Annotated in this window: 50 protein-coding genes, 1 tRNA gene and 2 pseudogenes (2 of these 53 only partly in view); 20 read left to right on the top strand and 33 right to left on the bottom strand. The window is 64.1% G+C overall.

The features are described 5' to 3' along the window. A protein-coding gene (locus SOM08_RS05360) for a LuxR C-terminal-related transcriptional regulator (protein WP_009517829.1) crosses the window boundary here: on the top strand, positions 1–539 show its 3' portion. Its footprint begins 55 nt before the window's first position; only the last 539 of its 594 coding nucleotides appear in the window; the start codon falls outside the window, past its left edge; the stop codon is at positions 537–539. 52 nt (positions 540–591) lie between these two features. Here the strand turns inward: SOM08_RS05360 and SOM08_RS05355 are convergent, their stop codons facing one another. After that, positions 592–2,016: a sensor histidine kinase gene (locus SOM08_RS05355; protein ID WP_116958250.1), complete on the bottom strand. Its 1,425-nt coding sequence runs from the start codon at positions 2,014–2,016 to the stop codon at positions 592–594. Positions 2,017–2,116: 100 nt separating this feature from the next. Here SOM08_RS05355 and SOM08_RS05350 point away from each other — a divergent pair. Then, a tRNA-Ser gene (locus tag SOM08_RS05350) sits at positions 2,117–2,208 on the top strand. 366 nt (positions 2,209–2,574) lie between these two features. Here the strand turns inward: SOM08_RS05350 and SOM08_RS05345 are convergent. From SOM08_RS05345 to SOM08_RS05315, 7 genes are all read right to left on the bottom strand, one after another. Beyond that, complete coding sequence (locus SOM08_RS05345; protein WP_322470199.1) at positions 2,575–3,780, bottom strand: response regulator; 1,206 nt, start codon at positions 3,778–3,780, stop codon at positions 2,575–2,577. Then, positions 3,777–4,253: a hypothetical protein gene (locus SOM08_RS05340; protein ID WP_322470198.1), complete on the bottom strand. Its 477-nt coding sequence runs from the start codon at positions 4,251–4,253 to the stop codon at positions 3,777–3,779. Before SOM08_RS05340 ends, SOM08_RS05345 begins: the two co-directional genes overlap by 4 nt. A 4-nt stretch (positions 4,254–4,257) precedes the next feature. After that, a complete protein-coding gene (locus tag SOM08_RS05335; RefSeq protein WP_322470197.1) occupies positions 4,258–7,644 on the bottom strand; it encodes a hypothetical protein in 3,387 nt (1,128 codons plus the stop codon). Between the two features lie 321 nt (positions 7,645–7,965). Then, positions 7,966–8,958, bottom strand: a complete 993-nt coding sequence (locus SOM08_RS05330) for a RelA/SpoT domain-containing protein (protein WP_322470196.1) — start codon at positions 8,956–8,958, stop codon at positions 7,966–7,968. Then, positions 8,955–10,037 carry a nucleoid-associated protein gene (locus tag SOM08_RS05325; RefSeq protein WP_322470195.1) on the bottom strand — a complete coding sequence of 361 codons (1,083 nt, stop codon included), beginning with the start codon at positions 10,035–10,037 and terminating at the stop codon, positions 8,955–8,957. Before SOM08_RS05325 ends, SOM08_RS05330 begins: the two co-directional genes overlap by 4 nt. Before the next feature lie 344 nt (positions 10,038–10,381). After that, positions 10,382–13,090 (bottom strand): UvrD-helicase domain-containing protein, encoded by a 2,709-nt coding sequence (locus SOM08_RS05320; protein WP_416186998.1) that lies wholly within the window; start codon positions 13,088–13,090, stop codon positions 10,382–10,384. A 127-nt stretch (positions 13,091–13,217) separates the two neighbouring features. Beyond that, positions 13,218–13,667 carry a helix-turn-helix domain-containing protein gene (locus SOM08_RS05315; RefSeq protein WP_322470193.1) on the bottom strand — a complete coding sequence of 150 codons (450 nt, stop codon included), beginning with the start codon at positions 13,665–13,667 and terminating at the stop codon, positions 13,218–13,220. A 238-nt stretch (positions 13,668–13,905) separates the two neighbouring features. On the opposite strand from SOM08_RS05315, the gene SOM08_RS05310 reads away from it, so the two are divergent. Next, entirely contained in the window at positions 13,906–14,208 is a 303-nt protein-coding gene (locus SOM08_RS05310) for a hypothetical protein (protein ID WP_322470192.1), read from the top strand. On the opposite strand, the gene SOM08_RS05305 is transcribed toward SOM08_RS05310, so the two are convergent. The 6 genes and pseudogenes from SOM08_RS05305 to SOM08_RS05280 all read right to left on the bottom strand — a co-directional run bounded on the left by SOM08_RS05305 (position 14,205) and on the right by SOM08_RS05280 (position 20,864). Continuing rightward, the gene (locus SOM08_RS05305) at positions 14,205–15,713 is read right to left on the bottom strand and encodes a recombinase family protein (protein ID WP_322470191.1); all 1,509 of its coding nucleotides are present in this window, start codon (positions 15,711–15,713) and stop codon (positions 14,205–14,207) included. The genes SOM08_RS05310 and SOM08_RS05305 overlap by 4 nt on opposite strands. A 232-nt stretch (positions 15,714–15,945) precedes the next feature. Further along, a pseudogene (locus tag SOM08_RS05300) lies at positions 15,946–16,116 on the bottom strand (integrase); the annotation flags it as partial. Between the two features lie 8 nt (positions 16,117–16,124). After that, entirely contained in the window at positions 16,125–17,144 is a 1,020-nt protein-coding gene (locus SOM08_RS05295; protein WP_322470190.1) for a hypothetical protein, read from the bottom strand. 92 nt (positions 17,145–17,236) lie between these two features. Next, entirely contained in the window at positions 17,237–17,953 is a 717-nt protein-coding gene (locus SOM08_RS05290; RefSeq protein WP_322470189.1) for a hypothetical protein, read from the bottom strand. 421 nt (positions 17,954–18,374) lie between these two features. Then, positions 18,375–19,526, bottom strand: coding sequence for a phospholipase D family protein (locus tag SOM08_RS05285; protein ID WP_322470188.1), 1,152 nt, complete (start codon positions 19,524–19,526; stop codon positions 18,375–18,377). A gap of 186 nt (positions 19,527–19,712) precedes the next feature. After that, positions 19,713–20,864, bottom strand: coding sequence for a hypothetical protein (locus SOM08_RS05280; RefSeq protein ID WP_322470187.1), 1,152 nt, complete (start codon positions 20,862–20,864; stop codon positions 19,713–19,715). A gap of 114 nt (positions 20,865–20,978) precedes the next feature. Here SOM08_RS05280 and SOM08_RS05275 point away from each other — a divergent pair, with 114 nt between their 5' ends. Next, complete coding sequence (locus tag SOM08_RS05275) at positions 20,979–21,242, top strand: helix-turn-helix transcriptional regulator (RefSeq protein ID WP_322470186.1); 264 nt, start codon at positions 20,979–20,981, stop codon at positions 21,240–21,242. 59 nt (positions 21,243–21,301) lie between these two features. Here SOM08_RS05275 and SOM08_RS05270 read toward each other — a convergent pair whose 3' ends face one another. The 4 genes from SOM08_RS05270 to SOM08_RS05255 form a co-directional block, all read right to left on the bottom strand. Further along, positions 21,302–23,023: a recombinase family protein gene (locus SOM08_RS05270; protein WP_322470185.1), complete on the bottom strand. Its 1,722-nt coding sequence runs from the start codon at positions 23,021–23,023 to the stop codon at positions 21,302–21,304. Beyond that, entirely contained in the window at positions 23,023–23,406 is a 384-nt protein-coding gene (locus SOM08_RS05265; RefSeq protein WP_322470184.1) for a DUF2924 domain-containing protein, read from the bottom strand. The genes SOM08_RS05270 and SOM08_RS05265 overlap by 1 nt, the downstream gene beginning before the upstream one ends. After that, positions 23,403–23,795, bottom strand: coding sequence for a DUF3489 domain-containing protein (locus SOM08_RS05260; RefSeq protein ID WP_322470183.1), 393 nt, complete (start codon positions 23,793–23,795; stop codon positions 23,403–23,405). The genes SOM08_RS05265 and SOM08_RS05260 overlap by 4 nt, the downstream gene beginning before the upstream one ends. A 177-nt stretch (positions 23,796–23,972) precedes the next feature. Continuing rightward, on the bottom strand, positions 23,973–24,731 hold the full coding sequence (locus SOM08_RS05255) for an IclR family transcriptional regulator domain-containing protein (protein WP_322470182.1): 759 nt from the start codon (positions 24,729–24,731) through the stop codon (positions 23,973–23,975). Between the two features lie 175 nt (positions 24,732–24,906). Here SOM08_RS05255 and SOM08_RS05250 point away from each other — a divergent pair, with 175 nt between their 5' ends. The 7 genes from SOM08_RS05250 to SOM08_RS05220 all read left to right on the top strand — a co-directional run bounded on the left by SOM08_RS05250 (position 24,907) and on the right by SOM08_RS05220 (position 33,113). Beyond that, positions 24,907–26,169, top strand: a complete 1,263-nt coding sequence (locus SOM08_RS05250) for an aromatic ring-hydroxylating dioxygenase subunit alpha (RefSeq protein WP_322470181.1) — start codon at positions 24,907–24,909, stop codon at positions 26,167–26,169. A gap of 4 nt (positions 26,170–26,173) precedes the next feature. Beyond that, positions 26,174–26,650, top strand: a complete 477-nt coding sequence (locus SOM08_RS05245; protein WP_322470180.1) for an aromatic-ring-hydroxylating dioxygenase subunit beta — start codon at positions 26,174–26,176, stop codon at positions 26,648–26,650. Beyond that, a complete protein-coding gene (locus tag SOM08_RS05240) occupies positions 26,647–27,672 on the top strand; it encodes a 2Fe-2S iron-sulfur cluster-binding protein (protein ID WP_322470179.1) in 1,026 nt (341 codons plus the stop codon). The genes SOM08_RS05245 and SOM08_RS05240 overlap by 4 nt, the downstream gene beginning before the upstream one ends. Positions 27,673–27,754: 82 nt before the next feature. Then, complete coding sequence (locus tag SOM08_RS05235; RefSeq protein ID WP_322470178.1) at positions 27,755–28,729, top strand: tripartite tricarboxylate transporter substrate binding protein; 975 nt, start codon at positions 27,755–27,757, stop codon at positions 28,727–28,729. A 23-nt stretch (positions 28,730–28,752) separates the two neighbouring features. Next, positions 28,753–30,489: a thiamine pyrophosphate-requiring protein gene (locus SOM08_RS05230; RefSeq protein ID WP_322470177.1), complete on the top strand. Its 1,737-nt coding sequence runs from the start codon at positions 28,753–28,755 to the stop codon at positions 30,487–30,489. 52 nt (positions 30,490–30,541) lie between these two features. Further along, positions 30,542–31,999: an aldehyde dehydrogenase family protein gene (locus SOM08_RS05225; protein WP_322470176.1), complete on the top strand. Its 1,458-nt coding sequence runs from the start codon at positions 30,542–30,544 to the stop codon at positions 31,997–31,999. Between the two features lie 76 nt (positions 32,000–32,075). Continuing rightward, on the top strand, positions 32,076–33,113 hold the full coding sequence (locus SOM08_RS05220) for a porin (RefSeq protein ID WP_322470175.1): 1,038 nt from the start codon (positions 32,076–32,078) through the stop codon (positions 33,111–33,113). Between the two features lie 108 nt (positions 33,114–33,221). On the opposite strand, the gene SOM08_RS05215 is transcribed toward SOM08_RS05220, so the two are convergent. Next, positions 33,222–33,587 carry a helix-turn-helix transcriptional regulator gene (locus SOM08_RS05215; RefSeq protein WP_322470174.1) on the bottom strand — a complete coding sequence of 122 codons (366 nt, stop codon included), beginning with the start codon at positions 33,585–33,587 and terminating at the stop codon, positions 33,222–33,224. Positions 33,588–33,682: 95 nt separating this feature from the next. Between SOM08_RS05215 and SOM08_RS05210 the strand changes: the two genes are divergently transcribed. The 4 genes and pseudogenes from SOM08_RS05210 to SOM08_RS05195 all read left to right on the top strand — a co-directional run bounded on the left by SOM08_RS05210 (position 33,683) and on the right by SOM08_RS05195 (position 36,144). Next, complete coding sequence (locus SOM08_RS05210; protein ID WP_322470173.1) at positions 33,683–34,624, top strand: restriction endonuclease; 942 nt, start codon at positions 33,683–33,685, stop codon at positions 34,622–34,624. Positions 34,625–34,687: 63 nt separating this feature from the next. After that, positions 34,688–35,026 (top strand): hypothetical protein, encoded by a 339-nt coding sequence (locus tag SOM08_RS05205; protein WP_322470172.1) that lies wholly within the window; start codon positions 34,688–34,690, stop codon positions 35,024–35,026. A 25-nt stretch (positions 35,027–35,051) separates the two neighbouring features. Then, positions 35,052–35,513 (top strand): annotated as a pseudogene (locus SOM08_RS05200) (NUDIX hydrolase); the annotation flags it as partial. Positions 35,514–35,718: 205 nt separating this feature from the next. Further along, the gene (locus tag SOM08_RS05195) at positions 35,719–36,144 is read left to right on the top strand and encodes a MaoC family dehydratase (protein ID WP_322470171.1); all 426 of its coding nucleotides are present in this window, start codon (positions 35,719–35,721) and stop codon (positions 36,142–36,144) included. A 28-nt stretch (positions 36,145–36,172) separates the two neighbouring features. Here SOM08_RS05195 and SOM08_RS05190 read toward each other — a convergent pair whose 3' ends face one another. Then, complete coding sequence (locus SOM08_RS05190; RefSeq protein ID WP_322470170.1) at positions 36,173–37,366, bottom strand: FAD-dependent monooxygenase; 1,194 nt, start codon at positions 37,364–37,366, stop codon at positions 36,173–36,175. 13 nt (positions 37,367–37,379) lie between these two features. After that, positions 37,380–38,345, bottom strand: coding sequence for a tripartite tricarboxylate transporter substrate binding protein (locus SOM08_RS05185; RefSeq protein ID WP_322470169.1), 966 nt, complete (start codon positions 38,343–38,345; stop codon positions 37,380–37,382). 158 nt (positions 38,346–38,503) lie between these two features. Here SOM08_RS05185 and SOM08_RS05180 point away from each other — a divergent pair, with 158 nt between their 5' ends. Beyond that, entirely contained in the window at positions 38,504–39,283 is a 780-nt protein-coding gene (locus SOM08_RS05180; protein WP_322470168.1) for an IclR family transcriptional regulator domain-containing protein, read from the top strand. 132 nt (positions 39,284–39,415) lie between these two features. On the opposite strand, the gene SOM08_RS05175 is transcribed toward SOM08_RS05180, so the two are convergent. Together SOM08_RS05175 and SOM08_RS05170 are read right to left on the bottom strand one after the other, a co-directional pair. Beyond that, positions 39,416–40,432 (bottom strand): NAD(P)H-quinone oxidoreductase, encoded by a 1,017-nt coding sequence (locus tag SOM08_RS05175; RefSeq protein ID WP_322470167.1) that lies wholly within the window; start codon positions 40,430–40,432, stop codon positions 39,416–39,418. Continuing rightward, complete coding sequence (locus SOM08_RS05170) at positions 40,429–41,466, bottom strand: LysR family transcriptional regulator (RefSeq protein WP_322470166.1); 1,038 nt, start codon at positions 41,464–41,466, stop codon at positions 40,429–40,431. The genes SOM08_RS05175 and SOM08_RS05170 overlap by 4 nt, the downstream gene beginning before the upstream one ends. A gap of 132 nt (positions 41,467–41,598) precedes the next feature. On the opposite strand from SOM08_RS05170, the gene SOM08_RS05165 reads away from it, so the two are divergent. The 4 genes from SOM08_RS05165 to SOM08_RS05150 all read left to right on the top strand — a co-directional run bounded on the left by SOM08_RS05165 (position 41,599) and on the right by SOM08_RS05150 (position 46,441). Then, complete coding sequence (locus SOM08_RS05165; protein ID WP_416186997.1) at positions 41,599–43,269, top strand: thiamine pyrophosphate-requiring protein; 1,671 nt, start codon at positions 41,599–41,601, stop codon at positions 43,267–43,269. Positions 43,270–43,273: 4 nt separating this feature from the next. Further along, complete coding sequence (locus SOM08_RS05160; protein WP_322470164.1) at positions 43,274–44,443, top strand: alpha-hydroxy acid oxidase; 1,170 nt, start codon at positions 43,274–43,276, stop codon at positions 44,441–44,443. A 41-nt stretch (positions 44,444–44,484) separates the two neighbouring features. Beyond that, a complete protein-coding gene (locus SOM08_RS05155) occupies positions 44,485–45,501 on the top strand; it encodes a tripartite tricarboxylate transporter substrate binding protein (RefSeq protein ID WP_322470163.1) in 1,017 nt (338 codons plus the stop codon). A gap of 97 nt (positions 45,502–45,598) precedes the next feature. Then, on the top strand, positions 45,599–46,441 hold the full coding sequence (locus SOM08_RS05150) for an SMP-30/gluconolactonase/LRE family protein (protein WP_322470162.1): 843 nt from the start codon (positions 45,599–45,601) through the stop codon (positions 46,439–46,441). An 882-nt stretch (positions 46,442–47,323) separates the two neighbouring features. Here the strand turns inward: SOM08_RS05150 and SOM08_RS05145 are convergent. From SOM08_RS05145 to SOM08_RS05100, 10 genes are all read right to left on the bottom strand, one after another. Then, complete coding sequence (locus SOM08_RS05145; RefSeq protein ID WP_116958251.1) at positions 47,324–47,866, bottom strand: hypothetical protein; 543 nt, start codon at positions 47,864–47,866, stop codon at positions 47,324–47,326. 7 nt (positions 47,867–47,873) lie between these two features. Then, positions 47,874–48,638: a hypothetical protein gene (locus SOM08_RS05140; RefSeq protein ID WP_116958252.1), complete on the bottom strand. Its 765-nt coding sequence runs from the start codon at positions 48,636–48,638 to the stop codon at positions 47,874–47,876. Positions 48,639–48,762: 124 nt separating this feature from the next. Further along, complete coding sequence (locus SOM08_RS05135; protein ID WP_322470161.1) at positions 48,763–49,911, bottom strand: hypothetical protein; 1,149 nt, start codon at positions 49,909–49,911, stop codon at positions 48,763–48,765. Between the two features lie 117 nt (positions 49,912–50,028). Beyond that, positions 50,029–51,561 (bottom strand): class I adenylate-forming enzyme family protein, encoded by a 1,533-nt coding sequence (locus SOM08_RS05130; RefSeq protein ID WP_116958254.1) that lies wholly within the window; start codon positions 51,559–51,561, stop codon positions 50,029–50,031. 10 nt (positions 51,562–51,571) lie between these two features. Continuing rightward, the gene (locus SOM08_RS05125; RefSeq protein ID WP_322470160.1) at positions 51,572–52,372 is read right to left on the bottom strand and encodes an SDR family oxidoreductase; all 801 of its coding nucleotides are present in this window, start codon (positions 52,370–52,372) and stop codon (positions 51,572–51,574) included. Beyond that, positions 52,365–53,120 (bottom strand): SDR family NAD(P)-dependent oxidoreductase, encoded by a 756-nt coding sequence (locus tag SOM08_RS05120; RefSeq protein WP_322470159.1) that lies wholly within the window; start codon positions 53,118–53,120, stop codon positions 52,365–52,367. Before SOM08_RS05120 ends, SOM08_RS05125 begins: the two co-directional genes overlap by 8 nt. An 11-nt stretch (positions 53,121–53,131) precedes the next feature. Continuing rightward, the gene (locus SOM08_RS05115; RefSeq protein WP_116958257.1) at positions 53,132–54,409 is read right to left on the bottom strand and encodes a TRAP transporter large permease; all 1,278 of its coding nucleotides are present in this window, start codon (positions 54,407–54,409) and stop codon (positions 53,132–53,134) included. Continuing rightward, positions 54,397–54,912, bottom strand: a complete 516-nt coding sequence (locus SOM08_RS05110; protein ID WP_147326190.1) for a TRAP transporter small permease — start codon at positions 54,910–54,912, stop codon at positions 54,397–54,399. Before SOM08_RS05110 ends, SOM08_RS05115 begins: the two co-directional genes overlap by 13 nt. Positions 54,913–54,920: 8 nt before the next feature. Beyond that, a complete protein-coding gene (locus SOM08_RS05105) occupies positions 54,921–55,895 on the bottom strand; it encodes a TRAP transporter substrate-binding protein (RefSeq protein WP_322470158.1) in 975 nt (324 codons plus the stop codon). Positions 55,896–55,928: 33 nt separating this feature from the next. Next, positions 55,929–56,434, bottom strand: the 3' portion of a protein-coding gene (locus tag SOM08_RS05100; RefSeq protein ID WP_116958260.1) for a class II aldolase/adducin family protein. Its footprint extends 316 nt past the window's final position; only the last 506 of its 822 coding nucleotides appear in the window; the start codon falls outside the window, past its right edge; its stop codon occupies positions 55,929–55,931.

Raw genomic sequence — 56,434 nt, 5'->3', positions numbered from 1 at the left:
TGCTGCGCCGCCTGCGCGCATCGACCCAGGTGGTTGAGCTCGAGCGCCTGGCCTCGGTGAGCAAGGCCATTGCCGAACACGGTGAACCCGAGCTGGTCTGCCTCGACCTGAAACTGCCCGACACCAACGGCGTCTCCGGTGTGCGCGAGATCCGTCAGATGCTGCCCGACACCTCGCTGATCGTGTTGTCGGCCTCCCCCTCATCCGATTACGAAGACCTGGCCCGCGAGGCCGGCGCCGACGCCTACGTGGAAAAGTCCGCTGGCGCGGCCCAGATCGCCAAGGTGCTGCGCGAATTCCTGGCCGATGAGGTCGAGGACGAGAACGCCCCCACCATTCCCGACAAGCTGTCCAAGCGCCAGAAGCAGTTGCTCGTGATGCTGGACCGCGGCCTGTCCAACCGCGACATCGCCGAGCAGTTGCAGATCAGCGAGCACACTGTCAAGGTGCACCTGTGGCGGCTGTTCCGCCGCCTGAACGTGAAGAGCCGCTCCCAGGCCAGCCACCTGGCCCGCACCGCCGGCCTGCTGGACCTCTGAAGCCCGCGCCCCTCCCCGCCACAACCGCCGTTCACACGGCGGTTTTGTTTTTTCAGCCCGGTGCCACCACCGTGGGCTGCGGGTCGGCGGCGCCGTCTTGCTGGGTATAGGCCGGCAGCATCACGCGAAACACGCTGCCCCGGCTGGCCTCGGACTGCAGCGCCAATTGGTAACCCATGAGCGTGGCCAGCTTGGAGACGATGGTCAGGCCCAGGCCCAGGCTGTCCTCGGTGCCCTGGTGCTGGGACACGCGAAAGAACTCCTGGAAGATGGCCTGCTGGTGCTCGCGCGCGATGCCCACGCCGGTGTCCCAGACCTCGAACACCACCATGTCCTGGCGGCGGCGCAGCGCCAGCAGCACGCCGCCGCGCGTGGTGTGGCGCAGCGCGTTGGACACCAGATTGCCCAGGATGCGGCGCAGCACCACCGGGTCGGACCACAGCGTGATCGGCTGGGCCCGGGTGCGCAGCCGCAGCTGCTTGCCCGCGGCCACGGGCTCGAACTGCAGCGCGATGTCGGCGAACAGCTTGTGCACCTCCACGTGCTGCAAGCGCACCTTGTAGTTGCCGGCGTCGATGCGCGTGAGGTCGAACAGCGAGTCGAACAGCTCGTTGATGGCGCGCGTGGACTGCAGGATGCGCGGCGCGATGTCGCGCGCCATCTCGGGCTCGCTGGCCAGCCAGTCGGCGTACAGGCTGAGCGCGTGCACCGGCTGGCGCAAGTCGTGCGCGGCCGAAGCCAAGAATCGGTTCTTGGTGGACACGGCGCGCAGCGAAGCGCGCGTCTGCAGCGTGAGCGAGTCGATCAACTCCTGGTTGGAGAACTGCAGCTCGAAGCTGGACCGGTAGACCTGGTGCAGGCGCACGCCGGCCATCTGCAGCAGGGCCCAGAAGACCACCAGCACGGCGAACAGGGCCGTGGTCTGCAGCGGGTCGGTGCGATCGAAATAGAGCACGGTGGCCAGCACCAGGCCGATCAGGGCGGACAGCGACAGCGCGTTGGTATAGGAGCGGTAGATGGGGCGGTAGGCGCTGTAGGCGGCCAGCGTCACCAGACCCTGCCCCACCACCAGCAAGGCGCAGACGAACTGGGTGATGAAACTGGCCTGCAGGTAGCTGAGCGCCACCGGACCGCCCCAGAGCAGGCCGATAGCGGGCCAGGACCAGCCGTAGCGCTCGATGAACGCCTGGCGCTGCGGGCCGTCCACGCTGTCGTAGCGCAGGCGGTAGATGCCGATGAGTCGAAACCGCAGCACCAGGCTGATCAGCATGGCCGCCGTCCAGAGCACCAGGGCTGGGGTGGAAACCTCGCCGGCCATGAGATAGACCAGGATCGGCAGCGACAGCCCGCCCAGCAGCAGGGTCGACCCGAGGTTGTCCATCATCACCCCCACGAGCTGGGAATTGACCCAGGCGTCGCGCACCTCTGGCGCGGCCGGAACGTGCTGATGGGTGGCGGGCTGGGTGTCGACGAGCATGGCGGCGGCGGAAGGGTCGCGCGATTGTGCACGGCGAAACAGCGGCTGCGGCAGAACCAGGAGGGGTTTCGCCGCCTGCTAGAATCGCGGGCTTCGACACGGAGAGATGGCAGAGTGGTCGAATGCACCGGATTCGAAATCCGGCGTACAGGTTCTCCTGTACCGAGGGTTCGAATCCCTCTCTCTCCGCCAGCGAGTCTGAGGCCCCGGCAGTGCAGGGGCTTTTTTGTTGGCTGAACGTGAGGCGTGGCGCGGGAGCGTGCCCGGCGATGAGGTAGTCCTAGCTCTCAGAGAGACCGTTAGCGCCTCTCTCTGCCCGACTTGGGCGCAGACATCTCTCTGGTCTGTAGTTTCGCCGATACACATACGGCGTAAACGCAGCGCACCGCCGCCCTCGAAGCATCGGCCCAAAATGCGTCGATCAGCGGCCTTCCCTTTTCACATCGCGGAACTTAATGCGCGAAGGCGGTCGTTCAAGGTCCGTATTGAACTGGCTGCCAAGGGCTGAGCAATCAGAGGTTCAGCACGACTCGTAGGGGAGTGCGATTTAGCCTGCTCCTATGCAGGCGCGTCTCTGAAGTGGAGGCGCACAACCTCAAGCATCGCCGCAGCACTGATGTAGCTGCAGTAATGTTGAAGATCATCGGTCTTCGCTCGGTCAGCCAAGTCAGAAACTGCCTTGATGCAGAGCGTCCGGACGGGAGCTCCCGCGTGGTTGGAGGCTGCGTAGTACATACCGTAGCATTCCATATCAACACCTGCCATCTTGCGGTGTTGGCCCTTGAACACTTCTTGAATGTCGTTGGACGCCACGACCGCACTGCCGGTGACCATGGGACCTGCTACGAGCCTGGGGGCGGTCACAGGCTTCTCATGGCCCGTGAATCGGTCATATGCAACCTTTACCGCCTTTTCTATGGTCCGAGCGTAGGCAACAAGGTCGGCCGCCCCATCTCGTGGATCAACGGACGGCGCAAGCGTCCCGCCCTCCGTCCATTTGCCAGCTTGCCAGTCCCAGCTCTTGTCGGCAATAACCAGATCGCCGATAGAGACCTCTTTCGAGAATCCTCCGCAGATCCCTGTCATGACTAGCAAACGTGGCCGCAACTCGGTAAGAAGAGTCGCTGCAGCATGGGCCGATGCGATCGGGCCCATCTGTGAAAGGTGTGCACAAGCCACACGCCTGGTAGTTCCATCGAGTTCAAGTGTCCCAGTGCTGTGCAAGATGTTCCGGCAGAGCAACTTTTCGGAACCAAGCTGGACTGGCCAAACTTCTAGCAAAGTCTCGAGTTCGGGAGACCGCAACGCATCCAGGACAACGACGTCGTAGTCATTCGCTTGCTTTGCCTGTTCTTGTCTCTTAAGCAATTGCAGAACGACGGAAAGCATCTGTTGCCAGACACCGTCACCTGGATTGAAGTGAACGACATGAGTTACAAGAGCTTTGAACTCGGCAGCGTAGTCCACGGATCCTTGAGCATCTGCAGTGATTCCGATGATGAACTGAGGGGCAGTGCTAGTTCCGTCCTCGACAATCTGTCGAAGAAGTTCAACCGAATGCTCTCCAGAGGGCCGAGCACCTGCCCTGCTAGGGAGAAGTACGTCAAGCAGCAATACGTCAAACGCACTCTCATTAAGTCTCACGCGTGCCGCTGCGGCATGTTCTGCGACGACGATGCTCTCCCGCTCCACGCCCTTGGAAGCAAGAAAATTCAAGAGTGCTTCACGCTTATGTTGCTCATCATCCACCAGAAGAACTCTCATGGCTCACCCTTCTCGATGTCAAGACCAATCAGCGCCTGCAGCAACGTCCTTCGCCAAGCGCCATGCTGACCGTCATAGTGAACAACACCGAGAAAACGCTCATCAAGTTCCGCCCGAAGCATGGCCTCCAAGCTCTTGGTGTCACGCCGTTGCCCACCCTTACTCACCAAAAATTCTTCGTACTGAGTGAGAACCAGTGTTCGAGTTTCTTCGGTCTCAGAGTTGATAAATCGGAGGATGTCTGCTCCGCCGTAGCCTTGAGGGGTTCCACCACCGCGTTTGTCCTTGATGAAGTCATACGTCGGCAAAGACATATCGATGATGGCAAAAACCACGTAGTTGTTAGAAAGCACCTCGATAGCACCGGACAGAGACTCCGTCACGGCAATCTCGAAGCGATCCTGCAGATGCTCCCTCATCATGCCGACGATAGAGCGAAGCTTCGGTTCGTCGTCCTCAACAACCAGAATCACGGGCTTACTCATAGGCCTCATAGACGCCTTCACGCTCGTAGAGCGGAAAGGACACAGTAGTCCACCACCCGTACTCATTGACACCAAAGTTGAATGGCTTGTCGTTGAAATCTTTGGGGACTGCTCGAGCTAGTCGGGAAAGCTTCGGGAAACCAGACCCTCCTTCAACGCTGATCAGCTCCAACGGGAGTTCTCCTAGATACTTCTGACGCAACCCATCGAGTTCGCCATCAAGAAGTTCCCTGCGCCGCTGAAAAGAAATCTTGCTCTTTACACAAAGCGTGAGGATCTTCGGTGTGTTGTCGAAGAATGCTTCCACTGAGACCACGTCTAGCGCGCTGCCTAGTCCGGAGTGCTTCCATGCGTTCTCGAATGCAACGAATAGACAGTCCGTGATTGTGGCCAATGCATTGGTCGTCAGCGGCAAGCGGACGGCGGGTAGAGAGACGACACTAACATCTGCGCCGAACGAGCGGTACACGTTGCGGGTGGAAGCCGTCGCGATGTCTATGGCATCTTTCAGCTCGACCTTTTCCCCTTCAACAGCCTTTGGAAGGCGGAACCACTCTGCCACCGATTCACATTGCGAGATGGTCGTCGTGGAAACAGTCGTCAGCGTAGTAACCAGCGATAGGCACTTGGCGCCTCTACCCCGCACAGCCTGAATTAGCTGGTCTATGCGCGTGCGAATCTGTATTGATAGCGTTTCCAAAATCTCTGCTCGGAGCTCGCTCAGTGCCACCTCAACCAGCTTCCAGAAAACGAAATAGGCCGTGCCCAGAAACGCCGAGAAGGTGGCGGGCCGTTCTGCCAACCCTACTGCCAGGAGCCTTGCCGCCATCGGCGGCACTTGGGCCTGAAATGCCCCACGCGGCTTGTCCGCGCGCCCAATCTGGATGCGTTCACTGACGAAGTCATCAATGCATGCGCGCAGGTCCAGAGAGAACTGATGAACTTCTGACGCCAACGTATTCATATCGGGAGGAGACAACATCAGGGTGTCACCCCAACGCTCCGTGAATGCTTCGTCGGAATAGCTGCTCCCGGTGCCGAAGAGCAAGCCCTGCTCTTCAAGGGGTCCCAACAAGGTTCCTTTGAAGCTTCCGTGTCGGATACGCAGACTGAGGAAAGTGTCAAGCCCGTCTGTTGGATCGGACAAAAAGCGTTGATACAGCCTGTCCACCATGTCCATCAGCATCGCATCAGCAGCGGTCGGCTTGCCCTTTGCGAGCGCCGCGAGTGTTTCATCGTTCGACGGGTCCAACGCATACTGCCGTAGGAGGTCGTCTACCTCACGCCCCCCAGCTCGGGTCTCAGCAAGCCGGCGCCAACGGTCGTAGTCCTGCGCGACCTCCTTCTCCGCCCAGCGAGTAATTGCCGACTCGTTGACAAAGACGCGTGTGCGATCGATTTGCTCTAGTCCACGCTGCATCGTCTGGTCGAACGTCAGCTCCTTGATTGCTTCTGCGTACTCCGATTCACGGGAACTCTCCCAGTTTATAAGCAACTGGAGAGCACCCATTCTTTCAACACGGACCTCTGAGGTCGATTGGAAACGGTGGCACATCGAAAGGTTGTCTTCTATCCAGACATCGCGCAGGAAAGTTATCAACTGTCCCTTGCGTTCGTCCGTCGCGGCTTCATACTCCTCCACCACGGAATCTCGCCGCCCGGACTCCAAGTACATTCGGCAAGCCATCTTGCAGATGTATGCGATCGCAGCTGTACCGGTCGCTACAAAGGCACAATGGGCCACGATACCAACTCTGACAGGGTCCAAGGTTTTCCACACTCTCCAACCTCTTCCATCGAAGATAGCTTCACAGTTGAATTCGAATGCGTACTTGGAGTCCGCACGCACCCAAGCCTCTACTGTTGCCACAGCTCCTTCGAGGTCTCCGCGAGCGCAGAGGACATCCACCTCGATGACCGTCGCCTTCCTAGTCCAGAACCCACCGAACTGCTTTAACCAGGTAATCAGTGGCCAAAGTTCGTCGTGATGTCCGGCGTTCTTCAGGGTAATTGCCCACCACAGGTGAGCCATGCTCACAGCGGGGTACTGCGACAGCAATTCTTGAACACCTACTTCCACAAGGGCGTCGGCTACACGACTGTGCTCCCGAGAAAACTGGTCGGGGAAGACAGAACGGAGGATGCTTATGGCGGTCGCTTCTCCGCACGCCGCCGCGTCTTCCAGTCTTACATTCGAGCGTGCCACCGAGATGGACAGCGGCAGTGGCCGGTCTGGAGTTCTTGCGCAGGCGTCTAAGCCAGAAGCCGCTACAGCGGCGCCGACATCCAGAACCTTGTGATTGACGGCCCATTTAAGCAGCTTCCCAACTAGGTCGTAAGCCGCAGCGCCCTTGGCGCGAGTCTCTGCGAGCCCCACGCATATTTCTCCAAACCTCCCTTGATCCTCCGTGCATTGATCGCTAGACAAGTAGCCAAGCCAAGCTGGTGAGCTCGTAGTTTCTACGAGCAATGGCTCGACGCTCCCCTCCGAGAGGATGAAAAGCATCTTGTCTAAGCGCGTGTCGATATAGCCGTCTTCGACTAGTTCTCGGATGAGGTCGCGACCTGCAGGCCTCAGATCAGCCAAGGACTCATCGGTCTCCAAGTGCGTCAGACATTCGATAACGCTTTCATAGTAATCAATGAGACTTGACGAGATATCCCTCGCGAGCACGCCCGCGAACGCCTTCCTCGGTTCCTCCACTTGACCGAGCGCACGGAAGTACAAGTAGTCCACCAGCCACGGTGCCAGTCCAGCGAATCTGGGGAACGAGGTCTGGCACTTTCCATAGACCGCTTCATGGGAGAAGGTGTCATCGTTTCGGTCACCGAAAACTTGGAAAAGCAACCCAGGGATGCTATTCGGAGCTTGCTCTTGGAGTTGAGAAAGCCACTCTCGCTGAGAAGCTGTACCGCCCGTGGCCTGCAGTAGAGCAGCCCGGATCTCAACAGCCCAAAGGCTCCATCCCTTAGCTTTAACGAATGCATCTAACTGGCCAAGTGCTTCCAGCTCGTTTCCGGAGGTAATTAGGGTTTCGACCTTCGTTGAAAAGGCCCTGAACTCATTGACTTTTGCGCCGTGGCCGCGCAGCCATAGGCCGGCCCATTTCAACGCGCCCGCAAGGTCAAGCAGCGGGAAAGGCTCTCGCAGCCAAACGAGGTCCCAGGGGTGCTTAGCTCCCAGCGCCGTTAGGTTGCGATGAGTACTCGGAGCCGCAGCCTTGAAGGCCGTGAAAATGCGTCGAAATTCGCTTGCAGGCCGCGTACCTAGCAACTGCCTAAGTGGTCCCAACCTTTCGTTGACTTGGCGGTCCGCGCGAAAAGTCTCCCGAAGGACCTGACGCAATCGTGCGTCGTTGCCCTGCATTTTCTTGGCCATCTCACTCCCTGTTGATGTCTCTCTGTGGGTACCAGAAGCCCCCAGCTATCGTCGTCGGTTTAGGCCTCCATCTTCGAGTTTAGACCGACACTCCCAAGATCGTAGGTCTACAGTTCTTGAACTGTGAGATGAAGTAGTTGCTTGCTGTTGTCTTGTCATCGGGCCAGCACATCGCCAGAGGCGGCAATATGCAGAATTTTTGAAGAAGGAGAAGCTTCCCCAATGCACGAAAGTGCCCCGTTACTGTTTGAAGGAGCGCACCTCATACATGAGCGCATCGCACAGCTATACATTGAACTTGCGCTCGCTGGTATAAAGCAGTCAGTAATTTCTCATACGAATACCTAAACCCCGGAAAACTGGATTCAACTCCATGGGTGTTAGTGGCCACAGCGCCTCGGCCTGATTGGGCCGCCTTGACACTTCCAAGTAAGCCAGAAGAATCCAAGGCTGTCGAAAGCCATGGTTCGCGCCGTACCTGGATTGAATTTGCTCGACGATGAAAGGCTTCTCGCGCAGCATCTCCTCAATCGCTGCGTGCATGTCCTCATTCAGTGAATCGCGGAACGCATGAATGACCATCGCATTGCTCAAGTCGCTTCCCGGGGCCAGCTTGATGTGCTTGTCGTAGAGATGGACTAACGAGCTTAGTGCGGCGCGTTCTTGAGATGTCGCCTCCCCCAACTGCTGCAGTGCGCGCTCGAAAAAGTCGTCTACGGCCTCGATGAGCGCCATGCTCTTAGCCACTGTCCTGTAGACGGAGTTGCTGACCGTCGTGCCTGTCTGTGCCTTGTAGATGTTGTCGTGGGTCAATTCACTGTGTGCGTGCTGAAGAAGAGTGCGAAGCTGAACTTCGCATGGGGTTCCCGCTTCGACGGAGACGCCATCCACATTGAGTTTCTCCCGGGCCTTCAGCACATAGTGCTTGGACTGATAGGCAAACTCTAGGGGCCGTCGTTCGCGATCTGCTTCATAGTCTTTGTCCAGGCTCCAGAGCCAAACCGTCGAGCTCTCGATCACGTGCTGCAGCTTCAAAACATCCGAGGCAAGCAGAACGACGAAGCGCACTCCAATCTTGTCTTCAATCTCTCCGTAGGGATCGGCATACCCCTTGTTGCGATGGAACGCCTTGCCGACAAGGGAGTCGTCTCCTTTCAGTCTCGGCGCGGGAGGGATTTTGATGAAGACCGAGGTGTCAATGGACACATCAAGCGCACGCAGCCCTTCGAGCACCTGCGAGACGACAAAGGAGCCCCACACAGCGTAACTCTGCTTTTCAGCATTCCACCGCGCGAGAAACTCTTCTTCGTTCATTCTTGTGCGGCAATTCGATCCTTGATGGTGACCTTGGTCCACTTAGGCACCTCACCGGTACCGTTTTGCTCACCATCTGTGACTTCGATTTTGATCAGATCGTCAAAACCCTCCGCGGGTGCGATAACCTTAACTTGATTGCGGAACACAAGACGCCTCGTCCTCAATGAACTCTGAACATCTGCCAGATCTTTGTTGACGGCAGTGTCAGGGAACCCTTCCTGCGCCATGTAGCTTTCGTACGCGTCTTGCAGCTCGGGATCACCGAAATATGCGGTGGCGAACGCAGTTACTTCGACGGTGGGACTCTGGTCCACTTTCAAGTAGGTGATCAGCGCATTGTGGAGGGCGATCTTTTCCTCCTCTGGTACGCCCATCGATCGGATAAAATTTTTTGTGAGGTCGTGAAACTGTTTCGTATGCCTCGCACTTGATTCAGGGAATGCTAGGCCCAAGAATCCCTCATAGAAGTACTGAGCTGCACCATACCGATCACGCACCGTCATCATTTCATCGTAGATGTATGCCTTCCAAGCCTCGCCAAAGGTGGCGGCGCCCGGAGCGTACTCAACGAATAGGCCAATTTTGTAGAGCTTGGTCTGAGGGGTCAGCAGCAACTTGTCCAAAAACTTTAGAATGAAGCGGCCGTCAGCTTGGTCGCGCATAAAGCCAGTGTGGACTTCAGCCTTGATAATCCCGACGATCCGTCTCTTAGGCGCTCCGAACGAACCTGAGAACGCGACAACGACGCCACCAGGAATGGCTCGGCTTTTCTGCGCGTCTGCCAACAGGTCTGCAACTTGCCTCGAATGCTGTACGTACAGCGCGTCGTCCGCATCCACCAACTGGCCAATCACGCTAGCCATGCTGTTTGCACCCACATTGGCAATCGTCATCTCGATGCATCGATCAGACCGTGACATCGCTGCTATTACTCGATCGCAAAGAGCTTCCAGCGCAGGCACATCAAGCGCTTCTAGCGCCTCGCCGTACTGTGGTTGCACCCGTAACCGGTCGTCGTTGCGTCGGAAAACTTCGTGCAAGATGACCCGTTCGATTGCCAGATTCTGTAGATCCAAGTGTTCCTCCCTGTCAATCCAGCGCGGCGACAGTGACCGGGCCGCGCATCCATGTTTCTAAGAGTAACAAGCCTCGACATGATGGTCTACCCGGTATGACGAGGGTGAGCGTGTACTGGCGCACGGTCGAAGCGGCCAGTCCATGACAGTTGAACTCTCACCCGCACACCCCTTGTCGGTCGAGACAGCGGCGAAATCGCCTTTCTACTGTATATTTATGCAGTAACTTGTAGCGCTTCTACGGATGTCGTTCCTGCCTGCTTTGGGCTGTTACCAGCGCCAACGGCCTTCAGCAGCAATTGCGCAAGGTAGACCTGACCCCGCTTGATAAGCTGGCAAGTGGCCTACCGCCGTATCGCTGCCTTCCAACGATTCCGCTCTTCTCGAGCTGCGGGGTCACTTTGCGTATGGCTGCAACTGAAGTTTGAGCAACCAAAGAAAGGGCCAAATCGTCCTCTTCGAGGTACTAGGAAGCCCGTTGGGCATTTCGGGCAGGGCTCACTCGAGTTTTCGGTGCCGTCCAGGTTGTGCACCTTGATCTGGAAGTCCTTCATCAGCTCCGCGACGAAGGAAGACTCCTTTCGGGCCAACGTGATCAGCGTGGCGGTCTTCCGGGCCCTAGTGAGCGCCACATAGAAGAGCCGTCGCTCCTCTGCGAACTCGAAGCCATCACCACCAGGCATCGCCAGCCTCAGCACTGGGTCGTCCACAACCCTGCTTGGAAAACCCAATGTCTCGGCCGTCACACGAGGCAGGATGACGTGGTCCGCCTCAAGCCCTTTCGATGAGTGCACGGTGATGAACTCTACCGACACCTTGTCGCGTGGGAAATGCCTCGGCAGGTAATCCCGTTCCTTGTTGTACCGCCCGAGAACGTATACCGTGACCGGCGCCGCACCTGCGACCCATTCCTTCGCAATTTCCGCCACGCGCGCTTCAACGGCCTGCTGAATCTCATGCTCCGTCGGAACGCTGACGATCCGCACAGGCTGCGCCACGTTGGGCCGACTTGACCGCACGTTCTTCTTGAGCTGCCGAGGGTTCTTCTGAACAAAACGGCTGGTGAGGTCGCACAGCGCCTGGCCACACCGAAAGGTCGCCTCGAGCTTGAGCGTCTCAGTCTTGCCGAAGTAGCGCTCGAAGTCCGTCATTACCGACAGGTCCGCACCAGCAAATCGGTTGATGCTCTGCCAATCGTCTCCAACGGCAAACAGGTATCGACCCGGCTTTCTCACCAGTCCGGCCACCAGGCGGGCCCTGGCTTGGCTGGCGTCCTGAAACTCATCCACCATCACAAGCTCGTAGGGACTGTAGTACCGCCCCTGCTCCAGGTGATCCGCGGCTAAGTTGAGCATGTCCTCGAAATCGATGCGCTTCTCCTGATGGAGCCGCTCCTCCCACCGCTCCCAAATGCGTTCAAAGATTTTGAGGAACATCTGGTGCCGAAACTGAAACTGGCCTGCGACACCCTCACCCAGCCGCTTTCTCAGGTCATCCACTGTGAGCCGATTGCTCTTGGCATGCGTCAGGAAGGAGCGGATCGTCCTGGCCAGTCGCGGATTTTCAATGGGGCGGCGCCCGGTCACTTCTCTGTCCGGATTCGGGTCGAGTGCGATTCCTAGTGCCACCAGCTCTTTGCTGAGGTAGTCGAACGCCCTGCCAGACCACAGATCCGCCATGGTGGTCTCAAGCAGCTTCGTACCGTTCTCCGCGTGGGTGCGCTTCTTCCACGCCATTTCCTCTTTGTAGCCGGCAAACGTCTCCGGTGGCTCCCCTTTTGCGTCCAGAGCCCAGTGCTCCAGATAGGCGTCCGCATCCGGGAGGTAGAAGTCCGGCTGGTACTGGCGGTGCTTGGCGTCGGCGGTCTCTACCTTGTACGGCGCTTCATACAGGTAGTTCACCCCGTTGTAGAAGAGCCAGTTGGCAAGGACCAGCTCCCCCCGACTCTTGACGACATCGCCCTTCAAGGTCCAAAAGCCCATGGTCTTGGATTGCTTGTCCCAGGCATCAGGCGCCTCTTCCTCCTTGCCGAACTTGGGCAGATCTTGGCCGAATACCAGCCTGAACATGTCCCAGGCAGAGCGAAATGCTGGATCCTTGTCCTTGAGCTCATCGACCATCGAGAGCAAGGCGTCAAGGTCGCGACCAGACTCCACCCATGGGGCAAGAGAGGGCTTCTTGCCGGTTGCCGCGCCGATGACGTCAAGGCCAAAGGCGTGAAAGGTCTTGGCCACGATCTTTTCAGCCGGCAATCCTAAAGGGGTCAGCCTGGCCTTGATCCGCTCGCGCAGTTCCGCCGCGGCGTCGCTATTGAAGGCCAGAAGCAGCATCTTCTCAGCGTCGAAGTAGCCGTTCTTCAAGGCGTAGCCCGCCTTGGCGACCATGGTGGACGTCTTTCCCGAACCGGCCGATGCCACCAGCAGCACACGACTGTCGAAGCAGACCACAGCCTCTGCCTGCTCCGTCGTCAACGGCTGCTTCTCGACCTGGTTAAAGAACTGTCGCGATTCGACCAGTTGCTTGTTCAACTGACCTTGGTTGAGGGCGCGGACTGTGTCCTCGAGCGGTCTCGACCAGACCTCGACCATTTTCTGCTCGTTTGTGCTCAACCCCTCCAGGTGCCGGCGCACCTCTGGCACGGCCAACAGGCGCTCCATGCCTTCTGGTCGTGCCTGTGCACACGCTTGGTACGACTCCCTGCTGACCCAGCCTCTCATGCGAAGCTGCTCCCGAGACACCTGAAGAAAGTCGTTGAACCACACGGCGAGCCGCTTCAGTTCCGCGCAAAAGAGCCGGATTTGCTCGGCGACGAAGTCTCGGTGGGCAATCGCTTGGAAGCGCTGATCAAACGCCTCCTTTAGTCTTCTTGCGTGGGCATTGGGGATCGCACCAAGCTCGATTGACCGGCCATCCAAGCGGTCCAGGCGAACCCTGGCCCAGAACATCCCGGGCTTGACCGCAATTTGCTTGAGCTGTCGCACATCCTCCCGGATCTGCTTGCCATCAACGTCCAGCGAAAAGGCATCCCCTTCGAGCGAGAGGACCCATTTCAACGGCGAAGTAAAAAGACGTCCGGCAGCGGTCGGCCCCCACGAAAGGGGCCTCTCAGCGGCCTCCTCCGACACCTCTGGCCTCGTCACGGGAGCAACTCAAGCGATCGCTTGTTCGACTTCACTCATGTCACGCTGCCTCCAGCAGCTTTGCCGCTGCGCGCTTGCCCACATTTCGCAATGCCAGGACTTTGTCCTGTTGAGACTGACGGGGGGTGACCTGACCGCTTTCCCACTTGTAGATGGATAGCGAGGATACGCCGACGACCTGGCCCATTTGGGCTTGAGTGAGGCCCCATCGCTTACGAAGGGCAGCCAGCATTTCCGCGCTGTACTTCGCGCGGCGGCCGCGTCTCGGTCTGTCGTCCTCTGAAATATTCCCTGAACGAGCAGGGCTTTGACTGCGCTGTTTGGACAAGCGCTTCACCTCGGCCAGCAGCGACTTCAGGTCGCGCTTGAGCGCCGCAATCTCCGACCTGTGGGCGGATGTCGTTTTGCGGAGCGCTGCAACCTCGGTCTTCAACTCCTTCCGGGCAAGACGAGAGACCTCAGCCTTCAGCGAGTTTGCAAAGTTCGTCACGCGATTCCTTTCATAAGCCGGGTCATTATGGACATAGACGCTCCCCACAGCGCGTAAGGTCCTCTCGCCGTCGATCCTCATCGCGCCAACAGGCAATCCAAAGCGTCCTACCTGCAGATGATTTCAACGAGGAACCGGTCGCCCATTCCGGACAACGCCCGTTCATCCCGAAAATGCGGGCTCTCATGGAGTCGATTCGCCCCACTCGACGCGTCTCATATGAGGGTATTCTTTGGGCATGGCTCCTGAGCATTTCGATCCTATAGAGCTTCGCAAGAGCATGCGCCTTGCCCTGGACATCATCATGGCGCATCGCATTGCCAAGGGCCTATCACTAGATCCAGCCAGGATCACTGCTCTGCGCGACACCTTGGAACAGCGAGTCGTTCTCGCTCTTGAACAGACCGACGTCGGCCGGATGCCCCAAGCCTGGTCTTGGAAAAAGGCCGCCGAGGAGGTCTCAGTACTGGTCGCGCTTGCGATCGTCCAAGAGCAGAAGAACGAGCCCCCAGCACCGTCCGAAGGTGCTCAAACGGCCTAGGCCCGCGGTAGTAGGTGTCCCAACCGGCTCTGAACTGCGTGGACCAGACTGACTGCCGTCGCAATCGACGCTAGATAGGGTGGAAGGTCCTCGTCAAGCCATGGCGTTGTGTTGCGGTATTCGGTTCGATCAATCAACACAAAGCGCATGGCATGGTCTTCGTCGTCCATTTGCGCCAGCAACACCAAGTCTGCGATGGGCCGCCGCGCCTTCAGTACGTGCCAGCGCCGCACACCACGGTTGATTCGAGGCCAGAGCACCTGCAAGCGCATGCGAACGGCCTCGTTGAACACGAGCACCCGGCTGCGAGGGTGCTGGCGGCACTTCAGGCCGTTGGCCTGCATCAACTCAGCGACGTCTCGGCCAATTCGGTCACCGACCCGCCTGCCGACCAACTTCTGGCGCTCATGTTGCGCACGCACAACCCTGGGATCGCGTCCTGCCAACTCCAGCGCCCGGGACACTGAGCCAAAGGCATTGACGTAGGCGCGTGTCGATCGAACGCCCATGGCCTCCAAATCTAGGCAGTTCAGCCCCGGGTTCTCCGCCAGGCGTTCCCGGAGCACCTGGATCATTTGTTCCTTGTCCCGTCGGATCCGGCGGCGCACCCACAGCCTCTCTTGGGTGCGCTTCCAAAGGTCGGCGGGGATCACCGGTTCAATGACGTTGTCAGCACGTGTGGGAGGGCGCCGCTTCTTTGCCGGACCCGCGGCGTAACGCTCGCTACCCCAGACGAAGTTTCCGGCCAGCGCCTCGCACCTGAGCAGGTTGTCAACTCGCGCCGTTGTGAACGGCTGGCCATCCTGCCCTACTCGCCCTTCCATTCGCAGTTGCTGGGCTACGCCCTTGATTGAGCCATTATGGTCGGCGTAGAGGCTGAAGATCCTGCGGGTCAGTTCAACCTCAGCAGGCGGGCCTGGCACCCAGGCAATGCGTTCGCTCTGCATGGCTTTGCACTGCCCCCTGGCCAGCGGGCGCCTGTTGCCGAGGCGGTCGATGGCGATCCGCGTCAGTCCGATGCATGGAAGCTGCCCCATCTGGTAGCCCAGATGCACTGCCCTGTCCTGGCCGGCACGGCTTTTCACACCCAGGTCGCGGGAGTACTCAGCCGCCATTGCGCGCTTAAGCGTCTTCAGGAGGGCCGTCATCGGCTCTTCGTCCGCGCCAAAGGCCTCCTGCACATAGATCACTTTGGCGCCATGGAGCCGGCAGGTGTACTCGTAGTAGGCGGCCGCGTCGATGTCCTGGAAACGCCCCCAGCGGCTCACGTCGTAGACCAGCACGGTGTCAAAGGGGCGAGGGGTGTCCATAACGTCGCGCAGAAGGCTCTTCATGCCCTCCCGATTGGCGATGTTGAGCCCGCTCTTGGCAGCATCCTCGTAAATTCGCACCAACTCAAGCTCTTGGGCTTCGGCGTAGGCGCGGATAGCCGCCAGCTGGGTACCGATTGACAGTTCCTGTCGGTCACTCGACATGCGAACGTAGGCAGCGGCGCGTGAGTACATCGGCGCCTCCTTTCGGCTGGACTATGACAGCGTCGGGGGTTCCCGCAAGCTTAGCGCGGACGCCCGTTTTAGACTGAACTCGGAAGTTCAGACTATCCCCGCCTAGCGTCCGCTTCCCTGCAAACCGGTCGCCGATCAGTTCGCCGCTGATTCGTCGACAAGCCAAGCCGGCGATGCACCCGCCAGGAGTGCCACGGGGCCTCCAGCGAGCATGAAGGACGTTGAGGACAGATCAGATTTCGGTCTGCTCCGAAATCTCCAGGGCATCGTCAACCTCGATGCCCAGATATCCCGCCGTTGATTCGAGCCTTGAGTTGCCAAGCAACAACTGCACTGTACGCAGATTCTTGGTCCGCTTGTAAATAGATGTCGCCTTGGTCCTGCGCATCGAATGTGCCCCATAGAAGCGCATCACAACAGACTGAGTACATCTCCCACTACGAGGTAGGTGTAGACCACATACCGATCTGCTTCATCTCGTGTGACTGAGGCGTGAGAGCCTTTCTGGGCAGCTTGAAAAACGCTGTCAAGCCGCTCACCAATGTAAGAGAGGTGGCTTCCCACAATCTCTTGAAATCTCGTAGAGCTCGAGCGTTCCTGCAGGAATGCGATGATGCGATTGACGTAGTTATCTGGGCCAAGCTTGATTGTCTTTGGCTTGCCGGCAAAGTCCACTACAGCGTCCTCGCGCGCGGGATAGATCGAGTCGGCAAGATCCTGCAGGATCCGACGGCAACTGTGTACGGCATTTGACCAGTCTTCCGCGTTGTCTGAGTTTAGGTTGTCGTAGACGGCAGAGAGCTTCTGCACGGCCGCGGGTACGTTCTCGCCGATTCCACGATCCACCCGTTCTCGTACGCGGGAGAAGATGTCATCGGCGATACCCGAGAACTTGAGTTCGTGATTTGTTCTTAGCGCGTAGGCATAGAGGAAGGATCGGCGACTAGACAGGCGCCGTTGCGCCATCGCAGCGTTCGTGCGGATCGTGTTCCGTTCTAGTGCGTTGCCAGAAGGATTCCACACCATCTGGTTTGGGTTCGCTGACGCGACTGAGACATCTGGATCGCGAGCAGCAGCGAGTGCAGCCTGCGCTGAATTTGCTTCGAGCTCTAGCTCCTCGATAGATGTCGCATAGATGTACTTTTCGATCTTTCCGGACTTCGGGTCTTTGAGCTGATACTCGCGCCCGGCCCGAACCGCTAGTTTGTAGACGTCCGTCGGTACTCCAGATGGCGTTGTTGGGTAGCCGCTCGCCTCGAGTTCCATGATCCTCTGGTGCTCAAAGTCGTTCAAGAGTCGGGCTAGTCGACTGAGCTTGAGGGCGGAGCGGGCAAGGGGAATTTCGCTTAGCTCGATATTGCGCAGCACCTCATCGGAAAGAGCGAGGGCTTCGCGCATAGCAAGCCGCGACGGCGGTACGGTGTCAGTCATCTATGCGCCCTAACGTTTGAAATAAGAGGCATTGACCGGCTGGCCGGGGGATGCCCTATCAATGCAAGGAATTGGCAACTGGTGATTAGCGTTCACCATTTCCCAGAGTTGAGTGGGACTGAGGACACAGACTCCACTTCCCAAGCGATGGCCTGAAAGTCGACGGTTCCGGCTTCAGATTGGATTGGATGTAGTCCGTGAGAACGCGTAACGATGGATCGCGGCAATATGAAGCCGGCCGCCGAAAACTCTCTGATTGACGATGCAAACGACGCGACATGCTCAGTATTTGACCTGTCAAAGGTGATACGTCTGTTTGCCCCTGAGGCGGCTATGCCTTTGTTCTTTTTGCCCGATGTTCGAAACGGCATGCCCGAAAGGGCCGCATTGACCGCTCTGTGTGTGCCTGCAAGAATGAACACGCAAGTTGCATTTTGGTCTGCGGTCTTCAGGATGGCGAGTCTCAGGAAGTCTTGAAAGATTTTTTCCGAGCTGCAATGACTAGAGTCCGCCCACTTAACCTCAACCAACACCTCTGCATTGCTTTTCGGCAGGCCGTTCCCTGCGAGAACTAATGCGTAGTCAACCTCACGCTTACGACCCGTCTTCTTCGAGGGATTTAGCGCCGCGTGTGGGAAGTCGGCGTGGACGCGAGTCCCCTTCGCTGAAATCGGGAACGAACTGAGGACGTTTCCGACCGCTGCCTTCAACGCGCTTTCGGAGAAAAGACCAGCCCTGTAGCAGCAAAACTCCAAGTGGAGCCAGCTACCGATCGCTTCAGAAAGGCGCCTGGCTACGTGCATTTGCATTGACTTTTCCCCAAATGAGGCTGAACGGTCACCACCGGCAAGGTGCTTGGGCCGCCCGAGCGAAGGACTAGACGGCAGCGCCGATGGGCGGCTAGAAGAAGTGCTGGTCGGCAAGGGTTGATGGTGAGACCTGAACCGAGAGACGCCGTCGACGCTCCTATGCCGAGGTCAGCGCGCGCGGACGATTTACGTATGTCTACCCATGACCGCTGCAAGACATGCTAGCCGACCTACAGCGGACGACGATGAACGCATTGAGGAGGGCCGGGCAGAACGACCGTCACGATGCCACGAGACACATTTCGGGCAGACGTACCTTGGTCTTCTAGCGGCGGCTGGTTGGCTTACAGCAGTCATTTAAGCTGAGGTCCCTAAGGACAGCAGCCGCTGCGAGGCCACCTCCCGCGATCCAATGTACGGTTCAGGATGGCTGCTTTGCAGCCTTTCCGTAGGCCCGCCAGATTATCGTGTCAAGTTCGGCGAGCGTCTTGGCTGGGTAGCGTGGATTCTGCAGCAACGACGCGCGCAGCTTCTTCGATAAGTCCAGATAGCGCCCGCCCTCAGTTGCACCGCGCGGTGCTCTGAAACGTATTGCCTTCATGTAGTCCATGACCGGCTGGTTCAGCAGCGGGTACTCGGCAGGGAAGGCGAGACAAAGCATTTCCGACAAGAACGCCCGGCGGGTCTCGACGCCCTGCGCCGCCAAGCTGTCGATCTCAAGTACAACTGCGTCATCGCGGTCTGCCGCATCAGTTCCTAGAATGCGAAGGAAGCTCTGACTCAACGCCTGAAAGTCGCTGCTTTTGCCGCGACGCTCCCACCCGTCGCCCTGCAGACGGTTCCCAACATGCCAGCTCCAAAAATCAGGCAGTCGTTGGAAGAATGTGGCGGAGTCGATCGTGCCGTTCGCGCAGTTGCGGAAAAGACGCAGCAAGGGCTCTCGGGTTGCCGCATAGCGGCGCATCTGTTTGCGCCGCGCCTTGATGAGGTCAGCGATGTCCGGTGGGCTAGGAAGCGGCAGGACTTTTGTGGCGGTAGGCGCGCCAGGACGCTTCCCTGCTGAAGTGGGGCGCTGCACCGGGCTCTCCTGATACGTGGCGAGCCAGTCTCCTGATACGACGACTGAATTCCTTTCGATCTCCTTCACCCACGCTTTGGCTTCTGCGAAGGTGGACGGCGTGATCTCGGTACTGATGTTCGCCTCATAGTTATTCTCGAACGCCGCTCGCGTGAGATTGGACGAGCCGACAAGCGCATAGCATCTGCCGTCGCCTTCTTGCCAGAAAATCGCCTTCGGGTGAAACCCCAGAATGTTGTCCGCGACCATAAACTGGGTCTTCCGCGCTGCTGGAAGCCACTTCATGACTTTCTCGCAGGCGGCTTTTCTGGTGATGCCGAAGTCTTTACCGATGATCAGGCGGAAGTGCCGGCAGCCCTTACTGAGCCTAAGCGTGCTGTCCCAATCGGTAAGGTAGGCCGACACGACAAAAAGGCTCACGGCATGACGGAAAGCGTGCGCATAGGCTCCCGTCAACTGATTTTCCGTGTTTGGCAAGTGCAGATGCAGTTCCAAGATTGGTCCTCCCGGGGTAGTGATACCCAGCTGGCGAGGGTAGCCGCAGATGGGGCACAACGACCGAAGAGTGGCCGAGATGGTGAGTTCGAAGCCTGGGTGCCACCCACTGAAGGCGCTGCATAGGCGTCGCCGGCCTTCTAATACAGCGGATGATATCGACCCATCGTGCAGCCCTAGTAGGGATCATCGAAGCTCCCTCAGCGACTTCTTCCCACCCAGCCGCTGGTACTCGGCATAGAACTTGGGGATCTGCTCCTGGCAGAACACGATCATCTCGCCCGCCTCTCGCAGGGTCATCTTGTTGACGTAGCCCGACACCCGACCGACCTGCTGCTCGCGTGCAATCGCCTTCTCGGCAAGTTCAATTTCACGGTGGCAATATGCGATCTGGCGCTCCTTTTCCGCCAACGACTTTGCCTTCTGCTGTGCCGCTTTTTCGGCCTCTTGAGCCTGGGCGTGCGCTTGAGCAGTCCGCTGCGCCTCTTCAAGACGAACCTTTGCGACACCAATCTTGCCATCCGGGTCGTCGCCCTGGTAGTCGGCAATGAAGGCCTCAATAGCCGCGACACCCTGCATCGAGTCGAACCGGGCCCGGTACTCCGCGAGCCACAATTCCCGCTTCACCCCAGACAACTGAGGAATGAGGTTGTCTGGGTCATTGCCGGCGTACCTGTCTTCAAACGCCTTGATCGACGCAAGCGACCTCTTCGCGGCCTCGAACTCTCGGCGGTACTCGGCCAGCGCCCGTTGCTCCTGCTCCTTGAGCTGATTGGCCTGGTGCTGCTCAAGCGCCGCCAGGAGGTTCGACTGCTGCACCGCCTCGTACACCGCAGCCCGCCTCAACACCCGGTACCGCGGATTCGCCGGGTATGGCGCGAAGAACTCCGAAGAACACGGATCTCCCCCGCCCGTCCCATCCGAAGACGTGCAATGGATGTAGAGCTCTCCCTGAAGGAACTGCCCCGTGGATTGCATTAGAGGCGCCCTAAGGCTCAGCACCTTCCCGTCCAGGTCGGCATAGAGCACTTCCTGGCACAGCGACTCGTCCGCAGGCTGCACGGCCGCACGCCATTCGCCGCGCGAGAACAGCCCGGCGCTGGACGTGTCGCGGTACAGGCAGGCCTTGAGGAGCTTCGCGTTCTGCGTCGCCTGAGTTTGCCTGCACCCGGCCCCGACGCAGATGGTCCGGCCCGATGTGCCTGGCTGCGCCGGGTAGTCAATGCGCCAGCCTTGAGTGGACTGGGCGGACTGCGCTGATGCCGACCCGAATGCGCCGAGACAGGCCGCCAGGGAGAGCGCGTGACGGCAAAGCTGGTGTTTGAGTTTCTGGTTCATGCTTGTTCTAGAAAGGATTTGGGACGGCCTGCCGCTCACTGCCGTCATGGAGCCGTTGTTTTTTGTACCATATATGCGGGTGCATAAACAGTTCACTCCGAAGAGATTCTTCGGATGCGCGCGACCCAGAATCTCGACCTCATGAAGGCTTTCGCGGCCGAGGTCAGGGCTCGGCGCCACGCGCTGGGTTTCTCCCAGGAAGAACTGGCCCACCGCGCCGAGGTCAATCGCACCTTCGTGGCCAAGGTCGAACTCGCCCAGAACCAGCCCACCCTGACCGTTCTGCACAAGTTGGCAACTGGCTTGGAGATCGACTTGCCGGAGCTGCTGCGCCTGGCAGAGGCGCGCTACGCCAAGCTTCGCAAGGCCAGCAAGTAGCGGGTTGAGCTATTGGCGGCCGCCTCGACCAGCCGTCAGTGGTGGGCGCTCAGGACAGCTCATGCACCCACCCCCGCGTTCATCCCCGCATTCATCCCGAGCACCTGCCGCTGCGCGGCCCAGTCCTCCGGGAACGGCACCGAGGTGAGCAGCCTGGTCGTGTTGATCTCTGCCGGGTGCTCTCCCCGCTCGATCGCCTGCACGATGTCGGGCGCCAGCAGCGCCACGTTGATCACCCGGTTCACGTAGCGCACGCTGAACTTCTCGCGTTCGGCGATTTCTTCAATCGCCTGCCCTTCCCGGGTGAACTGCTGCAGCCAGGTCTTTCCCTTGGCCATGAGGGCCAGCAGCGTGGGATCGGGCTCGCGCTTGATCTCGCCTGGGGCGCTGTCGCCGATGACCAGGCGCACGGCCATGCCGCAGCGCTTGCGCTGGGCCGGTACTTCGATGAGGGCTTCGCCCTGCCCTGCTCCCAGATTTGCCCCGACTTTCTGGAGCCCGCAGCCGACCAGGTCCAGGGTGATGCGCACGGTGGTTTCTGCCACCTCGATCTGGCGCACGGCGCTGGCGATCTCCGCCTTCGGTGAGAGCTGCACGGCCAGGTGCAGCCGCTTGGCCGCTTTCAGGGCCTCCTGGGCCCACACTGCGTCCTTCCAGCCCACGGCATCGAGCACCTGCTTGTCGCTGCCCGTCCAGTTCACGATGGCCTGGATCACGAGCTTTTCCAGCTCTCCTGCCGGCAGGCGGATGGGGTCCCCCGGGTCATCGGCCGGGGTGACGTAGTACCGGTAGCGCTTCTTGCCCTTGCGGGTGTGGGAGGGAATCAGCCTTCTTCCCGTCTCATCCACGAGCTTGCCGGCGAGCAGGCTCGGATCTACCGCCTTGGACTGGGTCTTGGTGCCCTGGCGGTTCAGTTGCAGTCGCTGCTGGACTTGGTCCCACAACTCCTGGTCGACGATGGCTGGGTGCTGCCCCGGGTGGTTCTCTCCCCGGTGCGGCACCAGCCCCACGTAGATGGGGTTGCCCAGGATGCGGTACAGGTGCCCCCGGCTGAAGGGCTTGTTGCCCGTGAACCCGGCCCGTTTGTTCTCCCGCTCGGCCGTGAGCCAGCCGCGGGTTTTTAGCTCCGCGGCGACTTTGCGCACGCAGTTGAGCTGCAGATAGAGCTTGTAGATCTCGCTGATGCGGCTGGCGTGAGGCTCTTGGGGCTCCAGGGTTCGGCCCTTGGCCCGGTAGCCCACCGGGGGTACTCCTCCCATCCACAGGCCCTTGCGCTTGGAGGCGGCGATCTTGTCGCGGATGCGCTCGCCTGTGACTTCTCGCTCGAACTGGGCAAAGGACAGCAAGACGTTCAGGGTCAGCCGCCCCATGGATGTGGTGGTGTTGAACTGCTGGGTGACCGAGACGAAGGACACGCCCTTGGCGTCGAAGAGTTCAACCAGCTTGGCGAAGTCGGCCAGTGACCGGGTGAGCCGGTCGACCTTGTAGACCACGATCACCTTGACCTTGCCGGCCTCCACGTCGGCGATCAGGCGTTTCAAAGCTGGGCGCTCCACATTTCCTCCGGAAAACCCGCCGTCGTCGTAGGCGCTAGGGTTCAGCGTCCAGCCCAGGCCCTTCTGGCTCAGGACGAAGGCTTCACAGGCCTCACGCTGGGCGTGCAGGGAGTTGAAGTCCTGTTCCAGACCTTCCTCGGAGGACTTGCGGGTGTAGATCGCGCAGGCCAGGGCCGGGATGGCCGCTGAGGAGGACAACGACGAAGAACCAGAAACCTTGGCCATCAGCGCTTCAGACCGAAGAAGGCGGGGCCGGACCAGGGGGTGCCGGTGATGGCTCGGGCGATGGCGCTCAGGCTGGTGAACGTCTTGCCGGCGTATTCGAAGCCCTGGGGCAGAACGAGCACCTCATGGGTGGCGCCGCGCCACTCGCGCAGCAGGCGGGTGCCGGGGCGCAGGGCTGGGGACGCGGGGTGAGCAGAGGTGGGGTGGGCGGGCCGGGCCTGTGAAATCTTGGCGCCGCAGGCTTGGACCTGGGCGTGCCAGGCCAGCACGCGGCGCATCAGGCCGGTATGCACGCGAGGCGGGGGTTCGCGGTCAAACGCGGATTTCCAGTGCGAGACCAGGGCATCGCGCCCGGCGGCGTCGAACGAATCGAGGTGGTTCATTGGGCCTGCGCCTCCACGATGCGGTAGACCCGAACGCCCTCCTCCATCTGGTACTGGACATTCAGGCCCAGGCGCTTGCGAAGCGAGCCGCTGAGCATGCCGCGCACGGTATGGGGCTGCCAGCCGGTCAGCTTGATCATTTGCGCCATGGAGGCGCCCGTGCCCAGCAGGATGATCAGTTGGGACTGCTTGGTTGCGGGAGCTGGAGTAGTTGCCGCTTCAGGGGCGGCAGCTCGGGTGGCTGGCGGTTTCTTGGTGGGCTTAGTGGACTTGGCCGGCGGCGGCTTGGGCTTCGCAGCGCTTCGAGCGGACGCTGGCCGGGGCGACTTGGCGCGGCTCTTGGCGGCTGGAGACTTGGGCTTTGCAGAACTCGGCTGGGTGCGTTTCATGAAGAACTCCTGCGCCAGACAGCGGCGCAGGGGTAGTAACGCTCTACCTCAGCAGGGGTTCAAGTTCAGAAGGCAGTAGCCGTGGTGAATCGTCTGGATTCGGCCAGCGCGCTTGCCTCCCTGATCGAGTTCATCGATATGGCGTGCCATCGCCGCCCAAAACCCACATTGCTGGCATCACAAGAGGGCTGAGAGCGATTTGGCGCCCTCCAGCAAAGGTGGCAGAAGCTGCTCCACCATCTGCTCACGCGTCATTCGACCGGACTGCACACTCGCCGTCATTGCCACATCCACCCGACCATGCGCATTCGGCACGGGCACGGCGATGGAGCGCAGGCCGATCTCGTACTCCTCATCGCTGATCGAATACCCCTGTTCGCGCGCCTGGTGCACCGCCTCGAGCACCGCACTCGGCGTAGCGCGCGTGTGCGGCGTGAACTGCGTAAGCGGGCTGTGACCGAGCAGCAGCAGCACCTCGGCGTCGCTGCGGTGCGAGAGCAGAGCGCGACCAGCAGATGAGCAGTACGCCGGCAGCCGCGTACCCACCCCCACCGTGGGCGAAAACACGCGGCGGCTCTGTGAGCGCGCCACGAAGACCACAGCGGTTTCATCAAGCACTGCCACCGACGTCACCTCGTCGGTCTGCCAGCCTACCGTGTCGAGCACTGGCTGCGCCTTGCGCGGCAGCGGTGCACCCGACAGCAGCCCATACCCAAGGCGCAGCACACGCAGATCGAGCGAGAAGTGCTTGCCGTCGTAGTCGGCATATCCCAGCTTGGTCAGTGTGAGCAGATAGCGCCGTGCGGCGGCACGCGTGAGCGAGGTGCGCTCGGCGACTTCGGTCAACGTGAGGCGCGCGTGCTGGCCGTCAAAGGCCTCGATGACGGCCAGGCCATGCTCCAACGAGGCCACGAAGTCGCGTCGGTCCAGTTTCATGCGATGACTCCATAGATGTGCGCATTGCGGACTTTATACCAATCATCATTGCTATTGCTGGATGCCACTTCGATAATTACCTCGCAGATTGCGATATATCTGTTTGTGCGCATTGCGCACTTATGGAGACGCATTGGAGCTGCACACCTGCTCCACGAACCACTTTCGAGACGACATGCAAGAAGCACCCATCGACATCAGCGGCCTCACGGCCCAGCGGACTTGGCCCGACGGCGGCCTGACTCGCATCCCCTACTGGATCTACCGCGACGAAGCCATCCGCCAGCGCGAGCAGGACCGCATCTACCAGGGCGCCACCTGGAACTACCTCTGCCTAGAGGCCGAGTTGCAGCGGCCCGGCGACTACATCAGCACCTTCGCCGGCGAGACGCCGGTGGTGGTCGCCCGCGACCGCGACGGCGAGCTCTACGCGTTCGAGAACCGCTGCTCGCACCGCGGCGCGCTGATCTGCCTGGAGAACGCGGGCCACGTCGAGAACTTCTCCTGCGTCTACCACGCCTGGTCCTACGACCTGCAGGGCAACCTCACTGGCGTGGCCTTCGAAGGCGGCGTGGGCGGCAAGGGCGGCATGCCCGAGGGCTTCTGCAAGGAGGCGCATTCGCCGCGCAAGCTGCGCGTGTCCACCGTCTGCGGCCTGGTGTTCGGCAGCTTCAGCGACGAGGTGCCGCCGATCGAGGAATACATCGGCGAGGCCGTGCTGGGCCGCATCCAGCGCGTGCTGCGCGACAAGCCGCTGCAGATCCTGGGCCGCTTCACGCAGGCCCTGCCCAACAACTGGAAGCTGTACTTCGAGAACGTGAAGGACAGCTACCACGCGAGCTTGCTGCACCTGTTCCTCACCACCTTCGAGGTCAACCGCCTCACGCAGCGCGGCGGCCTGATCGTCTCGGAAGACGGCGGCAGCCACGTGAGCTATTCCATGATCGACAAGACCGAGGAGGCCGGTTCGGAGTACCGCGACCAGGGCATCCGCTCGGACAACGAGCAGTACCGCCTGAACGACCCCAGCTTCCTCGAAGGCACCGACGAGGTGGGCGACGGCATCACGCTGCAGATCCTCTCGGTGTTCCCCGGCTTCGTGCTCGGCCAGATCTGGAACAGCATCGTGGTGCGCCAGGTGTTGCCCAAGGGCGTGGACGAGACGGCGCTGAACTGGACCTACATCGGCTTCGCCGACGACACGCCGGAGATGCGCTATTCCCGGCTCAAGCAGTGCAACCTGATCGGGCCCGCGGGCCTGGTCTCGATGGAGGACGGCTGCGTCGGCGGCTTCGTGCAGCGCGGTACGGTCTCGGCGCAGCACGACACCGCCATCGTGCAGATGGGCGGCACCAGCACCGAAACGCAGGACACGCGCGCCACCGAGGCGTCGGTGCGCGGCTTCTGGAAGGCCTACCGGGCCCACATGGGGATCTGAGCCGATGAACCGCTTCGAACTCCACATGGCCGTGAGCCTGCTCAACGCCGCCTACGCCGACTGCATCGACGCCGACCGGCTCGAGTCCTGGCCGGACTTCTTCACCCCCGACTGCTTCTACAGCATCACCACGCAGGAAAACCACGCGCGCGGCTGGGACGCCGGCCTCATCTTCGCGGACTCGCAGGGCATGCTGAAGGACCGCGTCTCGGGCCTGCGCGAGGCCAACATCTACGAGCGGCACAGCTACCGCCACATCGTGTCCATGCCCGCCCAGGTGGCCGCCGAAGGCCAGACCGTGCGCACGCGCACGCCCTTCGCGGTCTACCGCGTGATGCGCAACGGCACCAGCCAGGTGTTCGTCACCGGCTGCTACCACGACGAACTGCGCATCGAGGGCGAGGGTGAGCTGAAGATCGCCCGCCGCGTGGTGGTCTGCGACAGCTCCGTCTTCGACACCCTGCTGGCCATTCCCCTGTGAGCGCCGCCGTGTACCGCATCACCACCGCCGACGAGGCCCTGGACTTCGAGTGCGCCGCGCACGAGTCGGTGCTCGCGGCCGCCGAGCGCGCTGGCTGGGCGCTGCCCGCGTCGTGCCGCGCGGGGGTGTGCGGCAACTGCGAAGGCGATGTGCTCAGCGGCCGTTTCGTGACGCCGGGTCGCCAGGACCTGGGGCCGGAACTGGAGGGCCCCGCCTCGCGGGTGAAGTTGTGCCGCGTGCGGCCGTGCTCCGACCTGCGCATCGCCCCGCGCGAGGTGCACCGGCGCGACCTGGCGAGCGAGAAGCTGATCGCCGCCAAGGTGCTGCGCATCGAGCGCCCCGCCGCCGAAGTGGCCGTGCTCAAGCTGCGTTTTCCGGCCGGCGTGCGCGCCCGTTTCCGTGCCGGGCAGTACCTGCGCGTGCTGCTCGACGACGGACAGGAGCGCAGCTTCTCCATGGCCAACCCGCCGCAGCAGAGCGATGGCGTGGAACTGCACATCCGCTACCTCGAAGGCGGGTGCTTCGCCGAGCAGGTCTTCCACCAGTTGCAGCCAGGTGACACCGTGCGTGTGCGCCTGCCCCTGGGCGACTTCTACTTGCGCGAGGGCGAGGCCCCGATCGTGTTCCTCGCGGGCGGCACGGGCTTCGCGCCGGTGCAGTCCATCCTGGAGGAACTGCTGAAGAAGGGCACGCAGCGGCGCCTGCACCTGTACGTGGGCGCCCGAACGCCCGAGCTGCTGTACCGCCACGCGCTGGCCCAACGCTGGGCCGATGCGGGCAAGGCGCGCTACGTGCCCGTGGTCTCCGCGGCCGCCGCCGCCGAGGGCGGCTGGAGCGGACGCACCGGCCGCGTGCACGAGGCGGTGGTGCAGGACCTGCCCGACCTGTCCGGCCACGAGGTCTACGCCTGCGGCTCGCCGGGCATGGTGGCGGCGGCGCGCGACACCTTCGCGCAGCACGGCCTCGACCCGGCCCGCTTCTATTGCGACGCCTTCGCGCCGTCGCAGGACGTGGCCATGTAAACGCATCTTTTTCGCGGAGACCGTCCCGACGGCCTCCCCCCATCCGATCCCACCGACCCCCGACAACACCGGAGACAACCCCATGAACCGCCCCCTCACCCGCATCGCCCTGTGCGCCGCCGCGCTGCTGTCCTTCGCCCTGCCGGGCGCCGCCCAGGAGACCTACCCGAACAAGCTCGTCACCATCGTCGTGCCCTTCCCGGCGGCGGGCACCACGGACTCCATCGCGCGCATCGTGGCCGACAAGCTGCGCGTGAAGTTCCAGCAGCCCGTGATCGTGGACAACAAGCCCGGCGCGGGCGGCAACATCGGCGGCTCGCACGTGGCCCGCGCAGCGCCCGACGGCTACACCCTGTTCGCCAGCCCGCCCGGGCCGCTCGCCATCAACTTCAACCTCTACAAGAGCATCAACTACGACGCGCGCAAGTTCGTGCCGATCACCACCATCGCCAACATGCCCAACGTGATCGTGGTGGGCCCGTCGGTGAAGGCGCGCACCTTGCAGGAGTTGATCGACTACGCCAAGGCCAACCCGGGCAAGCTCAGCTTCGCCTCGCAGGGCAGCGGCAGCACCTCGCACCTGACCGCCCTGTACTTCGAGAACCGCCTGGGCATCAAGATGGTCCACGTGCCCTACCGGGGCTCGGCGCCGGCGCTGACCGACCTCATGGCCGGCACCGTGGACCTGATGTTCGACAACGTGACCACCACGCTGCCGTACCACCAGAGCAAGCGCGTGCGCATCCTCGCGTCGGCCACCAAGACACGCGTGGGCTCCATCCCCGACGTGCCGACCATGCACGAGGCCGGCGTGCCGAATTTCGAATCGGGCACCTGGGTCACGCTGGCCGCGCCCGAAGGCACGCCGCCGGCGATCGCCCAGACCCTGGCCAGGGAGGTCGCGGCCATCGTGAAGATGCCCGACGTGGTGAAGCAGTTCGAGACGCTCGGTGCCGATCCGGTGGGCAGCACGCCCGAGGCCACGGGGACGATGCTGCGCGAGGAGTCGGCCCGCTGGAAGAAGGTGATCGACACCGCGAAGATCACGCTGGACTGAACCCGGCACACCAGGGGCTCGACATGAACCAGGCATTGCCGGCGGACGCCGCCAGAACCGTGCTCACCGAATCCGTGGCCGAGGCCTTCCTCGTGCTGCTGAAGGACCGCGGCGTCGACCATTTCTACGTGGGCGCGGGCACCGACACCGCGCCCGTGATCGAGGCCTATGCGCGGGCCGCCGAGGCTGGCCTCGTGCTGCCCAAGCCGGTGCTCATCGCGCACGAGAACCTCGCCATCGGCATGGCGCACGGCTTCTACATGGTGGCGCGCCGCCCGCAGGCGGTGATGCTGCACGTGAGCGTGGGCACGGCCAACGCGGTGTGCGGACTGTTCAACGCGATCCGCGCGCAGGTGCCGCTGCTGCTGGCCGCGGGCCGCACCCCGTGGTTCGAGCAGGGCCGCACCGGCTCGCGCACGCACGAGGTGCATTGGGCGCAGGAGATGTTCGACCAGGGCGCAATGGTGCGTGAGCTGGTGAAGTGGGACTACGAGTTGCGCGATGGCCACCACGTGGCCGAGGTGGTGGACCGCGCGCTCGGCGTGGCGGGCACCGAACCACGCGGGCCGGTCTACCTCACGCTGCCGCGCGAGGTGCTGGCGCAGCCGCACGCCGCCTGCCAGGTCGGTGCGCAGGCGCCGGTGGCCTCGGCCGCGCACCCCGACCCCGAGACGGTGCTGGCGCTGGCGCGGGCGCTGGCCGCGGCCGACTGCCCGGTCATCGTCTGCACCAGCAGCGGCGCGGACCCGCGGACCGTGGCGCAGCTCACCGAACTGGCGGACCGCTTCGGCATCGGCGTGGCCGAGAACCGGCCCCGCTACGTGAGCTTCCCGTCCTCGCATCCGCTGCACCTGGGCTACGACATGGGCGCGGTGCTGCCGCACGCCGACGCGCTGCTGTTCCTGGAAACCGACGTGCCCTGGATTCCCGCCGTCACGTCGCCCCAAGCCGGCGCCTTCGTCGCCCTCGCGGGCAGTGACCCGCTGTTCGAGCGCTACCCGATGCGCAACTTCCCGGCCGACCTGTGCATCACCAGCAACGCCAGCGCGCTGCTGGCCGCGCTGGGTCCCGCGCTCGAAGCCGTCGGCGCGCACCAGCAGGCCGAGCGGCGCCGCCAGCGCGCGCAGGCGCTCGCTGCGGCGGTGCGTGGCGAGATCGCGGCCCGCGCGCAGCGCGACGACGCGCGCGGCGGCGCCATCAGCAAGCTGTTCCTTTCGCGCTGCCTGGAGGCCGTGCGCCCGCGCGACGCGATCGTGGTCAACGAGTACTCGGCCATGCGCGAGCAGATGGGATTCGAGGAGGCCGGTGGCTTCTTCCAGTTGCCGTCCTCGGGCGGGCTGGGCTGGGGCCTGCCCGCCGCGCTGGGCGCCCGGCAGGCGGCCCCTGGCCGCACCGTGATCTGCGTGGTCGGCGACGGCGCCTACCTGTTCGCCAACCCCGCGGCCTGCCACCACGCGGCCGCCCTGCACGGCCTGCCCGTGCTCACGGTGGTCTTCAACAACGAAGGCTGGGAAGGCGTGCAGAAGGCGGCCACCGGCATGTACCCGCAGGGCCACGCGGCCCGGCAGGCGCAGGCAAGGGCGCCGGAGCCGCTCTCGTCGCTCAAGCCCGTGCCCGACTTCGAGCGCTACGCCGAGGCCTCGGGCGGGTACGGCGAGCGCGTGACGCGGCGTGAAGACCTCATCCCCGCGCTCCAGCGGGCCCTGCACGCGGTGCAGGTCGAGGGCCGCCAGGCCCTGCTCAACGTCATCGGCGAGTAGCCGGCGCCGACCCGAACGAACCCCGGGGCGCAAGCCCCACGAAAGGACATCCATGGAGCACCATCCGATGCGTGCCGAGGCCTTGCGCGCCCTGCGCCTGGACGACACCCCCGCGATGCTGTCGATCGACGGCCAGGCGCGTGAAGGCGACAGCCGCTTCGAGGTCATCGACCCGGCCACCGCCAGGCCGTTCGCGACGGCCCCCGAAGCCTCGCTGGCCCAGCTCGACGAGGCCGTGGCCGCCGCGCGGCGGGCGCAGTCGGCTTGGGCCGCCCGGCCCTGGGCCGAGCGCCGCCAGCGGCTGCTGGCCCTGGCGGACCTGCTGACCCAGGACCTGGAGCCGCTGGCCTGGCTCATCACGTTGGAGCAGGGCAAGCCGCTGCCGCGCGCCCGCGACGAGGTGGCCCGCGCGGCCTCGCAGCTGCAGCGCCTGGTCGCGCTCGACGTGCCGGTGGAAACCTTGCGTGAGGATCCGCAGGGCCGCGTCGAGCTGCACCACCGCCCGCTCGGCGTGGTGGGTGCGATCACGCCCTGGAACATGCCGCTGGTGCTGTGCGTGCCGAAGATCGTGCACGCGCTGCTCACGGGCAACACCATCGTGGTCAAGCCCTCGCCCTACACGCCGCTGAGCGCCTTGCGCTTCGCGCAGCGGGCGCAGGCCCTGCTGCCCGCTGGCACGCTCAACATGGTGTCCGGCGGCAACGAACTGGGCCGCGCGCTCGCCGAGCACCCGGACGTCCAGAAGATCAGCTTCACCGGCTCGGCGGCCACCGGCAGGAAGGTCATGGCCAGCAGCGCCGGCACGCTCAAGCGCCTGACGCTGGAGCTCGGTGGCAACGATGCCGCCATCGTGCTGGCGGACGCCGACCCCGAGGCCATCGCGCAGGCCCTGTTCCAGGCCGCCTTCGCCAACAGCGGGCAGATCTGCATGGCGATCAAGCGCCTGTACGTGCACGCCAGCCTGCACGGTGCCGTGTGCGAGGCCCTGGCCCGGCAGGCCAGGGCGGTGGCCGTCGGCGGCGGCTTCGAACCCGGCGTGGTGCTTGGCCCCGTGCAGAACGCCGCGCAGCACCGCATCGTGATGGGCATCCTCGACGACGCGCGCGAGCGCGGCGCGCGCTTCCATTCGGGCGGACACGCGCTGGAGCGCGAGGGCTACTTCATCGCGCCCACCGTGGTGAGCGACATCGCGGACGACAGCCGCCTCGTGGCCGAGGAACCCTTCGGCCCCGTGCTGCCGGTCCTGAGCTTCCAGGATGTGGACGAGGCCGTGCGGCGCGCCAACGCCAGCGCCTACGGACTCACGGGCTCGGTCTGGGGCCGCGATGTCCGGGCCGCGGCCGGCGTCGCCGCGCGACTCGAGGTCGGCACGGCCGGCGTCAACCAGCACCTCTGGCTCGACGCGCAGATCCCGTTCGGGGGCGCCAAGCAATCGGGCCTGGGCAGCGAATACGCCGCCCAGGGCCTCAAGCACTACATGCAGGCGCATGTGGTGAACGTACCGGCGTGAGGCCGCCGCCGCGCCAGGCGCGGGCACACCTCGATCCACCCATCCCACGACACCCACCCATCGGAGACACACCAACATGAGGTTCACCCCACTGCGCGCCATTCCCTTCGCGCTGCTGCCCCTGGCCGCGGCGGCCCAGACGTCAGGCGTCGAGCTGTACGGCCGCATCGACCTGAGCGTCAACGCCATCAAATACCAGGGCGAGTCCGGCACGCGCCAGACCCTGAGCAGCGACACCTCGCTGTTCGGCCTGCGCGGCACCGAACAGCTCGGCGGTGGCCTGTCGGCCTACTTCAAGCTCGAAAGCGGCTTCCAGGCCGATACGGGCATGCAGACCAACCCCACGACCTACTTCAACCGCGAGTCCTACGTGGGCCTGCGCGACAACGCGCTGGGGGCGATCCAGCTCGGCTCGCAGTGGAACCCCTTCATCTTCGTCACCGGCAAGAGCGACCCCTTCGCCCGCGCGCAAACCGGCGCGCAACTGTCGATGCTGCAAGGCCATGCGGTGCGCGGCTACACCCCCATGCTGCCCAATTCGGTGCAATACCTCTCACCCACGCTGTTCGGCGGCCTGAGCCTGCGCGCGCTGGCCCAGATGCGCGAAGGCACGGCGAACAAGAACATCGCCGCCAGCGCCGAATACGCCGCCGACCGCCTGTACCTTGGCCTGGCGATGGACCGCATCGAGGTCGCCACCAGCACCATCGGCGCGCCGGGCGCGGGTTTCGTGCACAGCCAGACCACCGGCCTGGGCGCCACCTACCGCTTCGACGGATTCAAGCTGTTCGGCTACCTGCAGCACAACCGCGTGGATGGCCTGGCCTCGGCCAAAGGCTACCTGCTGGGTCTGACGGTGCCCGTAGGCGTGGGCGAGTTCCGCGCCTCCTGGATCCAGAACGAGCGCGCCACCGGTGACGCTTCCCTGCTCGCCGTGGGCTACGCGCACAACCTGTCCAAGCGCACCATGGTCTATACCTCGGCTGCCCTGCTGAACAACAGCGGCGCCTCGCGCATCGCCATGTTCCCCTCCAGTCAGGACATGGGCACCCGCGTGCCGGCCCTGGGACAGGACTTGCACGGCCTCCAGCTCGGCGTGCGCCATACGTTTTGACCGAAGGGGGCAGGTCGCCTGCCCCCGGAGAACTCAAAGGATGGCAAGGTCACGATGGAGGCGAGGTGGCTTGCCCCAAGCTGGTCGGCCGACCTGCCCTCGTCAGCTCTACGGAGCTTTGCCCTGGGCTTTCACCAGCGTCTTGACCAGCTCGAGCGCCAGGTGCTGGTATTCAGGAGTCAGCGCCCTGAAGTACTTGCGCATCTGCATGGCTTCACGGGCCATGTCCTCCGGCAACACCAGCGAGGCGTCCTTGGGGCCAGATAGCGTCTTTCCTTCCGCCATGGCGTACATGGCCGCCAGACTGGTCCCCAAGGCCTTGGCGATGGCCTTCAGGCCGTCTTCCGTAGGTTGCTGCAGTCCCCGCTCCACCCGGGAGAGGTTGCTCGCATCCGTCCCCGCATCGAACGCCAAGGATTCCAGGCTGACTCCCCTTTCGTTGCGTAGCGCTCGGATGACTTTGCCAATCTGCATGGCCGCGGATTCTTGAAAGTTCGCGGCGATTGCACAAAGCGCCTGGCGCCAAGTGCCATCTAGAATTGGCTGATAGCGCCAATCTTCATCACCAGATGACCTCCTCCGCCAACGCACCCGCTCTGACAGGGGCCGCCCTCTACGTGCCCAAAATCGTGGCCGTCCTGCGCGAGCTCGGCGGCAAGGGAAAAACCAGCGTGGTGCGCAGCACCATCGTGGATGAGATGAGCGCCAAGGGGGAGGAGATTGACGAGACCGAGGTCTCGGGCGAGCCCAAGTACCAGAACGACATGCGCTTTGCCCGACTGCACCTGGTCAACGCAGGCAAGCTCGAACCCATGGACATCTCCGGCCGCGGCTACTGGCAGCTCACTGCAGCTGGATGGGATATGCCGCTGGACAATGCAACCGCCCTGTCCGTCTGCGGGAAGGGTTCCTGGGCCTCGGCAAGTCCGGCGCAGCTGCAGGAACCGACTCAGGACGAGCTGCCGGGGGTGGCGCTTGGTGACCTGGCGTTGCGCAACGTGCTGCTCTCGCTCTCTGACATCGGCTTCGAGCGGCTGTGCGCGGCCATCATGACGGCCAATGACGCCGAGGCCATCACTGTGACGGGGAAAGCAGGCGATGGCGGCATAGACGGCACGGCGACGTTCGCCGTGGACTCCTTGGCACTGGTGTCATTCCGGGTCGCCTGGCAGTGCAAGAAGTACGCCCCGGGGAACAAGGTGCAGCCTGCTGAAGTTCGGGAGTTTAGAGGGGCACTGGACCATGGGTTCCAGCACGGGATCTTCTTCACCACCTCGACTTTCACCATCAAGGCCGAAGAGGAGGCCCGCCGCCCCGGGCAGGTACCGATCCAGCTTGTGGACATTTCCCGACTGATCGAGTTGCTCAAGACGAAGGGGCTGGGGGTGTCCCCCGGGTTATCGATGGTGGATAAGCAGGCATACACCATCGACCATGCCTACTTCGAGAAATTCAAGGCCAAGGGCCTGAGCGGGTGGGAAGGCAAGATGTTGTTCGGAGCAGCCGGCTGAGGAGTCAGCTCGATCCATTGAACGCCCGCCCGGCCCGCCCCAAGACATGGAAGGTGGAAGAAGATGTGGCTGATCACACCGGTGGGATTCTTCAGCGTGGTGCGCAAGCCCACGGATATCAAGAACAAGACGCTCACGGTTCGCGCGCGCGTGCGCTCAGACCTTGAAGCTCTCAAAGCGCAGTACCTGCCCGAGCTGGGATCTATTCAGGAGAGCAAGGTCAACGACTACCGGTATCGGGCTGTGGCGCCCCAAGCGGCCGTCGCCGCGGCCATGACCCGCCTGATCAAGGACTTGGACTACGCCAACTTCAAGGACGAGGTGAAGAAGTGCCAGGGAGCGGATCGCGCGCACCTGTACCACGACGTCTGGGACGTTCTGTACGGGCTTCAGCGACAGTAGGCGAAGTGCGCGCAAAGGTCGAGACATGCTGAAGCCAGGCAAATCAGTGCTCCATCCGCGGCTCGATGACCGAGGTAAGCCGGTCCTCATCCTGAAGCCGAGCTGCCCATCAGACTTGGCGGCCTGGTCCGACCCGAACGCCACTGCCTGCGTGGTTCCTGATGGAGCCATGCCCGACGAGGTCAATGGCATCCCCATTACACGATGGCTGGATGCGCCAACCACCGAGGCTGGTTGGGAAGTACTGGCGAGGCAGCACCAGATCGAAGAGCCGGATTTCATCGTGCCCGGCGGCTACAAGCCGGCCGCTGGCGCGGTGATCTGCGAGGCGGATGGGCGGATCTGGCTCTTGGTGCCGAGCAACGCGTACGGGGGCTACCAGGCCACCTTCCCCAAAGGCACCATTGAGGGCAAGACAGCCCAGGCGACCGCGCTGGTCGAGACCTTTGAGGAAGCAGGCCTGCGCATTCGCTTGGTCAAGCACCTCCTCGACGTCAAACGCAGCCAGAGCTACACGCGTTACTACTTGGCCGAGCGCGTGGGCGGCAGACCGGCCGACATGGGCTGGGAGTCGCAGGCCGTGATGCTGGCCCCACTCCACCACGTCGGATCACTCCTCAATAGTTCTCACGACACGCTGATCCTGAACCGGGTTGTGTCTGCGACGTGGTGCTCACGCTGCCTGGGCTACCATGAAGCATCAGGCATCGACATCCGCCAAGCGCACGCCTGGCAATGCGCCCCTAAGCGGCCTGCCCCATGCCGCGCTGGACATGCCCACGCTGGCGCAGGCGGCCCTGCTCTACCGGCTCAGCGGCGACCAGAACCCCCTCCATGCAGACCCCGGCACCGCCCGACGGGCGGGCTTTGAGCGACCGATCCTGCATGGGCGCTGCACCTTCGGCATCGCCGCGTGGGGCCTTGTGCGGCTGTTCTGCCCCGACGCCCCCGAACGGCTGACCGCCATGCGGGCGCGCTTTTCCAGGCCGGTGTTTCCCGGCGAAACCCTGCGACTGGAGGTGTGGCTCGACGGCGCGCAATTGCACTTCCAGGCCCTCGTGCCACAGCGGTCGGTGTTGGTGCTGTCAAATGGCGTGGCGCGTCTGGCGCCTGCCTGAATCCGCAGCGCGCATTCGCAGACCGACGCTACGCCGCGACGCCGTCGAGATTGAGGAACTGCAGCGTTTCCTTCTCGATGTCGTAGTCGTAGAGAGAGCGGCGCAGTTGTGCTGAGTTGGCGATCTCCTTGTCGCGCTGTGCCAGGTCTGCGTACTGGGAGTCGTAGCGCATACCGTTCTTGCGCGCCTCGGACTGCACCATGGACGTCCGCGGCCGGCGCAAGGCCTCATAGCGCGTCAGCGCGTCTTGCACCGACAAGCCTCGCTCGCATGCCTGCAGGATGACGGCCAGGGCCGTTCCATCCTCGATCGCCTGGTTGGCGCCCTGCCCAAGATGCGGCAGCATGGGGTGGGCCGCATCGCCCAGCAACGCCAGACGCCCGTTGACCCATTTGCCCAGCGGTCGGCGATCGAACAGGCCCCACCAGAAGCAGGACTCGACCTTGTCCAGCAGACAGGTCACGCGCGGATCCCAACCCGCAAACGATGCGGCCAGCTCATCGCGGTCTCCCACCGCCGACCACGATTCGATGGTCTGGTTTGCGGTGGGCACGAAGCCGACATAGTTCAGCAGTTCGCCGCTGCGCACGGGAAACACCATGAAGTGCTTGCCGTCGCCCATCCAGACCTGATGCGCCTCGCGCCGCCATTCGGGCACTTTGTCTGCGGCGACAAGGCCGCGGTAGGCACGAAAGCCGGCGTACTCAGGCGCAGAAGGTCCCACCACGTACTTCTGCAGCACCGAGTTGATACCGTCGGCGGCAATCACCACATCGGCATGGGCCACATGCCCGTTTTCGAAGCTGACGCGTGCGCCGGACTCGTGCTGAGCGAAGTCAACACACTTGTGGCCCGTGTGAATCACGCTGGCAGGCAGCGAGTCGGCCAGGGTCTTGAGAATGTCGGCCCGGTGCATGCCGTACATGCCATTCCAGCCCGACGAATCGGTGGTAAGAATCTTGCCGACGACCGAGCCGTCCATACGGTAATACTCCGAGCCGGAACCGACCTTGGCACCGACGCGAGCAAGCGCCTCGCCCAGGCCCATTCTCTCCATCTGCCGCAAGCTGTTCGGGTAGATAAAGATGCCTGCGCCCACCTCGCGCAGTTCGGCCGACTGTTCGTACACTGAGACTCGAATGCCGCGATGGCGCAGCGACGCGGCGGCCGCAAGGCCGCCCATGCCACCGCCGACGATGGCCACATGAAGTTGTCGAGTCATTTCAGAACGTCCTTCAATTGGAGGTCTTGGCAGCAGGGCGCAGCAGCGCACTCACCGCCTGGAATTCGTTGGCAATCTCGTCTGACAGGGCGCGACCCGAACCCCATTCCTGCACGATGCCGGCCGGCAGCAACTGGGCCGAAATGCCAGCATTGCGTGTGACCTCTTCCAGGGCAGGAACGATTGTGTCCACCACGTTCCTGGGCACACCGGCCGGCATGAAGAAACCGAACCACACACCCAGGATGTCGGCCTTGTAGCCGAGCTGGCGCAGCGTCGGAATGTTGGGGAACTCGGGAAAGGGCGAAGAGATGGCCAATGCGCGCAGATTGCCGCTGCGAATCTGGGTGCCCAATGCACCCAGCGCGAGGATCACGCCCTCGATATGCCCGCCGAGCAGATCGGTGACGGCAGGCGCAGCGCCCCGGTAGTTGACCGATGTCAGCGATGCGCCAGTGGCCGAATTGACCAGTTGGACGCTCACGTCGCCCACAGAGCCCGGGCCGGCATTGCCAACACGCACGCTATTCGGCGCCTTGGTGGATTGCTCGACCATGTCCTTCAAGGTCTTGAACGGGGCGTCTCTGTGCACCACCAGCACCGAAGGGCTGCGCGTCGTGAGAGCGAGCGGCACCAGATCCTTCAAGGGGTCGTAGTTTGCTGCCTCGGGTTCGATGACGCGCCGAATGGTCATCGGGCTGTTCTGGGCGTACAGCAAGGTGTAGCCGTCCTTGGGCGCACGAATGACGGACTGGGTGCCCAGAGATCCTCCCGCGCCCGGTCGGTTCACCACCGTGATGGTGGCATTCAGCAGGCGCGACAGCTCCTGACTCATGAGCCGCGCGGCGCGGTCCGCCGCGTCGCCGGCCGCCAGTGGCGTGACCAGGCTGATGGGCTGGCTGGGATAGTCGTTGGCATGTGCGCCCAATGGCGTGGCCATCAGCGAAGCAAGCCCCAGGAGTTGTCGTCTCTGAATCATTGGTATGGTCTCGCGTGTGTTGCGGATGTGCGCTCGTGAGGCCGCGAACTGCACCGGGCCTGGCTCGCATGCAGACGGGTCTCAAAGCAGCCTCGAATTCTGGTCAGGGCCTGCCGAGCACACAACTCGGTTATGCGCAATGCGCAAATAATCCGACCATGACTGCCGAGCAGCGTTCGCACCCTCGCGACTTCGTGGCCTCGCTCGAGAAGGGCCTGAAGGTGCTGCTGTGCTTCGAGCGCAAGCATCCCAGGCTCAACCTGTCGGAGGTTGCGCGCCTCACGGGCTACACACCTGCTGCCACCCGCCGCTTGTTGCTGACGCTGCAAGAGCTGGACTACCTTCGCAGCGACGGCAAGTGGTTCTGGGTCGCACCTCGAACCTTGCTGCTTGCCCGGCCCTACCTTTTGTCCAGGCCGGCGCCACAACTGGCGCAGCCCGTGCTCGACACGCTGGCCGATCGCACCCGGCAGTCGGCCTCGCTGGGGGTGCTGCTCGATCAGGAAATGCTGGTGATTGCCCGATCCACCGGCCGGCGAACGCTGTCCGCCGGCCTGGGCATCGGCTCCAGGTTGCCGATTTTTTGTTCGTCATTGGGTCGGGCCGTGCTGTCGATGATGCCGGCGCACGAAGTGGCAAGCCGCCTGGGCGCCGCCGATTGGCATGCCTACACGCCCAACACCGTGCAGAACCTGGCGGCCGCCATGGCACAAGTAGACCACTGTCGCACCAACGGGTGGGCGGAATGCAACGAGGAACTCGAGCTCGGCGTTCGCTCGATCGCGGTGCCGATCTCACGCCCTGCCGACGCGACCTGCGCTGCGATCAGCCTTTCGGTGCGTGCCGAACGCATGAGCATGGACACGTTTCGGATCACGCACCTCAACGCCCTGCTGGAAGCTCGGGACGAACTGCAATCGACAGTCAGGTTCGACTGACCTCCTCTCGACCCAGCGCCCTGGCGGCGGCGCGATGCGGCGCCAAAGGTGTGCGCAGATCAAGCCCGCCTGCCATCTCAACGCCTCGGACCCGCCAGGTTTGCTCGGCACCCCCGCAAGCATGCGCGTAGCTTACACGCTGCCCCCCGGCGCCGTGCTCAACAACAGCTTGCCGGCCACCGCGCCGCTCTCCAGCCGCCTGTGCGCTTCGGCAGCGTTCTCCAGCGGCAAAACCGCCTCGATTAGGGGCCGCACGCGGCCGCTGCCCACCAAAGGCCAGGCCACCTGACGCAAGCGACGTGCAATCAGCGTCTTCTCCTCGGTGGGTAGCGGGCGCAACAGCGAACCGGTGATCTTCGCCTCCTTGGCCATGATGGTGCGCAGGGGCGCGCTGAAGTCGGCGCCGTCGCCTGGGGCCAGGTGCACCATCCGCCCCCGATGCGCCAAGGCCTGCAGATTTCGCGCACCGTATGCTGCGCCGGCCATGTCGAGCACGACATCGACCCCACGCCCCTGTGTGAGACGCGCGACCTCTTGCTCAAAGGCCTGGGCGCGGTAGTGAATGGCCGCGGTTGCACCGAGGCCCATGGCGATCTCGCACTTGGCCTCTGAGCCGCAGGTTGCGTAGACCGGATGCCCGAGTGCGCTCAGCAGTTGAATGGCGACGCTGCCCACCCCGCTCGTGCCCCCATGGACCAGCACACTTTCGCCGCCCGCGAGTTGCGCCACGCCGAAGAAGTTGTGCCACACGGTGAACAGGGCTTCCGGCAGTGCCGCGGCCTGCTCGAGCGATATGCCCTCGGGCACCTCGAACGCGTGAGCGGCCGGCACACAGGCAAAGCGGGCATAGCCCCCGCCATCGGCCAGCGCGCACACCAATGTGCCCACGGCGATGCCGCGCACCTTGGCGCCGACCGCGCGCACGGTGCCGCTGACTTCAAGGCCCGGGATGTCGCAGTGGGCCGGTGTGGGGCCACGGCGGCGTTGATTGCAGTCGTGGCGATTGACGCCGGCGAAAGCGACCTCTACGAGGAGTTCGTCCTCTGCCGGGGTGGGCATGTCGGCGCTGCGCACCTGGAGCACCTCAGGTTCGCCTGCGGCAGTAATGAAGATTGCGGTGTTTCGTGTCTGCATGAGCGAAGCGTTCAACGAGAAGATCTGGCGGAAGAAGCGCGTGATGTGCGAGCCGCTCGCTTGACCGCCACCGGCGTCATTCGAAAGCCTTTGGGAAACCCACGCGGCAGATCACCGTCTGCCGTCGGCGTGGGACCAAGTGCGGTGGCGTGGAAACGATAGAACTCCTCCATGAAGAGCTCCACCGCACGCGACAAGGACCGCCCCCGGCGGGTCAGCACGCCAAGAGCGCGGGACACCCTGGGCTGGATCGGCACGAAGCTCAACCCCGCCGTGTTCATGAGGCTGCTTGTGAGCGCCGGCACGGCAGCCACCCCCAGGCCCGCTGCCACCATGGCCGCTGTGACGGAGATGTTGGCTGATTCGTAGCGTGGCTTGACGGCCAGGCCAGCCTTCACGAACAGACGTTCAACCATGGGACGAAGACTGCTGGCCGGCCCATTGGCGATGTAGGGACGCTGCTCGAATGCTTCAAGAGTCACACCTTTTCGGCGAGCCATGGCGTCTTGGCTTGAGCACAGCAGCATCAGGTCATCTTCGGAGAACGCCGTGAATTCAAAACGACTCCCGTCGCCTTCAGGTTCGTCGGGCGGGAGCGAACAGAATCCCACCTGTGCGCTGCCACTGGCGACCATGTTCAGCACGTCGGTTGCCACCACCGGCAGCAGTTTGATACCGACCTTGGGGTGCCGCTGCAGGAAGGCCTGCATGGGCTGGGGCAGCACAGCCGCGGCAACCGCAGGCACGCTGGCAATGGTGAACTCTCCTGTCCGCCCGGCTACGAATTCCGACAGATCGCTCAACGAGTCACGCAACTCGAACACGATGCGCTGAGCCACCGGCAAGAGTTCTCGCCCGGCCGCGGTGAGTTGCACATGCCGGGTATTGCGATCGAACAGACGCGTGCCGAGCTTGCTCTCTGCAGCTGCAATGGTGCGGCTGAGCGCAGGCTGCGATACGAAGCTTCGCTGCGCCGAGGCGCGAAAGCTCAAAGTTTCGGCCACATCCACCACGGCCTCCAGCTCCTGAATGCTCAATCGGGTGCGCACGCAAGAATCTCGCTCTTTTGATCCATTTTTGATATCAACGTGATCATATAAATGCACTTGTGGTATTAGAAGAGCATACCCACAATTTCTTCCGGGCGCGAATTCCCGCGCTGGAGGAACACTTTGCGAGTCATGGATCTCGTCGCGCACATGCTCAAGCGTGAAGGCGTCGACACCTTGTTTTGTTACCCCACAACACCCGTCATCGAAGCGGCCGCACAGGCAGGCATTCGACCAGTGCTGTGTCGCCAGGAGCGTGTCGGCGTCGACATGGCCAACGGCTATACCCGCATCAAGGACGGCAAGCCTTTCGGGGCGTTTGCCATGCAGTACGGTCCGGGCGCCGAGAACGCCTTCTCCGGCATTGCCACTGCCTTCTCCGACTCCACGCCACTGCTGCTGCTGCCGCTGGGCCATCGTCGCGAAGTGGCGCAGGTAGCACCGACGTTCCGCTCTTCGCGCACTTACGCCAGCGTCACAAAGAACGTGGAAGAGATCGTTGTTCCGGAAGAAACGCCCAATGTGATGCGCCGCGCCATCTCGCAGTTGAAGAATGGCCGCCTGGGGCCGGTGATGGTGGAGTTTCCGATGGACCTGGTGGAACACGAACTCGGTGAGTTCGACCTTCAGTACCGCGGTGTGAGAACCTCCCGCAGCGCCGGTGACCCAAGCGATGTGGACGACGCGGCGGCGCTGCTGCTCAAAGCCCGTTGCCCGATCGTTCAGGCTGGACAAGGCATCTTCTACGCAGACGCGTGCGCCGAGCTGCTCGAGCTGGCCGAGCTGGTGGGACTGCCCGTGCTCACCACGGTGGAAGGCAAGAGCGCCTTCCCGGAGAACCACCCTTTGTCGCTAGGCACCTCGGGCGCGGTGCTCACCGGTCATGGGCAGCGCTTCCTGGCCGACGCCGACCTGGTGCTGGCCATCGGCAGCAGCCTGACACGCCACCACCTGACCAACCGGGTCATGCCGGTGGCAGACAAGACCATCATTCATGCCGTGTCCGATCCGCGCGATCTGTACAAGGGCTACGAAACCGACGCAACCATTCTGGGCGATGCCAAGCTCGTGCTGCGCCAACTGATCGAGGCGGTGCGCGAGCGACTGCGGGGCGCCCCTGCCCGCACCAGTCCCGCGCCGGCAATTGCAGCCGCCAAGCAGGCCTGGCTGGCCGAATGGTTACCGCGTCTGAAAAGCAACGCCAAACCCATCACGCCTTATCGCGCCATCCACGAGTTCTCCAAGGTCATTGCCGCGCACGAAGCCATCGTCACCCACGACTCCGGCAGCCCGCGCGATCAGATCCTGCCGTTCTACGAAGCCACCACACCCCACAGCTATCTGGGCTGGGGAAAGTCGCACGCGCTTGGTACAGGCTTGGGTCTAACGATCGGCGCCAAGCTCGCCGCACAGGACAAGTTCTGCGTGAACTTCATGGGCGATGCCGCGTTCGGCATGACGGGACTTGATTTCGAGACTGCCGTACGCGTGGGTGCGCCCATCTGCACCGTGGTGTTCAACAACGCCACGATGGCGGTGGAAACCCGCAACATGGAACTCTCGCACTCGCTCTATCGCACCCGGGACATTGGTGGCAGCTACGCCAACATTGCGCGCGACCTGGGCGGTGTGGGCGAACGAGTGGATGACCCCGGTGAACTGGCTGCAGCCTTTGAGCGTGCGCGGGAGCAAACCCGTGAAGGCCGACCCGTGCTGCTGGAGATCATCACCAGCGAGGAGCGCGAATTTTCTCACCGCCTCAACTCGTTCGCGGCCCTGCGCGCCGCGCAGGCGAAGGACTGACGCCATGGCCCACCGGATCGACAACGCCGCGAACATCGAAGACTTGCGCATGCTGGCAAAGCGACGCCTGCCGCGTGCATTCTTCGAGTTCCTCGACCGGGGCACGGAGGACGAAGTGGCACTCGCCAACAACCGTACAGCTTTGCAGCGCATCCAACTCAATGCCCGAGTCCTGGTGGATGTCACGCATCGGTCCCAGCACACGGAACTGTTCGGCAAGCGACAGGAGATGCCCGTGATCATCTCTCCCACCGGCGTGGCCGGCCTGCTGTGGTACGACGGCGAGGTCGCGCTGGCTCGGGCGGCAGCGGCGGCCGGCATTCCTTTCTCACTGGCGACCACGTCTGTGGCCGCGCTGGAAGACATTGCCGAACGCGCCGGCGGCCGCTTGTGGTACCAGGTCTACATGTGGCCCGAGCGCAAGCTGTCCTACGAGATGATCGACAGGGCCCGCGCCGCCGGCTGCGAAGCGCTGATTCTCACCGTGGATGGCGCCGTGTCACCCAACCGCGAGTACAACACCCGCAACGGCTACACAGCACCGTTTCGCTTCACCACCCGCAACGTTGCGGATGTGCTCATGCACCCGCGCTGGATGCTCGGCACGTTGGGTCGTTATCTTGTTGATGGTGGCATGCCCGAGTTCAAGAACTACCCAAAAGAGGTTCGCGAGAAGGTCACCTCCCGCAAGATCGAGCGCCGCACGCTGATCAACAACCAGTCGCTGAACTGGGAGGACGTGAAAGAGTTGCGGCGTGTGTGGAAGGGCCCCCTGATCATCAAGGGAATCATGAATGCGGCGGATGCACGCATCGCTGCGTCGCATGGTGCCGACGCGGTACTGGTCTCCAACCACGGTGGAAGGAACCTCGATGCCGCACCTGCGCCCATCGAGGTGTTGCCCGAGATCGTCGACGCGATAGCCAAGAGCGTGCCGGTGCTTGTGGACAGCGGCTTTCGCCGAGGAAGCGACGTGATCAAGGCGCTCGCGCTTGGCGCAAGTGCGGTGCTGATTGGGCGAGGCACCCTCTATGGAACGGCAGCAGCAGGCGAGCCCGGCGCGCGACGTGCGCTGCAAATCTATCGAACCGAGATCGACCGCGTGATGGGCCTCATGGGCTGCTGCGCTGTCAGCGAACTCGGCCCACATTCCGTGCGCCTGTCGCAGGGATAGGCAGTCAGAGGCAAGTGCAGACATCAACCAAGGAGACAAACATGAGGCATGAAATCAACGTGCAGGTGGCAAGGAAACCCGACGTCCCGCGCGTTTCGCGACGTGCGACGCTGGTCGCTGGCTTGGCCGCGACGGCATCCCTGACAGGATGGCCTGCTTGGGCGCAGGCCGATCACACCACGCGCATCATCGTGCCCTTCTCGCCGGCGGGACCGGCAGACGTGATGGGCCGCATGGTGGCCGACGAGATGCGACCCAATGCCAAGGGCCCGGTGATCGTGGAGAACCGCCCCGGCGCCGGCACAAGCATCGGGGCTGCCGTGGTGGCGCGTGCTGCCCCCGACGGCAGCGCCTTGCTGGTGGCGACCGCCGCACATGTGATGAATGCACCGCTGTTGCCCCTGCCCTACGATCCGGTGAATGACTTCACCGCGATTGGCGGTTTTGCCTACCAACCGTTTGTGGTCACTGTGCTGGCAACCGACACGGTCAAGGACTTCGCCGGCTTCGTCGAGCAAGCACGTACCAAACCCGGCTCGTTCACGCTGGGCACCGCAGGCGTTGGCAATGCCAGTCACCTTGCAGGGCTGCTGCTCGAACAATACACAGGTGCACGCTTTCTGTACGTTCCCTATGGCGGTTCGTCGCAGCTTCAGGTCGCCATGCTGGGCGGCCAGGTGCGCGGTTCGTTCTTGAACACCACCGTCGCCCAACCCCTCATCCAGGCAGGAAGACTGCGTGCACTGGCCGTGACAGGCAAGCAGCGCTGGCGACAACTACCAGATGTTCCCACCGTGGCGGAGCTGGGTTTTCCGGACTACGAATGCATTGCGTGGTATGGATTTCTCGGGCCCAAGGGCATGCAGAAAGACCAGGTCGACCAGCTCTATAGGGACATCCATGCCATCCTGCACAAGGATGCCAACCGCAAGATCATCGCGGACCAGGGTCTGGATCTGTACGACGAACCGCCAGCGGCCTTTGCTGCGTCCCAGGTTCGTGAGTTCCGCAAATGGGCCAAGGTCATCGAAGCCGCGGGACTGAACAAGAAGCCCTGAAGACCCACTACGCCCCGAAGTCACCGCACCAATGATGTTTGCACCGCCGCCCCCTGTATGCGCAGAAGTATTTTCGCGCCTGCCTGATGCGTTTCGCGTGCGCGACAAACCCATCGTGCGCAACGGTGTCATTCGTGACTCCTTGCTGGAAGGACCGTCATTCGACGCGCAGGGCAATCTGTGGTGCGTGGACATGGTCTACGGGCGCATCTTCCGGATCGATCCGGCAGGACGCTTCGAACTCGCCGCGCAATACGACGGAAACCCCAATGGGCTCAAGTTCCATGCGGACGGTCGCATCTTCATCGCCGATCACCAGCGTGGCCTGCTCACGCTGGAGCCGGTCAGCGGCCGAGTGGAGACGGTGCTGGCCGGATTCGGTGGCGAGCCCTTTCGGGGGCTCAACGACCTGCACTTCTCCAGTACCGGCGACCTCTACTTCACCGACCAGGGCAGCAGCGGCCTGGAGGCGCCGGCAGGTCGGGTTTTCTGCCTGCGTGCAGATGGTCGCCTGGATCTGCTTGTGGACAACGCACCCAGCCCGAACGGCATAGTGCTGAGTGCGGATGAGAAGACGCTGCACGTGGCGGTCACGCGCGCCAACGCTGTGTGGAACATCCCCTTGGCGCTGGCCCCCCAAGGCCGGGCTCGCCGTGTGGGGCTGTTCGTCCAACTCAGCGGCGGGACCGGGCCGGACGGTCTCGCAATGTCCGAAGATGGGCACCTGCTCGTCGCGCACGTGGGGATGGGTGTGGTCTGGGTGTTCGACCCGCTCGGTGTTCCGGTGCTTCGGATCGATGCGCCGAGTGGGCGTGGCACAACCAACCTCGCCTTCGGTGGCCAGGACCGCAAAACGCTTTTCATCACTGAATCGGCCAGTGCGACCATATTGCGGGTCAATCTTCCGTTCGCTGGGAAGCGCCTGTTCTCGAACCACTGATTCACCAGCCCAGGATTCTGTGGAAGTCGACATATGTGTCGTCTTCTTGTCGCGAGCCCATGCAAGACGACCCTGTACTCACGACTCTGCTTAGTAGTAGAGGGTCTTCGGATGGTGTGCCTGTGCGAAGAACAACCAGCGCTTCACCAGAAGGCCCGCATATTCCAACCCCAGCGCGCATGCCCAGCCGGCACGCGATGACGAGTAGCGGAGCGGCAAAGGCGAGCACCTGGGGTGTCATCTCCACCATGCGCAGCGCGAACGGCGTAGCGCCGTGGAAGAACTCCCGCGTGTTGAACGAGCCACCCGTCATGCCCATGGACTTCTGCGCAATGCACGGCTGTGCCAAGCCCGTCGCGCTCTGAAGCGTGGACTTGGGCTTCAGACGGGCGTTGCGTCGTAGCGCCCCCCAGCCACTGCTCCCACGCGGCGTCGCCGGTAAGCGCAGCCACCGCATCGCACGCGAGGCCGGTCATCGCGTAGTTCACGATGGTCAGGGCAAAAACCGCCCTTTAACGGACAAAAAAAGCGCGCGCGCGCGCCCCTTTGAAGTCGGTACGAAAACATGAAATCAGCGCTCGCTGGTGTTCAACGAAGCTGAGAGTGGTTCGCTGCGTCCTACCTCCACCGCCAGCGAGTCTGAGGCCCCTGCAGTGCAGGGGCTTTTTTGTTGGCTGAACGCGAGGCATGGCGCTGAATGGCGCAGGCCCCGGGCGTTTCTCCCGGCGCCCCTGGCACCCGTCGCAACGCGCTCAGGCCGGCACGGGCCGACTGTCTGTCGACCGGGGGTTCGGTCGATCCCGGTGGGGAGGCCAGCGGTGCCGACGTCGCATGGGGTGCCGCGGACCCGATGCCTCGACTTGCGGGGCGTTGGATAGGGCCTCAACGCCGGCACAGCTTCACCGGCCCCCGCCCCTGACAGCCCCGACGCTGCGTTTCCACGCTGCACTTCAGGTCGTAGGCCGAACCCTTCCACGCCCACACCGGCTCGCAGAAGCCCGCGGTACCGATGCGCAGGTCCGGCCAGCCCTGGGTTCGTGTGGGCAGCGGCGTGACGCTCGCGCCGGGAAAACCCAGTTGCTGCGCATAGCGGCCCTGCGCGTCTTTCACGAACAGAAACACCGACGAGCCGGTATGACCCGAGGTGCAGGCATTGCCCGCGATCACCAGCACCTCGGGCACACCGTCGCTGTTGAGGTCGAGCACCTCGGTCTCGTGCGCGATCTCGCCGCAATCGGGCGCGATCAAGGCCTTGCCACCCGGGGCGAGCCGGTAGTCGAGCAGGCGGAAGATGGCCTGCTGCTCGGCCACGGGCAAGCGGCCGGCCATGTCGCCGAACAACAGGCGCGGCCCCGCAGGCTGGGCCCAGGTCGCCGCTGCGGTCGTGAAGCACAGCGCGGCCAGCCAGCACGAACGCGGTGCCATGGGGCGCTCAGAGCTTGGGCGCCGCGCCGCGCGACAACCGCGCCTTCACGGCCCCTTGCCGTTGCTGCTCCACCCAGTCCTTGGCCTTCTGGTGCGTGCCGGCCCAGGCGCCGTAGTCCACCAACCGAACCGTGAGGTTGCGCACCGGCTCGCCAGCCATGCTGGCGGCTGCGGCCAGCCCGCAGGTCGACGGGTCTCGCGGCACATGGCCCTTGTCCTGGCCGCGCTTGAGACTGCTCAGGATGTCGGATGCCTCGCCCACCCCGATCACCGTGGTGTTGGGCGTGCTGCGCCAGCACATGGGTTTGCCGGGTTCCCCCCAAACGAGGTTGGTGGTGGCGTTGCTCTTGCCGCTGGTGGTGGGCGCGCCGTAACGCTGCGTCAGCTGGGCGCCGAGCTGGGCCTGCGTGGGTGGTGCCTTCAGGCTCAGTTGCCGCGTCACGCCGAGCACGCGCGAGGCGCTGGGCGGCGGCGCGAAGTAGAGCCGAAAATCCTCGCGGCCTTGCGCGTCGTCGAAGCTCACCCACAGCTCGTACAGAAAGGACGGCGTGTTGAGCTGCTGCACGCCGTCGCTGTAGCTGTAGGCCATGTGGCGCTTCTGCACGCGCATGCCGGGCCGGTGTGCGCTGAGCGCTGCCATCGCTTCGGCTTCGCTCATGCCGGGGCGCAAGCCCACGATGTCGAACGAGGCTTGGGCCACGGCGGGCTGGCACAACGCGGCGGCCATGGCGAGCAGCCCGGCCGAGGCGCGCCGGGAAACGGCGTAACGCATATCGACTGTCCTCGGATGTGATGGGCGCATGCTAGGTCGCGCGGGCACGCGACACACCCCCCAAATGAGAGGTACACCAATGAACGGTGCGAGACCCGCGGCGCTGGCGGGCGGGGTCACGACCTCAGTGCGTCTGCAGCGGGCGGGCCGACTGCGTGACCCGCACCAGCAGCGCGATCAGTTCGCTCTGTCGCGTGGACCCGGTCTTCTGGAACAGGATCTTCAGGTACCAGCGCGCGGTGGCATAGCTCATGCGCGCGCGCGACGCGGCTTCGCGCAGTCCGCCCCCGTCCATCAGCGACAGCGCCAGCCGCGCTTCGGCCCTGGTAAAGCCGAACAGCGCGGACAGCGTCTCGCGCGCCTGCGCGAGCGGCAGCGCCAGCGGCTCCGACAGGCTCACGAGGACGGCCGCCTGCGGCGACACGAACACGCTGCGCGTGCTGCGCAGGGGTGTCATCTGCAGCACCAGCCCCTGGACCACGAGCGCGGCCGGCTGGAGCGGTTCGGCCCGGGTGCTGCCGGCCGTGCAGGCGTTCAGCAGGGCATCGACACGCGCCTGGTCTTGCGGCTCGCGAGCGGCGAGCCGGCCGCTGCGCAAGCAGAAGCCCTTGCCCCGCGCGAGCAGCCGCAGCGCCGCCTGGTTGGCCTGCAGCAAGGCCCCTCGCGCGTCGAGCACGGCCATGCCCTGCTCCACCCGATCGAGGGCCATCGTGCTGTCGCTGCAACGCTGCGTGAGCGTGTCGAGCTTCACCACCATGCGCATGGCGCGTTCCATGTGCCTCGCGAGCCGATCCAGGCGGCGTTGCTCGGCACCACCGAAGGCGCCGCGACCGGGCTCGCGCAGCAGGCTGAAGTTGAGCACCAAGCCCTCCTCTGCCCACGGGGTGATGCCCATGGTGTGCGCGAGGTCCTGCGGCCGCAGCCACTCGTTGAAATAGGTCGAGCGCCGCAGGGCCTGCGGGTCTCCCAGGTGAGCGAGCATGCGTTCGTCGGTGCGGACCACGCCGGGCCGGTGCAACTCGGGCGTTTTCAGACAGGGGTTGTCGGGCAGGTAGAAACTGGCCGAGAAGCGTTTGATCTGTGCCCGCTCGACGCCTTCGACGCGAACGGGCCGCAGGGCGCGCGCGCGCAGGTCCAGGCAGTACAAGGCTTCCACCCGCGAATGGAACAGGGCGCGCAGCGCCCGCATGGCATCGTCCCAGGCGGCTGGGTCGATCACAGCGTCGTACAGGGCCTCGGTGGCCCGGTGCATGAGGACATCGGGTCGGGACATGGCGGCGTTTTAACCGATATCGGCCCATCGCAAGCGGGTGCCTTCCCCGCGCGGCGACCGGCGTGGCCAAGGGAACGCGATCTCGCGCGCGCGCACCATCGGCCGCCGTGGAACCGCTCAGTCGGCCTGGCCGGATGCCGCCAGTTGCTCGCGCAACTGCGCTTTGAGGATCTTGCCGGCGGCGTTCTTGGGCAGCTCCGCGGCCTGCAGGTAGCGCTTGGGCCGCTTGAAGCGCGCGATGTGCTCGATGCAGAGCTGGTCCAGCTCCTGCGCCGTGGCGGCCTCGCCGTCGCGGCAGCTGTAGACGGCCACCACCGATTCGCCCCAATCGGCGTCCGGCATGCCGAGCACACACACCTCGCGGACCGCGGGGTGGCGCAGCAGCACCTCCTCGACCTCGCGCGGGTAGATGTTGGTGCCGCCGCTGATGATCACGTCCTTGCTGCGGTCCTTCAGCGTCAGCAGGCCGTCCGCGTCGAAGGCGCCGACGTCGCCCGTGTAGAGCCAGCCATCCCGGAGGGTTTTGCGGGTCGCGTCCGGCAGGTTCCAGTAGCCCAGCATGACCGTGGGCGCGCGCACCACGATCTCGCCCGTCTCGCCGACCGGCAGGGCCTCGCCGCGATCGTCCAGGATGCGGATCTGCACGCCGGTCTGCGCGTAGCCGCAGGAGGCCAGGCGCGCCTGCAGCCGGGGGTGGCCGCGCTCGTGCTGCGAGCGTGTCAGCGAGCTGATGGTCATGGGCGTTTCGCCCTGGCCGTAGATCTGCGCCAGGCGTTCGCCGAAGCGATCCATGGCCTGCACGCAGTCGGCCACGTACATCGGCCCGCCGCCATAGACGAGCGTCTGCAGGCCGGGCAGGTCGGTGACCGCCGACAGCGTGAGCCGGGTGACCATGGTCGGCGCGGCGAACATCGACACGCCCCGGTGCACGGCCATCAGCCGATCGATCTCGTCGACCTCGAAGCCGCGCGACTCGGGGCAGATGTGCAGCGAGCCGTGCAGCACGTGCGGCAGGATGTACAGGCCCGAGCCATGCGACATGGGCGCCGCGTGCAGGATGGCGCGGCCCATGCCTTCGGGCTCGACGTCGTTGGCGTAGGCGCAGGCCATCGCCAGCAGGTTGGCGTGGCTGAGCATGGCGCCCTTGGGCCGTCCGGTGGTGCCGCTGGTGTAGAACAGCCAGGCCAGGGCGTCCGGGGCCACCGGTTCGGGCGCCATCGGGGGCGCGCCCAGCAGGCGCTGGTAGTCGGCGCCGCCGACCGCGATTCCGGGCGTGCGCGGCACCAGGCCGAGCGCGTCCAGCGCGTCCTGGTGGCCCGGGTCGTGGAACAGCGCGCGCGCCTGGCAGTCGTCCAGGATGAAGGCCAGTTCGCGCGCGTGCAGCTTCACGTTGACCGGCACGACCACCAGGCCACGCGCCCAGCAGCCGAACATCAGGGCCAACCACTCGGGCTGGTTCTTCATGAAGATCACCACCCGGTCGCCGGGCCGGCAGCCCAGGCGGGCCAGCCCCGCCGACACGTCCAGGGCGCGCTCGAGCAGATCGCCGTAGCGCGCCACGACCCGTTCGCCCAGGGCCACGGCCGGGGCCTGGGGCCGCTGCGTGGCGGTGCGCCACAACAGGCCGAAAACACCGTGATTGAAATGCATGGGGACCCTTTCAGCGCCGCGGCATCGGCTGGTAAGTCTGCCAGCCGGAGCCCGCCAGCCAGCCGCAGTCCACCACCAGGGTGGTGCCCGTGACCGCGGCGGCCTGGTCGGACAGCAGGAAGCGCACGCTGGCGGCGATCTCCTGGGGAGTCGCGAAGCGGCCCATGGGCACCTGCGACAGGATGGCATCCGCGTCGCGCAGGCCGGCATCGATCTTGTCCTGCAACGCCTGCGTCAGCGTGAAGCCGGGCGCCACGGCATTGATGCGCACACCGTGCGGCGCGTAGGCCACGGACAGGGAGGCCGTCAGGTTCTCCAGCGCCGCCTTGGCGGGACCGTAGGCCAGCAGCGGCGTGGCGCGCTGCGCGGTGACCGAGGACACGGTGACGATGGCGCCGCGCCCGGCCACCCGCATGCGCTCGCCCCACAGGCGGCAGCAGTGGTAGCTGCCGTGGTAGTTGATGCGCCAGACCCGGTCGTGCACGGCCAGGTCCAGCGTGTCGATGCCATGCATGGGCTGCAGCACGCCAGCGGCCAGCACCATGTGCTCGACCCGCACGCCACGCGCGTCGAGATCGGCGGCGATGCCCTCCAGCGCAGCCGCATCGGACACATCGACCTCGCGCGTCTCGACCGCCACGCCCAGCGAGGACAGGCGCGAGCGCGCCGCCGCCAGGCCGGCCGCGTCCACGTCCAGCAGCACCAGGGCACTGCCTTCTTGCGCCAGCGCCTGCGCGCAGGCCAGGCCGATGCCGCTGGCACCGCCGGTGATGAGAGACCAGCGCCCCTCGAATGCGTGTGTCTCAGCCAATCCAGGCCCCTCCGTTGACGTCGATGACCTGGCCTTGCACGTAGCTGGCCGCCGGGCTCATCAGAAACGCGATGATCCGCGCCACCTCCACTGGCTCCGCGGCCCGCCCCAGCGGGATGCGCGAGGCGTCGTACGAGCGGCCCTCGATCATGGGGGTCAGCGTGACCCCGGGCGCGACGGCGTTGACGCTCACGCCGCGCGGCGCGGCGCGCTGCGCCAGCCAGCGCGCCGCGGTGTGCAGGGCGCCCTTGCTCGCCGCGTACTGGCCACCGGCCAGCAAGCCGCCATTGCGCGCCGCCATGGACCCCACCAGCACGATGCGCCCCTGGCCGCGCGCGGCCATGGCCTCGAGCATGCGCAGGCTCAGCCGCAGCGGCGCCGCCACGTTGATGCGGAACACGGCCTCGAAGCTCTCGTCCCAAGCGGCGGACGCGGGGTCGAGCCCGGACTCGTCCGGGCACACCGCGCTGGTGATGGCCAGCGCATCGACGTCGCCGCACTGCGCCAGCAGGCGGTCCTGCGCCGAGGCCTCGGACAGGTCCATCGCCAGCCACCGGTGCGAGGCCGCCGCGCACAGGGTGTTTCGCAGGTCCTCGGCGGGCAGCTGCCGGTCGACCAGGGTCAGGCGCGCGCCGAGGGCCGCGCAGATGCGCGCGAGGGCCCAGCCGATGCCGCCCACGCCCAGGATCAGGGCGTGCCGCCCTCTCAGGTCGACGCCCAGCGCGTCGATGCCTTCTTTCGGGTTCATCGTGCCGCCCCCTATCGAAACACCGCGTCGCGCAGCGTGAGCGAGATCTCCGGCACCGCCGAGATCAGCACCAGGCAGAGGATGACCACGCCCACGAACGGCAGCAGCGGCTTGACCAGCTGGTCCAGGGGGATGCGCGCCACCGCGCAGGCGGCGAACAGGTTCACCCCCACCGGCGGTGTGATCATGCCCAGGGCCAGGTTCACGATGACGATCAGCCCGAAGTGCACCGGGTCGATGCCAAAGAAAACCGCCACCGGGGCCAGGATCGGCGCCAGCACGATGATGGCCGCCCCGGTCTCGACGAACATGCCGATCAGGAACAGCGCGAGGTTGACGCCCAGCAGGAAGTTCATCGGCGTCTTGAGCGTTTCCTGCAGGTAGTGGCCCAGGGTCTCCGGGATGCCGGCGTAGTTCACCAGGTAGGAGAACAGGCCCGCGTTCATGATGATGAACATGATCACCGAGGTGGTGACCGCCGACTGGCGCAGCACGCGCGGCAGCGCGCGCCAGCTCAGCCCCTTGTAGACGAACAGGCCCACGAACACCGCGTAGACCACGGCCACCGCCGAGGCCTCGGTGGGCGTGAAGATGCCGCCGTAGATGCCGCCCAGGATGATCACCGGCATCATCAGCGCCCAGAAGGCGTTGCGCCCCGCCACCCAGAGGGCCAGCCGGCCCTCGCCATCGCGCTTGCCCATGCCCGTCACGCGCGCCCAGATGAGCACGTAGAGCATCAGCGCCCCCGCGATGAGCACGCCCGGGCCGATGCCGGCGACGAACATCTCGCCGATCGAGACCTCGGCCGCGACGCCGTACAGGATCATGGGCACCGACGGCGGCACGATCACCCCCAGCTCCGCCGAGGTGGCCTGCAGCGACGCCGCCCAGTTCGTGGGATAGCCCATGCGCACCAGGGCCGGGATGAGGATGGAGCCGACGGCGAAGGTGGTGGCCACGGACGAGCCCGACACCGCCGCGAAGATCAGGCAGGTGAGCACGCAACTCAGCGCCAGGCCACCCTGCATGCCGCCCACCAGCGAACGGGCGAACTCCACCAGGCGCTGCGAGATGCCGCCCTCTTCCATCAGCTTGCCGGCAAGGACGAAGAAGGGCACCGCCAGCAGCGGAAACTTGTCGAGGCTGGAGAACATCTCCTTGGGCACCACCACCAGCGGCAGGCTGCCCGACATCAGCACGCCGCCCAGGCTGGCCAGGCCGATCGACACGGCCACGCTGACGCTGAGCGCGAAGCACAGCAGCATCGTGCCGAACATCATTCCTGGCATGCCAAGCCTCCAAACTCCCGCTGGCCTGGCGCGTCTTGCGACGGGGCGATGAACTGGGCCACCAGGGCGATGGCGGCGAAGGCCGCGCCCACCGGAATGGCCGCGTAGGCCCAGGTCATGGACAGCTCCACGCTGGCGAAGCTCTGGAAGCGCACCCGCCAGGCCATGTCGGCGCCGATCCAGGCCACCGTCACCAGGAACACCAGCGAGAGCAGGAACACGCTCGCGCGCACGAAGGCCCGCAGCCAGGCCGCCCGCACGCGGTTGATGACGTCGACGCAGATGTGCGAGCCGTAGCGAAAGCCGATGGACAGCCCGATGGCCACCAGCCAGATCATGGCCCGCCGCAGGAACTCTTCCGACCAGGGCGAAGGCTCATGCAGCACGAAGCGCGTGGCCACCTGGAAGAAGCCCAGCAGGGCCATCGCACCCATCAACGCGGTGAGCGCGAGCGCGCACAGGCGCTCGCACCCATTGGCAAACCCCAGGTATGCGCGGCGCACGTTCAGGCTCACTGCACGCGCTGGATGGCCGCGATGTCGGGGCCGAACTGGGCATCGAACTTCTTGAAGGTCGGCGCCAGCGCCTTGCGGAAATCGGCCGTGTCCGGGCGCGTGATGCTCATGCCCTCTTTCTCCAGCAAGGCCACGGCAGTCTGTGCCTCGCGCGTCACGCGCTCACGCTGCGCCGCCGCGCCGGCCTTGGCGGCGTTGAGAAACAGCTGGCGGTCGGCGGCGTTGAGCTTGGCCCACAGCGCCGGACTGGCGATGAGCAGCGTCGGCGAATACACGTGCGAGGTGAGCGCCAGGTGCTTTTGCACTTGCCACAGCTTGGCCGTCACCAGGATCGACAGGGGGTTCTCCTGCCCGTCGATGGTGCCCTGCTGGAGCGCGGTGTAGACCTCCGGCCAGGCCATCGGCGTGGGCAGCGCGCCCAGGGCGCGGAAGCTCTCCACGTGCACGCGGTTTTCCATGGTGCGCAGCTTGATGTTGGCCAGGTCGCCCGGCGCGCGGATCTCGCGCCGCGAGGTCGTCAGGTGGCGAAAGCCGTTCTCGCCCCAGGCCATGGCGATCAGGCCCTTGGACGGGAAGGCGGCGAGCAGCTTCTGGCCCACCGCGCCATCGAGAACGGCGCGGGCGTGTTCGGTGTCGCGGAACAGGAAGGGCACGTCCAGCACACGGATGTCGGGCACGAAGTTGCCCACCGTGCCGCTCGACACGAAGGCGACGTCGAGCGACCCGATCTGCGCGGACTCGACCATCTCGCGCTCGTTGCCCAGGGTCGCGTTGGGGGCCTGGCTGCACTTGAAGCGGTTCGCGGACCCCTTCTCCAGCGTGTCGCAGAACGCGTCGGCGCCAGCGCCATAGTGGCTGTCGCGGGACACCGCGTAGCCGATCTTGACGATCTGCTGGGCGTGGGCGGCGGCGCCGGCCAGCGTGGCGCCGGCCACGGCGATCGCCGCCGCGAGGGTGCGGAAGGTGCTCATGTCTTGTCTCCTGGTTGTCGGTTGAAGTCGGGATCAGTTCTTGTAGGACGGGTCGAGGCGGTCCAGCTTGCGCAGCAGGGCCGGCCATTCGCGGTTGGCGTCGCTGCTGAAGTCCTCCTGCCATTGCTGGTCGGTCAGCGCGCACACCTGCGGCTCGGGCACCAGCAGGCGCTGGCCGGTCGACTGGGCCGTGATCTGGGCCTGCGCCGCCTTCTCGAGGTAGTACATCTCGACGAAGGCACCCCCCACCGTCTTGCCGACGGTCAGGGTGCCGTGGTTGCGCAGCACCAGCGCGCGGTGCTGCCCCAGCGCCGCGACGATGCGCTCGCGCTCACCCGTCGACAGGGCGATGCCCTCGTAGTCGTGGTAGCCGATGCGCCCATAGAAGCGCAGCGCGTGCTGGCTCAGCGGCTGCAGGCCCTCGGGCAGCATGGACAGGGCCATGCCGTGGATGGTGTGCAGGTGCATGACGCTGCCCATGTCTTCGCGGGCCTGGTGGACACCCCCATGGATGACGAAGCCGGCGGCGTTGGGGCGAT

The organism is Hydrogenophaga sp. SNF1 (assembly GCF_034421675.1).
GTDB lineage: Bacteria > Pseudomonadota > Gammaproteobacteria > Burkholderiales > Burkholderiaceae_C > Hydrogenophaga > Hydrogenophaga borbori.
Note: the sequence above shows the minus strand (reverse complement) of the source record. Positions and strands in the feature narration are given on the sequence as shown.

What these genes read in the sequence shown, in the direction of transcription:
- SOM08_RS05355 (WP_116958250.1), bottom strand. Translation starts at nt 2,016, where the DNA reads ATGCTCGTCGACACCCAGCCCGCCACCCATCAGCACGTTCCGGCCGCG.
- SOM08_RS05345 (WP_322470199.1), bottom strand. Translation starts at nt 3,780, where the DNA reads ATGAGAGTTCTTCTGGTGGATGATGAGCAACATAAGCGTGAAGCACTC.
- SOM08_RS05335 (WP_322470197.1), bottom strand. Translation starts at nt 7,644, where the DNA reads ATGGCCAAGAAAATGCAGGGCAACGACGCACGATTGCGTCAGGTCCTT.
- SOM08_RS05330 (WP_322470196.1), bottom strand. Translation starts at nt 8,958, where the DNA reads ATGAACGAAGAAGAGTTTCTCGCGCGGTGGAATGCTGAAAAGCAGAGT.
- SOM08_RS05310 (WP_322470192.1), top strand. Translation starts at nt 13,906, where the DNA reads ATGGCTCCTGAGCATTTCGATCCTATAGAGCTTCGCAAGAGCATGCGC.
- SOM08_RS05305 (WP_322470191.1), bottom strand. Translation starts at nt 15,713, where the DNA reads ATGTACTCACGCGCCGCTGCCTACGTTCGCATGTCGAGTGACCGACAG.
- SOM08_RS05295 (WP_322470190.1), bottom strand. Translation starts at nt 17,144, where the DNA reads ATGACTGACACCGTACCGCCGTCGCGGCTTGCTATGCGCGAAGCCCTC.
- SOM08_RS05290 (WP_322470189.1), bottom strand. Translation starts at nt 17,953, where the DNA reads ATGCAAATGCACGTAGCCAGGCGCCTTTCTGAAGCGATCGGTAGCTGG.
- SOM08_RS05280 (WP_322470187.1), bottom strand. Translation starts at nt 20,864, where the DNA reads ATGAACCAGAAACTCAAACACCAGCTTTGCCGTCACGCGCTCTCCCTG.
- SOM08_RS05275 (WP_322470186.1), top strand. Translation starts at nt 20,979, where the DNA reads ATGCGCGCGACCCAGAATCTCGACCTCATGAAGGCTTTCGCGGCCGAG.
- SOM08_RS05270 (WP_322470185.1), bottom strand. Translation starts at nt 23,023, where the DNA reads ATGGCCAAGGTTTCTGGTTCTTCGTCGTTGTCCTCCTCAGCGGCCATC.
- SOM08_RS05265 (WP_322470184.1), bottom strand. Translation starts at nt 23,406, where the DNA reads ATGAACCACCTCGATTCGTTCGACGCCGCCGGGCGCGATGCCCTGGTC.
- SOM08_RS05260 (WP_322470183.1), bottom strand. Translation starts at nt 23,795, where the DNA reads ATGAAACGCACCCAGCCGAGTTCTGCAAAGCCCAAGTCTCCAGCCGCC.
- SOM08_RS05255 (WP_322470182.1), bottom strand. Translation starts at nt 24,731, where the DNA reads ATGAAACTGGACCGACGCGACTTCGTGGCCTCGTTGGAGCATGGCCTG.
- SOM08_RS05250 (WP_322470181.1), top strand. Translation starts at nt 24,907, where the DNA reads ATGCAAGAAGCACCCATCGACATCAGCGGCCTCACGGCCCAGCGGACT.
- SOM08_RS05245 (WP_322470180.1), top strand. Translation starts at nt 26,174, where the DNA reads ATGAACCGCTTCGAACTCCACATGGCCGTGAGCCTGCTCAACGCCGCC.
- SOM08_RS05235 (WP_322470178.1), top strand. Translation starts at nt 27,755, where the DNA reads ATGAACCGCCCCCTCACCCGCATCGCCCTGTGCGCCGCCGCGCTGCTG.
- SOM08_RS05230 (WP_322470177.1), top strand. Translation starts at nt 28,753, where the DNA reads ATGAACCAGGCATTGCCGGCGGACGCCGCCAGAACCGTGCTCACCGAA.
- SOM08_RS05225 (WP_322470176.1), top strand. Translation starts at nt 30,542, where the DNA reads ATGGAGCACCATCCGATGCGTGCCGAGGCCTTGCGCGCCCTGCGCCTG.
- SOM08_RS05220 (WP_322470175.1), top strand. Translation starts at nt 32,076, where the DNA reads ATGAGGTTCACCCCACTGCGCGCCATTCCCTTCGCGCTGCTGCCCCTG.
- SOM08_RS05215 (WP_322470174.1), bottom strand. Translation starts at nt 33,587, where the DNA reads ATGCAGATTGGCAAAGTCATCCGAGCGCTACGCAACGAAAGGGGAGTC.
- SOM08_RS05210 (WP_322470173.1), top strand. Translation starts at nt 33,683, where the DNA reads ATGACCTCCTCCGCCAACGCACCCGCTCTGACAGGGGCCGCCCTCTAC.
- SOM08_RS05205 (WP_322470172.1), top strand. Translation starts at nt 34,688, where the DNA reads ATGTGGCTGATCACACCGGTGGGATTCTTCAGCGTGGTGCGCAAGCCC.
- SOM08_RS05195 (WP_322470171.1), top strand. Translation starts at nt 35,719, where the DNA reads ATGAAGCATCAGGCATCGACATCCGCCAAGCGCACGCCTGGCAATGCG.
- SOM08_RS05190 (WP_322470170.1), bottom strand. Translation starts at nt 37,366, where the DNA reads ATGACTCGACAACTTCATGTGGCCATCGTCGGCGGTGGCATGGGCGGC.
- SOM08_RS05185 (WP_322470169.1), bottom strand. Translation starts at nt 38,345, where the DNA reads ATGATTCAGAGACGACAACTCCTGGGGCTTGCTTCGCTGATGGCCACG.
- SOM08_RS05180 (WP_322470168.1), top strand. Translation starts at nt 38,504, where the DNA reads ATGACTGCCGAGCAGCGTTCGCACCCTCGCGACTTCGTGGCCTCGCTC.
- SOM08_RS05165 (WP_416186997.1), top strand. Translation starts at nt 41,599, where the DNA reads ATGGATCTCGTCGCGCACATGCTCAAGCGTGAAGGCGTCGACACCTTG.
- SOM08_RS05160 (WP_322470164.1), top strand. Translation starts at nt 43,274, where the DNA reads ATGGCCCACCGGATCGACAACGCCGCGAACATCGAAGACTTGCGCATG.
- SOM08_RS05155 (WP_322470163.1), top strand. Translation starts at nt 44,485, where the DNA reads ATGAGGCATGAAATCAACGTGCAGGTGGCAAGGAAACCCGACGTCCCG.
- SOM08_RS05145 (WP_116958251.1), bottom strand. Translation starts at nt 47,866, where the DNA reads ATGGCACCGCGTTCGTGCTGGCTGGCCGCGCTGTGCTTCACGACCGCA.
- SOM08_RS05140 (WP_116958252.1), bottom strand. Translation starts at nt 48,638, where the DNA reads ATGCGTTACGCCGTTTCCCGGCGCGCCTCGGCCGGGCTGCTCGCCATG.
- SOM08_RS05135 (WP_322470161.1), bottom strand. Translation starts at nt 49,911, where the DNA reads ATGTCCCGACCCGATGTCCTCATGCACCGGGCCACCGAGGCCCTGTAC.
- SOM08_RS05130 (WP_116958254.1), bottom strand. Translation starts at nt 51,561, where the DNA reads ATGCATTTCAATCACGGTGTTTTCGGCCTGTTGTGGCGCACCGCCACG.
- SOM08_RS05120 (WP_322470159.1), bottom strand. Translation starts at nt 53,120, where the DNA reads ATGAACCCGAAAGAAGGCATCGACGCGCTGGGCGTCGACCTGAGAGGG.
- SOM08_RS05115 (WP_116958257.1), bottom strand. Translation starts at nt 54,409, where the DNA reads ATGCCAGGAATGATGTTCGGCACGATGCTGCTGTGCTTCGCGCTCAGC.
- SOM08_RS05105 (WP_322470158.1), bottom strand. Translation starts at nt 55,895, where the DNA reads ATGAGCACCTTCCGCACCCTCGCGGCGGCGATCGCCGTGGCCGGCGCC.